At 61.6% G+C, this 57,671-nt stretch carries 52 protein-coding genes (2 of these 52 only partly in view); 22 read left to right on the forward strand and 30 right to left on the reverse strand.

Annotated features, from left to right (window positions below; genetic code table 11):
* The 7 genes from KSAC_RS07550 to KSAC_RS07580 all read right to left on the reverse strand — a co-directional run.
* A protein-coding gene (locus KSAC_RS07550) for a beta-L-arabinofuranosidase domain-containing protein (RefSeq protein ID WP_165927300.1) crosses the window boundary here: on the reverse strand, nt 1–1,290 show its 5' portion. It extends 1,098 nt beyond the left edge of the window; 1,290 of the gene's 2,388 nt are visible here — the first part of the coding sequence; it begins with the start codon at nt 1,288–1,290; its stop codon lies off the left edge, out of view.
* Between the two features lie 262 nt (nt 1,291–1,552).
* Nucleotides 1,553–2,881: a type III glutamate--ammonia ligase gene (gene glnT / locus KSAC_RS07555; protein ID WP_118962816.1), complete on the reverse strand. Its 1,329-nt coding sequence runs from the start codon at nt 2,879–2,881 to the stop codon at nt 1,553–1,555.
* 81 nt (nt 2,882–2,962) lie between these two features.
* Nucleotides 2,963–4,300: an FMN-binding glutamate synthase family protein gene (locus tag KSAC_RS07560; protein WP_110547063.1), complete on the reverse strand. Its 1,338-nt coding sequence runs from the start codon at nt 4,298–4,300 to the stop codon at nt 2,963–2,965.
* 7 nt (nt 4,301–4,307) lie between these two features.
* The gene (locus KSAC_RS07565) at nt 4,308–4,994 is read right to left on the reverse strand and encodes a GltB/FmdC/FwdC-like GXGXG domain-containing protein (RefSeq protein ID WP_132304949.1); all 687 of its coding nucleotides are present in this window, start codon (nt 4,992–4,994) and stop codon (nt 4,308–4,310) included.
* The gene (locus KSAC_RS07570) at nt 4,994–5,890 is read right to left on the reverse strand and encodes a class II glutamine amidotransferase (protein WP_132304951.1); all 897 of its coding nucleotides are present in this window, start codon (nt 5,888–5,890) and stop codon (nt 4,994–4,996) included. Before KSAC_RS07570 ends, KSAC_RS07565 begins: the two co-directional genes overlap by 1 nt.
* Nucleotides 5,891–5,994: 104 nt before the next feature.
* Nucleotides 5,995–6,648: a helix-turn-helix domain-containing protein gene (locus KSAC_RS07575; protein ID WP_102325562.1), complete on the reverse strand. Its 654-nt coding sequence runs from the start codon at nt 6,646–6,648 to the stop codon at nt 5,995–5,997.
* Between the two features lie 24 nt (nt 6,649–6,672).
* Complete coding sequence (locus tag KSAC_RS07580) at nt 6,673–7,641, reverse strand: LysR family transcriptional regulator (RefSeq protein ID WP_132304953.1); 969 nt, start codon at nt 7,639–7,641, stop codon at nt 6,673–6,675.
* Nucleotides 7,642–7,726: 85 nt separating this feature from the next.
* On the opposite strand from KSAC_RS07580, the gene KSAC_RS07585 reads away from it, so the two are divergent.
* The 16 genes from KSAC_RS07585 to KSAC_RS07660 all read left to right on the forward strand — a co-directional run bounded on the left by KSAC_RS07585 (nt 7,727) and on the right by KSAC_RS07660 (nt 23,343).
* Entirely contained in the window at nt 7,727–8,986 is a 1,260-nt protein-coding gene (locus tag KSAC_RS07585) for a sarcosine oxidase subunit beta family protein (RefSeq protein WP_102325560.1), read from the forward strand.
* 7 nt (nt 8,987–8,993) lie between these two features.
* Nucleotides 8,994–9,281, forward strand: a complete 288-nt coding sequence (locus tag KSAC_RS07590) for a sarcosine oxidase subunit delta (RefSeq protein ID WP_132304955.1) — start codon at nt 8,994–8,996, stop codon at nt 9,279–9,281.
* Nucleotides 9,278–12,313 carry a sarcosine oxidase subunit alpha family protein gene (locus tag KSAC_RS07595; RefSeq protein WP_132304957.1) on the forward strand — a complete coding sequence of 1,012 codons (3,036 nt, stop codon included), beginning with the start codon at nt 9,278–9,280 and terminating at the stop codon, nt 12,311–12,313. The genes KSAC_RS07590 and KSAC_RS07595 overlap by 4 nt, the downstream gene beginning before the upstream one ends.
* Nucleotides 12,306–12,887, forward strand: a complete 582-nt coding sequence (locus KSAC_RS07600; protein ID WP_110547058.1) for a sarcosine oxidase subunit gamma — start codon at nt 12,306–12,308, stop codon at nt 12,885–12,887. Before KSAC_RS07595 ends, KSAC_RS07600 begins: the two co-directional genes overlap by 8 nt.
* Nucleotides 12,884–13,762, forward strand: a complete 879-nt coding sequence (purU, locus tag KSAC_RS07605; protein WP_110547057.1) for a formyltetrahydrofolate deformylase — start codon at nt 12,884–12,886, stop codon at nt 13,760–13,762. The genes KSAC_RS07600 and purU overlap by 4 nt, the downstream gene beginning before the upstream one ends.
* Nucleotides 13,762–14,673: a bifunctional 5,10-methylenetetrahydrofolate dehydrogenase/5,10-methenyltetrahydrofolate cyclohydrolase gene (locus KSAC_RS07610; RefSeq protein ID WP_102325555.1), complete on the forward strand. Its 912-nt coding sequence runs from the start codon at nt 13,762–13,764 to the stop codon at nt 14,671–14,673. The genes purU and KSAC_RS07610 overlap by 1 nt, the downstream gene beginning before the upstream one ends.
* Nucleotides 14,670–15,176, forward strand: coding sequence for a flavin reductase (locus KSAC_RS07615; RefSeq protein ID WP_132304959.1), 507 nt, complete (start codon nt 14,670–14,672; stop codon nt 15,174–15,176). Before KSAC_RS07610 ends, KSAC_RS07615 begins: the two co-directional genes overlap by 4 nt.
* Nucleotides 15,177–15,309: 133 nt before the next feature.
* Nucleotides 15,310–15,873 (forward strand): amino acid synthesis family protein, encoded by a 564-nt coding sequence (locus KSAC_RS07620; protein WP_243705142.1) that lies wholly within the window; start codon nt 15,310–15,312, stop codon nt 15,871–15,873.
* Nucleotides 15,866–16,675, forward strand: a complete 810-nt coding sequence (locus KSAC_RS07625; RefSeq protein ID WP_165927301.1) for an alpha/beta fold hydrolase — start codon at nt 15,866–15,868, stop codon at nt 16,673–16,675. The genes KSAC_RS07620 and KSAC_RS07625 overlap by 8 nt, the downstream gene beginning before the upstream one ends.
* Nucleotides 16,676–16,715: 40 nt before the next feature.
* Entirely contained in the window at nt 16,716–17,750 is a 1,035-nt protein-coding gene (locus KSAC_RS07630; RefSeq protein WP_132304965.1) for an LLM class flavin-dependent oxidoreductase, read from the forward strand.
* Nucleotides 17,751–17,774: 24 nt separating this feature from the next.
* The gene (locus tag KSAC_RS07635; protein ID WP_132304967.1) at nt 17,775–19,244 is read left to right on the forward strand and encodes an aldehyde dehydrogenase; all 1,470 of its coding nucleotides are present in this window, start codon (nt 17,775–17,777) and stop codon (nt 19,242–19,244) included.
* A gap of 5 nt (nt 19,245–19,249) precedes the next feature.
* Nucleotides 19,250–19,564, forward strand: coding sequence for an NIPSNAP family protein (locus KSAC_RS07640; RefSeq protein WP_102325549.1), 315 nt, complete (start codon nt 19,250–19,252; stop codon nt 19,562–19,564).
* Between the two features lie 17 nt (nt 19,565–19,581).
* Nucleotides 19,582–20,598 (forward strand): ABC transporter substrate-binding protein, encoded by a 1,017-nt coding sequence (locus KSAC_RS07645; protein ID WP_132304969.1) that lies wholly within the window; start codon nt 19,582–19,584, stop codon nt 20,596–20,598.
* A gap of 7 nt (nt 20,599–20,605) precedes the next feature.
* Nucleotides 20,606–21,466 carry an ABC transporter permease gene (locus KSAC_RS07650; protein ID WP_132304971.1) on the forward strand — a complete coding sequence of 287 codons (861 nt, stop codon included), beginning with the start codon at nt 20,606–20,608 and terminating at the stop codon, nt 21,464–21,466.
* A gap of 18 nt (nt 21,467–21,484) precedes the next feature.
* Entirely contained in the window at nt 21,485–22,282 is a 798-nt protein-coding gene (locus KSAC_RS07655; protein ID WP_132304973.1) for an ABC transporter permease, read from the forward strand.
* The gene (locus KSAC_RS07660) at nt 22,279–23,343 is read left to right on the forward strand and encodes an ABC transporter ATP-binding protein (RefSeq protein ID WP_132304975.1); all 1,065 of its coding nucleotides are present in this window, start codon (nt 22,279–22,281) and stop codon (nt 23,341–23,343) included. The genes KSAC_RS07655 and KSAC_RS07660 overlap by 4 nt, the downstream gene beginning before the upstream one ends.
* Before the next feature lie 554 nt (nt 23,344–23,897).
* Here KSAC_RS07660 and KSAC_RS07665 read toward each other — a convergent pair.
* Both KSAC_RS07665 and KSAC_RS07670 read right to left on the reverse strand, forming a co-directional pair.
* The gene (locus tag KSAC_RS07665) at nt 23,898–26,423 is read right to left on the reverse strand and encodes a TonB-dependent receptor domain-containing protein (RefSeq protein WP_110547049.1); all 2,526 of its coding nucleotides are present in this window, start codon (nt 26,421–26,423) and stop codon (nt 23,898–23,900) included.
* Nucleotides 26,424–27,280: 857 nt separating this feature from the next.
* Nucleotides 27,281–27,742 carry an Lrp/AsnC family transcriptional regulator gene (locus tag KSAC_RS07670; protein ID WP_132304977.1) on the reverse strand — a complete coding sequence of 154 codons (462 nt, stop codon included), beginning with the start codon at nt 27,740–27,742 and terminating at the stop codon, nt 27,281–27,283.
* A 107-nt stretch (nt 27,743–27,849) separates the two neighbouring features.
* Here KSAC_RS07670 and KSAC_RS07675 point away from each other — a divergent pair, with 107 nt between their 5' ends.
* Entirely contained in the window at nt 27,850–29,313 is a 1,464-nt protein-coding gene (locus tag KSAC_RS07675) for an aminotransferase class V-fold PLP-dependent enzyme (protein ID WP_408884726.1), read from the forward strand.
* 44 nt (nt 29,314–29,357) lie between these two features.
* Here the strand turns inward: KSAC_RS07675 and KSAC_RS07680 are convergent, their stop codons facing one another.
* From KSAC_RS07680 to KSAC_RS07695, 4 genes are all read right to left on the reverse strand, one after another.
* A complete protein-coding gene (locus KSAC_RS07680; RefSeq protein WP_165927302.1) occupies nt 29,358–30,278 on the reverse strand; it encodes a LysR family transcriptional regulator in 921 nt (306 codons plus the stop codon).
* 283 nt (nt 30,279–30,561) lie between these two features.
* Nucleotides 30,562–32,814: an MGH1-like glycoside hydrolase domain-containing protein gene (locus KSAC_RS07685; protein ID WP_132304983.1), complete on the reverse strand. Its 2,253-nt coding sequence runs from the start codon at nt 32,812–32,814 to the stop codon at nt 30,562–30,564.
* A 109-nt stretch (nt 32,815–32,923) separates the two neighbouring features.
* Entirely contained in the window at nt 32,924–34,354 is a 1,431-nt protein-coding gene (locus tag KSAC_RS07690; RefSeq protein ID WP_132304985.1) for an MFS transporter, read from the reverse strand.
* Nucleotides 34,355–34,366: 12 nt separating this feature from the next.
* On the reverse strand, nt 34,367–35,311 hold the full coding sequence (locus KSAC_RS07695; protein WP_102325539.1) for a DMT family transporter: 945 nt from the start codon (nt 35,309–35,311) through the stop codon (nt 34,367–34,369).
* A gap of 265 nt (nt 35,312–35,576) precedes the next feature.
* Between KSAC_RS07695 and KSAC_RS07700 the strand changes: the two genes are divergently transcribed.
* Nucleotides 35,577–36,605, forward strand: a complete 1,029-nt coding sequence (locus KSAC_RS07700) for a LysR family transcriptional regulator (RefSeq protein WP_207918654.1) — start codon at nt 35,577–35,579, stop codon at nt 36,603–36,605.
* A gap of 16 nt (nt 36,606–36,621) precedes the next feature.
* Here the strand turns inward: KSAC_RS07700 and KSAC_RS07705 are convergent, their stop codons facing one another.
* From KSAC_RS07705 to KSAC_RS07745, 9 genes are all read right to left on the reverse strand, one after another.
* On the reverse strand, nt 36,622–37,623 hold the full coding sequence (locus tag KSAC_RS07705) for an amidohydrolase family protein (protein ID WP_110547042.1): 1,002 nt from the start codon (nt 37,621–37,623) through the stop codon (nt 36,622–36,624).
* Entirely contained in the window at nt 37,620–38,165 is a 546-nt protein-coding gene (locus tag KSAC_RS07710) for a 3-hydroxyanthranilate 3,4-dioxygenase (protein WP_132304987.1), read from the reverse strand. Before KSAC_RS07710 ends, KSAC_RS07705 begins: the two co-directional genes overlap by 4 nt.
* A gap of 10 nt (nt 38,166–38,175) precedes the next feature.
* The gene (locus tag KSAC_RS07715; RefSeq protein ID WP_110547040.1) at nt 38,176–38,598 is read right to left on the reverse strand and encodes a RidA family protein; all 423 of its coding nucleotides are present in this window, start codon (nt 38,596–38,598) and stop codon (nt 38,176–38,178) included.
* A complete protein-coding gene (locus tag KSAC_RS07720; RefSeq protein WP_132304989.1) occupies nt 38,595–39,386 on the reverse strand; it encodes a 2-keto-4-pentenoate hydratase in 792 nt (263 codons plus the stop codon). The genes KSAC_RS07715 and KSAC_RS07720 overlap by 4 nt, the downstream gene beginning before the upstream one ends.
* Complete coding sequence (locus KSAC_RS07725; RefSeq protein WP_207918661.1) at nt 39,376–40,197, reverse strand: 2-keto-4-pentenoate hydratase; 822 nt, start codon at nt 40,195–40,197, stop codon at nt 39,376–39,378. Before KSAC_RS07725 ends, KSAC_RS07720 begins: the two co-directional genes overlap by 11 nt.
* A gap of 5 nt (nt 40,198–40,202) precedes the next feature.
* Nucleotides 40,203–41,699, reverse strand: a complete 1,497-nt coding sequence (locus KSAC_RS07730) for a 2-hydroxymuconic semialdehyde dehydrogenase (RefSeq protein WP_132304991.1) — start codon at nt 41,697–41,699, stop codon at nt 40,203–40,205.
* A 172-nt stretch (nt 41,700–41,871) separates the two neighbouring features.
* Entirely contained in the window at nt 41,872–43,629 is a 1,758-nt protein-coding gene (locus KSAC_RS07735; protein ID WP_165927303.1) for a Hint domain-containing protein, read from the reverse strand.
* Between the two features lie 125 nt (nt 43,630–43,754).
* Nucleotides 43,755–44,507 (reverse strand): class II aldolase/adducin family protein, encoded by a 753-nt coding sequence (locus tag KSAC_RS07740; RefSeq protein ID WP_132304995.1) that lies wholly within the window; start codon nt 44,505–44,507, stop codon nt 43,755–43,757.
* Nucleotides 44,504–45,898, reverse strand: a complete 1,395-nt coding sequence (locus tag KSAC_RS07745; protein WP_110547036.1) for a purine-cytosine permease family protein — start codon at nt 45,896–45,898, stop codon at nt 44,504–44,506. Before KSAC_RS07745 ends, KSAC_RS07740 begins: the two co-directional genes overlap by 4 nt.
* A 222-nt stretch (nt 45,899–46,120) precedes the next feature.
* Here KSAC_RS07745 and KSAC_RS07750 point away from each other — a divergent pair, with 222 nt between their 5' ends.
* Together KSAC_RS07750 and KSAC_RS07755 are read left to right on the forward strand one after the other, a co-directional pair.
* Entirely contained in the window at nt 46,121–46,381 is a 261-nt protein-coding gene (locus tag KSAC_RS07750; protein WP_207918663.1) for a DUF3311 domain-containing protein, read from the forward strand.
* Nucleotides 46,378–47,835 (forward strand): sodium:solute symporter family protein, encoded by a 1,458-nt coding sequence (locus KSAC_RS07755; protein ID WP_132304997.1) that lies wholly within the window; start codon nt 46,378–46,380, stop codon nt 47,833–47,835. The genes KSAC_RS07750 and KSAC_RS07755 overlap by 4 nt, the downstream gene beginning before the upstream one ends.
* 20 nt (nt 47,836–47,855) lie before the next feature.
* Here the strand turns inward: KSAC_RS07755 and KSAC_RS07760 are convergent, their stop codons facing one another.
* The 5 genes from KSAC_RS07760 to KSAC_RS07780 all read right to left on the reverse strand — a co-directional run bounded on the left by KSAC_RS07760 (nt 47,856) and on the right by KSAC_RS07780 (nt 53,337).
* A complete protein-coding gene (locus KSAC_RS07760) occupies nt 47,856–48,488 on the reverse strand; it encodes a DUF1989 domain-containing protein (protein WP_132304999.1) in 633 nt (210 codons plus the stop codon).
* 128 nt (nt 48,489–48,616) lie between these two features.
* A complete protein-coding gene (locus KSAC_RS07765; RefSeq protein WP_243705144.1) occupies nt 48,617–49,030 on the reverse strand; it encodes a MarR family winged helix-turn-helix transcriptional regulator in 414 nt (137 codons plus the stop codon).
* Nucleotides 49,020–50,153 (reverse strand): 2Fe-2S iron-sulfur cluster-binding protein, encoded by a 1,134-nt coding sequence (locus tag KSAC_RS07770; RefSeq protein ID WP_102325527.1) that lies wholly within the window; start codon nt 50,151–50,153, stop codon nt 49,020–49,022. The genes KSAC_RS07765 and KSAC_RS07770 overlap by 11 nt, the downstream gene beginning before the upstream one ends.
* Nucleotides 50,150–50,956, reverse strand: coding sequence for an FAD binding domain-containing protein (locus KSAC_RS07775; protein WP_118962793.1), 807 nt, complete (start codon nt 50,954–50,956; stop codon nt 50,150–50,152). The genes KSAC_RS07770 and KSAC_RS07775 overlap by 4 nt, the downstream gene beginning before the upstream one ends.
* On the reverse strand, nt 50,953–53,337 hold the full coding sequence (locus KSAC_RS07780; RefSeq protein ID WP_132305002.1) for a xanthine dehydrogenase family protein molybdopterin-binding subunit: 2,385 nt from the start codon (nt 53,335–53,337) through the stop codon (nt 50,953–50,955). Before KSAC_RS07780 ends, KSAC_RS07775 begins: the two co-directional genes overlap by 4 nt.
* Before the next feature lie 131 nt (nt 53,338–53,468).
* On the opposite strand from KSAC_RS07780, the gene KSAC_RS07785 reads away from it, so the two are divergent.
* Both KSAC_RS07785 and KSAC_RS07790 read left to right on the forward strand, forming a co-directional pair.
* Entirely contained in the window at nt 53,469–54,725 is a 1,257-nt protein-coding gene (locus tag KSAC_RS07785; RefSeq protein WP_102325524.1) for an amidohydrolase/deacetylase family metallohydrolase, read from the forward strand.
* The gene (locus tag KSAC_RS07790; protein WP_132305004.1) at nt 54,722–55,573 is read left to right on the forward strand and encodes an alpha/beta hydrolase; all 852 of its coding nucleotides are present in this window, start codon (nt 54,722–54,724) and stop codon (nt 55,571–55,573) included. Before KSAC_RS07785 ends, KSAC_RS07790 begins: the two co-directional genes overlap by 4 nt.
* 49 nt (nt 55,574–55,622) lie before the next feature.
* On the opposite strand, the gene argE is transcribed toward KSAC_RS07790, so the two are convergent.
* The 3 genes in view from argE to KSAC_RS07805 are tightly spaced (at most 28 nt apart) and all read right to left on the reverse strand, a layout consistent with a single transcriptional unit that may run on beyond the window.
* A complete protein-coding gene (gene argE / locus KSAC_RS07795) occupies nt 55,623–56,792 on the reverse strand; it encodes an acetylornithine deacetylase (protein WP_132305006.1) in 1,170 nt (389 codons plus the stop codon).
* A 24-nt stretch (nt 56,793–56,816) separates the two neighbouring features.
* A complete protein-coding gene (locus KSAC_RS07800; RefSeq protein WP_162900523.1) occupies nt 56,817–57,224 on the reverse strand; it encodes a RidA family protein in 408 nt (135 codons plus the stop codon).
* 28 nt (nt 57,225–57,252) lie between these two features.
* A protein-coding gene (locus tag KSAC_RS07805) for a 4-hydroxyphenylacetate 3-hydroxylase family protein (RefSeq protein ID WP_102325522.1) crosses the window boundary here: on the reverse strand, nt 57,253–57,671 show its end. Its footprint extends 1,033 nt past the window's final position; the window shows 419 of its 1,452 coding nt (coding positions 1,034–1,452); its start codon lies off the right edge, out of view; its stop codon occupies nt 57,253–57,255.

The raw sequence follows: 57,671 nt of genomic DNA on the forward strand, positions 1-57,671 counted from the left end.
ACAGCACCAGAAATCATCGGCAGGCATGGAAAAATCACGCGCAGCACCCGTTCCCATCGGCAGCATATATGTAAACATGCCGGTCTGCGGATCATGCTGGGCCATGATATGGTTCAGGTGGGCGCGTTCATAATAATCAAACTGCGCCGCATCGGGGGACCAGCCATGAATATGACGGGTCAGCTTGAGCATGTTGTAGGTGGCGCAGGTTTCACACGTACGGGCATTGATATGCGCGCCCATATCCCCCGGCCCATGTGGCCCCGCCGTCGTAAAATATTCGAAATCACCCGTCCCGCCGCAGGCATAGGACCGCCGGTCAGTGACTGAAGCCCATAGCGTGCGCGCAGCCACCGCCGCCTGCCTGTCACCCGTGGTTTCATACACCCGCGCCGCGCCAACGGTCTTGGCGATCATTGTATTGGCGTGCAGTCCGTCCAGTTCGTCCCGACCGGCACAGAGGGGCGCCATGGTGGCGCGATCGCTGATCCGCCGCGCCAGCGCACGCCAGCGCATATCGCCAGTGCGGGCGTAAAGTTCGGCCATGGACTCATTCAGACCGCCATATTCACACGACAGGACCTGTTGCGTCCGCGCGTCATCCAGCGTGGCGAATACGCTGTCGATATAACCAGCCAGCCCCAGCGCCACGTCCCGCGCACCGGGGGTTGCGCATAACCTGTCCACATCCAGCAGGCCCGCCAGAAGTTTGTGCCAGTTATAAAGCGGCGCCCATGCCCCGTTCAGGCTGAAGCGTTTTGCGCGGATATCGCCCCGGCGGATTTCATCAAATACATATATGCCGGGTTCAATTTTGCCCTGCGGGGTGCGCCGGGTGAACGCGCCCGCAAACCCGTTACCCCGCGCGCGCTGGCATGCTGCCAGTTCCGCCACGATATAGGCGATACGCTCCCCCGCCCTGTCGCAACGCGCCTGCACGCGCACATAGCCCAGCGCACTGAGATAATGCCCCAGCGTATGCCCGGCTATCGTATCGGATTCCCAGCCGCCATAAACCGGGGCACGGGGTGCAAGTCCCGCCTGCGTGCGAAAACCCGACAGCAGGCGGTCGGCATCGAGCGACAGCAGATAGCGGCGGTTTGCCTCCATCGCATCAAGCCACGGTGAAGGCAGCAGGGTCACGCGATCGGGGCCGAAGGGCATGCTGCGCGGCTGCACCCGGTCGGGCACCATTGCCGCGAGGGCGTCAAAACCCGCTGCATTACTGCCTGCCACGACCACGGCATTGCCGATGACGCGCCGCCGCGTCAGCCCTCCGCCCCCCGCCATGTCAGGCATCCGGCCTGCGGCGGGCCATGCTGCTACCGGCGTGATGGCGGAAAAGGGTCAGTGCTGTCATATCGTCCTGATCCTGCGGTGCATGGCAAATGATGCGATGACAGTGCCACGCCAACCATTACGATCAAGTATCTTTTTTGTATATTACAGGGTCAGGGCGGGATCAGGGCCCATGCCGTGCAGCCTTTATGGCCGGTTGCACCGGTTATCCACGCGGCGACCGGCCATAAAGTATAAACCCTGCTTATACCACTCAGCAGTCCAGTGTCGTCTGCCGCTCCCATTCCGACAGATGACCGCAATGGGCGTTCCATTCCGCCATTTTCAGCCGTGCATATGGCTCGACCAGTCCCTTGCCCAGTATACGCGGCATCGCATCGGATGCGTCCAGCGCCCTTACCGCATCCAGCAGGTTCAGGGGCAGTTTCTTGGCATCCTTTACCTTGTGGCCTTCGGTATACATGTTGATATCCAATGGCGCGCCCGGATTGATCCTGCGTTCCAGACCATCCAGTCCCGCCGCCAGCAGGGACGCCTGCAGCAGATACGGATTGGCCGCACCATCGGGCAGGCGCATTTCAAAACGTCCCTTGCCCGGCACACGGATCATGTGGGTCCGGTTGTCGCCGGCATAGGTCACGGAATTGGGCGACCATGTCGCACCCGATACCGTGCGCGGCGCATTGATGCGCTTGTAGGAATTGACCACCGGGTTGAGGAACGCACACAGCGCATCCGCATTCTCGATCAGGCCACCGACAAAATTATAGCCCTGTTCCGACAGGCCCAGCGGATCGTTTTCCGCGTAACAGATGTTCGTGTCGCCATTCCACAATGAGATATGGGCATGGCAGCCGCTGCCCGTCAGGTGCATGAAGGGCTTGGGCATGAAGGTGGCCCGCAGGCCATGCTTTTCCGCAATGGACCGCGCCATGAATTTGAAGAACACATGCCGGTCGGCGGTGATGAGGGCTTCATCAAATATCCAGTTCATCTCGAACTGGCCATTCGCGTCTTCATGGTCGTTCTGGTACGGCTCCCAGCCAAGGCCGAGCATGGCGTCGCACAGTTCGGCAATCACATCGTACCGCCGCATAAGCGCCGATGCGTCGTAACAGGATTTGGCCGCGTTATCATGCGCGTCACCAATGGCCTGCCCGTCCGGCGTCAGCAGGAAGAATTCACATTCCACGCCCGTCTTGACCGTCAGCCCATGCTTCGTGGCGCGCGCGATCATGCGCCGCAGGGTATTACGTGGTCCCTGTTCGACCCATTCCCCGTGCATTTTCAGGTCGGAGGCCAGCCAGCCGACTTCCGGTTTCCATGGAAGCTGGATCAGCGATGACGGATCTGGCACCGCGACAAGGTCGGGATCAGCGGGAGAAAACTCGAACGCGGCGGCAAAACCGGCAAAGCCCGCCCCGTTTTTCTGCATGCCCTTTATGGCCGCAGCCGGGACCAGTTTCGCGCGCTGCGCACCGGACAGATCCGTAAAGGAAATAAGAAAATACCGTATGCCCCGCTCTTCAGCCACGGCGGCAAGGTCAACGGGTTCACGCCCGCTGGTCGTATCTTGAACCATCACCAGAACTTCCGTTTATCCAGTATTGCGCAAAAGAAGGAGAAGGGACGCCCCCGGTCAGGCGACGTCCCTGCAATCACTTCAGAAACTGCCTTTTCCGGGGTACCATTCCGTACCGGCCAACGGAATTCGGGTCATTGCCGCCGCTTCCATGGTGAGGGCGACCATGTCTTCGGGTTCGAGGTTATGCAGGTGGCTCTTGCCGCAGGCACGCGCGATCGCCTGCGCTTCCATCGTCATGACGGACAGGTAATTGGCGATACGCCGCCCACCCAGAACCGGGTCCAGCCGCGCGGCCAGTTCGGGGTCCTGCGTGGTGATGCCTGCGGGGTCGCGTCCGTCCTGCCAGTCGTCATAGGCACCGGGAACCGTGCCAAGGCGGGCATATTCCTCGGCCAGATCGGGGCTCTGGTCCCCCAGCGCGACAAGGGCCGCCGTGCCGATGGCGACCGCATCCGCACCCAGCGCCAGCGCCTTGGCCATGTCAGCGCCGCTGCGGATACCGCCGGACACGATCAACTGCACCTTACGGTGCATGCCCAGATCCTGCAGCGCCTGCACGGCGGAACGGATGGCCGAAAGGATGGGCAGGCCCACATGTTCGATGAACACTTCCTGCGTCGCCGCCGTGCCACCCTGCATGCCGTCCAGCACGACCACGTCCGCCCCGGCCTTCACGGCCAGCGAAACATCGTAATACGGGCGGCTGGCGCCGATCTTGAGATAGATCGGCTTTTCCCAGTTGGTGATTTCACGCAGTTCCTCGATCTTGATTTCAAGATCATCGGGACCGGTCCAGTCGGGATGGCGACAGGCGGAACGCTGGTCGATCCCTTCGGGCAGGTCGCGCATCTTCGCAACACGGCTGGAAATCTTCTGTCCCAGCAGCATGCCGCCGCCGCCGGGCTTCGCACCCTGTCCCACCACGACCTCGATCGCATCGGCGCGGCGCAGGTCATCGGGGTTCATGCCGTAGCGCGACGGCAGGTACTGATAGACCAGAATGGAGGAATGTCCGCGCTCCTCGGGCGTCATGCCACCGTCACCCGTCGTGGTGGACGTTCCGACGGCGCTCGCGCCACGCCCCAGCGCTTCCTTTGCCTGTGCCGACAGCGCGCCGAAAGACATGCCCGCGATCGTTACCGGCGTCTTGAGGCGAATGGGCTTCCTGGCGAAACGCGTGCCCAGCACAACATCGGTATCGCAGCGTTCCCGGTAGCCTTCCAGCGGATAACGCGAAATGGATGCGCCAAGGAACAGCAGGTCATCGAAATGCGGCAGCTTGCGCTTCGTGCCCGCGCCACGGATGTCATAGATGCCCGTTGCGGCGGCACGCTGGATTTCGGAAATGGTGAACGGGTCGAACGTTGCTGAAAAACGCGGCTTTGTCCGGGGGATTTTCTTGCTGTTGTCTGTCATGATGGCCTCAGTAAGCAGCGGCGTTATCAACATGGAAGTGATACAGGCGGCGGGCGGACCCGTAGAGACGGAAGCTGTCGGCCGGATATTCCGTAATCCCGGCGCGATCGAGCAGGGCTTGCAGATGGGCCAGATCCTGTGGCGTCATCTCCTTTTCCTCGCAGTCCGCGCCAAGGCTTTTCACGTCACCGCGCACGAACAGCTTCGCTTCGTACAGGCTGTCCCCCAGCGCCTCGCCCGCTTCGCCGCATACGACCAGCGTGCCGGACTGCGCCATGAACGCGCTCATATGCCCGACCGAGCCACGCACGACGATGTCGATCCCCTTCATGGAGATACCGCAGCGCGCACCAGCGTCGCCATCAATGACCAGCAGCCCGCCATGACCGGTCGCACCGGCGGCCATGCTGGCGTTGCCCGATACATGCACGCGACCGCTCATCATGTTCTCGGCCACGCCGGGACCGGCATTGCCGTTGATGGTGACATTGGCGCGCTGGTTCATCCCGGCAGCGTAATAGCCCGCCTGCCCGTCCACCAGCACATCCACCGGCGCGGTCAGCCCGACAGCCAGGGCATGACGGCCGCGCGGGTTACGGATAACCCATGCGCCGGTTACGTCTTCACCCTGCAACTGGCTGTTTGCATCACGCAGCGTGCATTCCGCCAGATCGATTTCCTGCATGTTGCTCATTATGCGTGTTCCCAATGATAGACGCGCTGGGGCTCGGGTTCGAAAACGGTTGCATTCCCGATGCCGGGAAGCTGGGCAAAGGCACGGTATTCGGAAGCGAACGCCACGTAATCATCCGTTTCGGCCATGACGGCGGGCTTGCAGGCCACGGGGTCACGCAGCACGGCAAAGCCGTCGCGCGTGCCGACAACGAAGGTATAGAACCCGTCCAGATCAGCCAGCGAAGCGGTCAGTGCTTCATCCAGCCGCTCACCGCGCGACAGCCGCCATGACAGGTATCCTGCCGCCACTTCCGAGTCATTTTCGGTCTCGAATGTCAGCCCTTCGCGCACGAGCTGGCGGCGCAGGGTGTTATGGTTCGACAGCGAACCGTTATGCACCAGACACTGATCCGGCCCGGTGGAAAACGGGTGCGCGCCTGCGGTCGTGACCGCGGATTCCGTCGCCATGCGGGTATGGCCGATGGCATGGGTGCCGCTCATGCCCGCAAGGTTGAAGCGCGTCGCCACATCTTCGGGCAGGCCGACACCCTTGTAGAGTTCGATGCTGTCGCCGCTGGCGACAAAGGATACGCCGTGGCCGAATGCCGCAATGAACTGGCGCACGGCCTTTTCATGTTCGGTGGGCACTGTGATGACCGTATGATCGTCACGCGACAGGAACGTACCCCCCGTACCGGCGCAGGCCAGCAGGCCCTTTTCAAACGCCGCCATATCGGACGGGACAAGGCCGCGGACCGTGATCTTGGTCTGTCCATGCCGCGCGCCGCCGTAAACCGCGAAACCCGCGCTATCGGGACCACGCTCCGTCATGACCCGGAGCATCTGCGCGGTCAGCAGGCCCAGTTCAGGTTGAAGCGCGGGATTTTTCAGAAATAACCCAACGATGCCACACATCGTCATTCTCCGCCGAGAGAGGAAAAGATGCAGTCATCAAGCCTGCATCCCCTGCCCCTGTCAACTGGAAAGAATAAAACTTTCCTTTCTGGAAAAGTCTGGTGTCATTCCGACTGGCGGGAATAGATGATGATCGAAAGATATTTCATTGGTTTTTCAAGCAGAACCTCGGGACCATGCGGTGCCTGGCAATCGAACAGCAGGGTATCGCCCGGTCCCATGTCATAGGATTCGTCGCCATGGCGGTACAGCACGCGCCCGCTGAGCATGTAGATCAGTTCCACCCCCTGATGGCGGAAACTGGTATAGGGATTGGCGTCCTCATGCAGGGTGATGAGATAGGGTTCAACCACCGTGCCCCCACCCAGCAGATGGCCAAGCAACTGGTATTCATGGCCCGCTTTCGTGCCCCGGCGTTCGATCACCACGCCATGCCCCGCCTTGACGAATGAACAGTCACGCTGTTCCTCAAACGTGGCGAATAGCTGGCTCAGGGGGACATTCAGCGCGCGGCAGACCGATTGCAGCGTGGCCAGCGAAGGGGAAATCTGCCCGTTTTCGATCTTTGACAGCATGCCCAGCGAAATTCCCGCCGCGCTGGCCAGATCGGCGCCCGTCAGTTCCGCGCGGCGGCGCAGCAGGCGGATCTGCGCGCCCAGCGATTCCTCCAGTGTCAGTTCCCGTACGGGACCGGCGGAAGACCCGGTGGTCAGTTCTGCTGCGGTTTTCTCGGATCGTGCTTTACGGGCCGTGGCCATACGTGGTCTCCAGAAAAATATCCATCAGGACAGGACGTCCATCTGGGCGGCAAAGGCCGGGAAATCCTCCGCCAGTTCGCCAAGTGTGCGCTCTATAAGAACAGCCCGGAGCGTTTTAGCAAAATCCAGTGGCAGGCGGCCAAATTCACGCCGTCGCGCCACCAGCGTCAACCGCCGCCGCAGCCCGCCCACGGGCAGCCTGTGACAGACCAGCCCGCATGACGGATCATACCCCGCTTCATACAGGCACAGCGGCGTGGTGATCGCCACGCCACCCAGCCGACACGCCGCCAGCACGCCATCGGGGCGATCAAATTCCTGCCCGAAGGGGATTTCCAGCTTCAGCCTGCGCAGGTAGCGTTCCACCTCCCCCCCCGTGCGGGATCGTAGCGAAAACCGCACGAATGGCCGCGTGGTGAGCAGATCGGCCAGTTCCGCGACTGTCGTGGGGGCTGCGACCTGTGCGGGGCACAACAGCAGGTATGGTTCCTCGAACAATGGCCAGCGTTCGAGATCGGGGATGTCCTCCAGATTATCCACGCTCAGGATAAAATCGATCTGCCGGGTCAGCAGTGCGGCGGCATGGGATTCCGTAAGCCCCGCATAGACGATCAGCCGGTCCACGCGCGCGCGCATGAAAGCCGAGACATCGCCCATCACCGCACGCGACAGGGAATCCACCACACCGATCCGCAGTTGCCGCACCCGGCCCGAACGCATTTCCTGCAGCCGCACCGCAATCTGGCGCATTTCCACCATAAGGCCCGTGGCATACTGTCGCAGCACGGTACCAGCGGCGGTCAGCGCCATGGGCCGCACGCCCCGGTCGAACAGCTGTGTGCCGATCCGTTTTTCCAGATCGGCGACCACCTGCGACACGGCGGGCTGGGTAACGCCCAGCATCCGTGCTGCGGCCGCCATGCTGCCGTTATCGCACACCGCCAGAAAGACATTGAGGGCGGACAGGTCAAAAGGGGGATCGGGAAGCGCCATGGGATCATACCATAAGCAAAATTTATACTTTCTCCAGCACGAAACGCGTTACCGTCCCTTTCGATAACGGATTGAAGATGTCGTAATGCCAAGCAATCGCTACTCCCTCTTTTCCCTTCTGCGGGAAACGCTGCGTGGCCATACCGGCTGGCAGCCCGCATGGCGCGATGCCACGCCACAGGCGGCGTATGATGTCGTCATCGTAGGCGGCGGGGGCCATGGCCTGGCCACCGCGTACTATCTGGCGCGACGATACGGCATAAAGCGTGTGGCCGTGGTGGAAAAAGGCTGGATCGGCAACGGCAATATTGGCCGCAATACGACAATCATCCGTTCCAATTACCTGCTGCCGGGCAATGTCCCCTTCTATGAATGCGCCATGAAGCTGTGGGAAGGGCTGGAGCAGGACATCAATTACAATGCGATGGTCAGCCAGCGCGGCGTGCTCAACCTTTTCCATAACGACGCACAGCGCAATGCGTATATCCGCCGTGGCAACGCCATGCGGCTGAACGGCGTGGATGCCGAACTGCTGGATGCGCAGGCAGTGCGGCGCAAGCTGCCCTTCCTCAATTTCGACAATGCCCGCTTTCCCATACAGGGTGGCCTGCTGCAACGGCGCGGTGGCACCGTCCGCCACGATGCCGTGGCATGGGGTTATGCCCGCGCGGCCGACCGGCTGGGCGTGGACATCATCCAGAACTGCGAAGTCACCGGTATCCGTACCCAGAACGGGCGCGCGGTGGGCGTGGAGACAACGCGCGGCTATATCGGCGCGGGGCGCGTGGCTCTGGCCTGCGCGGGCAATTCATCGCGCGTGGCCGCCATGGCCGGGCTGCGCCTGCCGATCGAAAGCCATGTATTGCAGGCATTCGTAAGCGAAGGACTCAAACCCTTCATCGACTGCGTGGCCACCTTTGGCGCGGGCCATTTCTACATCAGCCAGTCCGACAAGGGGGGGCTGGTGTTTGGCGGCGATATCGACGGCTACAATTCCTATGCCCAGCGCGGGAACATGCCGGTGATCGAGGATGTGTGCGAAGGTGGCATGGCGCTGATGCCCCGGATCGGGCGCGTGCGGCTGCTGCGCCACTGGGGCGGGCTTATGGACATGACCATGGATGGCAGCCCGATCATTGACCGCACGCCGGTCGACAGCCTGTACCTCAATGCAGGATGGTGCTACGGCGGCTTCAAGGCCACGCCGGCTTCGGGCCTGTGTTTCGCGCATCTTATCGCCCGTGACGAACCCCACCCGACGGCAACCGCCTACCGGCTGGACCGCTTCGCCCGGGGCGCGGTGATTGATGAAAAAGGCATGGGCGCACAGCCCAATCTGCACTGAGGTTCCGATGCGTTTGAACTGCCCCTGCTGCGGACTGCGCGGCCTGGAAGAATTCACCTATCGCGGCGACGCCACCGTCCGCCGCCCCGAAAGCCCAACGGCGCCCGCGCAGGACTGGGTCGATTACGTCTACCTGCGCGACAACCCCGCCGGACCGCACCGCGAACTGTGGTACCACGGCGCGGGGTGCCGTTCGTGGCTGGTCGTCACGCGCGATACGCGCACGCATGCCATTTCGGACGTGGTCCGCGCGGTGGATGTCGCGCGCGCAGACAAGGAAGGCGCTGGATCATGAAACTGCTCCGTCAGGGGAAATCATCCGCAGCGGGTAATCCGTCTCAATCCATGCGGACCACCACGGGCAATGGTATCGACACCAGCCGGACCATCCATTTCACGTTCGATGGCAGACGTTACGCGGCCCATCCGGGCGATACGCTGGCTTCCGCCCTGCTGGCCAATGGCGTGCGCCTTGCGGGACGGTCCTTCAAATATCACCGTCCGCGCGGCATCCTGTCCGCCGGGGCGGAAGAGCCAAATGCCCTTGTGGAACTGCGCACCGGCGCGCGCCGCGAGCCGAACAGCCGGGCCACCGTGACCGAACTGTTCGACGGGCTTGAGGCCGCCAGCCAGAACCGCTGGCCATCGCTGGCCATGGACGCGCTGGGGATCAACGGTGTGTTTTCACCCGTATTCACCGCCGGGTTCTACTACAAGACCTTCATGTGGCCCGCCGCCTTCTGGGAAAAGGTTTACGAACCCATGATCCGCCGTGCCGCCGGTCTGGGCCGCGCGGCGGATGAAGCCGATCCCGATATTTACGAAAAGGCCACCACTTTCTGCGATGTGCTGGTCGTGGGCACCGGCCCCGCCGGGCTTGCGGCGGCACTGACCGCGGGCCGCACGGGCGCACGCGTTCTGGTGTGCGAGCAGGACAGCCTGCCGGGCGGCCGCCTGCGCGCCGAACATGGTGAAATCGGCGGCATGCCCGGATGGCAGTGGGCCGAACAGGCAATGGACGAACTGCGCCAGATGCCCGAAGTGCGGATCATGACCCGCACCTGCGTTTTCGGCACCTATGACGGCGGTACCTATGGTGCGCTGGAACGTGTGGCCGACCATGTGCCCACACCCGCACCGGACCAGCCGCGCCAACGCCTGTGGCGCATCGTGGCCCGGCACGCCATTGTAGCGACCGGCGGGATTGAACGGCCCATCGTATTCCCCAACAACGACCGTCCCGGCATCATGCTGGCGGGGGCCGTGCGGACCTACATCAACCGTTTTGGCGTCACACCCGGCCAGCGCGCCATTGTCTACACCAATAATGACGACGGCCTGCGCACCGCACGCGACCTGCACCGCGCGGGCGCCACGGTCGCCGCCATTGTCGATGCCCGCACGACCGGAACGCCACTGGCGCGCGACATGGCGCAGCTTACGGGTGCGAAACTGTTCATGGGGGGCGCGATTGCCGATACCTATGGCCGCCTGGGCATCCATGCCGCCGTCATTCGGGAACATTCGGGCCTGACGCAGCGCGTGCCGTGCGATCTTGTCGCCATGTCCGGCGGATGGAACCCCGAACTCAGCCTGACGACGCACCAGCGCGCGAAACCGGTTTATGACGAGACCCTGTGCGCCTTCGTCCCCGGCACGATGCCGGCTGGCATGCAGACCGCAGGCGTGGCGAACGGTACGTTCGCCACGCCCGACTGCCTGCGCGAAGGGGCGACCTGCGGACAGGACGCGGCACTGGCCTGCGGGTTCAGCGCCACCGTAACCGACCTGCCCGCAGCCGGGACAGAAAGCTACGCCATCGTCCCGCTATGGCACGCCCTGCCGCTGGACCGGCCAGCCAGGACAGGCAAGGCGTTCATCGATTTCCAGAATGACGTGACGGCGAAGGATGTGCGGCTGGCGGCGATCGAAGGGTTCCGTTCGGTCGAACATCTCAAGCGCTACACCACGCTGGGCATGGCCACGGATCAGGGCAAGACGGCCAATGTCAACGCGCTGGCCCAGATGGCCGAACAGACGGGCAGCAGCATCACCAAGACCGGCACCACGATGTTCCGCCCCCCCGTGCAGCCCGTCGCCATCGGGGCGCTGGCCGGCGCGGCGCGGGGCAGGCATTTCAAACCCGATCGCCTGACACCGACCCATGACTGGGCCACGGAACAGGGCGCGATCTTTACGGCCAACGGTTTGTGGCATCGTGCCCAGTGGTTCCCCCGACCGGGCGAGACGCACTGGCGCGACACCGTCAACCGGGAAGTCCGCACCGTCCGCACGGCGGTCGGCTTCTGCGATGTCACGACACTGGGCAAGATTGATATTCAGGGCCCGGATGCCGCGACTTTTCTGGAACGGGTTTACGTCAACGCATGGCGCAGGCTGCCCATCGGGCGGGCGCGCTACGGCCTGATGCTGCGCGAGGACGGATTTGCCTATGATGACGGCACGACCGCCCGACTGGGTGAAAACCATTATGTCATGACCACGACCACCGCCCATGCGGGTCCGGTCATGCAGCATCTGGAACTGTGTCATCAGTGGCTGTGGCCCGAACTGGATGTGCGCTTCATCTCGGTTACGGATGAATGGGCGCAGCTTGCCATTGCCGGGCCGAAATCACGCGATGTGCTGCGCCATATCGTCGATCCGGCATTCGACATTTCCAACGAAGCCTTCGGTTATATGGCCGCCGCCACCGTCACCATCTGCGGCGGGCAGGAAGCGCGTCTGTTCCGTCTGTCCTTCTCGGGGGAACTGGCGTACGAACTTGCGGTGCCCGCACGCTTTGGCGATGCGCTGGCGCGGCTTCTGATGAAAGTGGGCGCGCCTTACGGGATCGCGCCCTACGGCACGGAAGCGCTTGGGGTCATGCGTATCGAAAAGGGGCATCCCGCCGGGCCGGAACTCAATGGCCAGACCACGGCGCACGATCTGGGCATGGGCCGGATGCTTTCGACCCGCAAGGACTTTATCGGACGCGCCATGGCCGCACGCCCTGCCCTGACCGACCCGGCGCGTCCAGCCCTGATCGGGCTTGTGCCGGTCAATGCGGGCGATGAACTGGTCGCGGGCAGCCACCTGCTGCCCGCAGGCGCGCAAGCGACCGCCGCGCATGATCAGGGCTGGGTTTCCTCCGCCGCGTGGTCGCCCACGCTGAACGGCTGGATTGCGCTGGGCTTCCTGTCCAACGGCCCAGCGCGTCTGGGCGAGACGGTCATGGTCCATAACCCGCTGGGCAATAGCGTGACCGCCGCGCGGGTTGTCTCACCCGTATTTGTCGATCCCAACGGAGAACGGCTGCATGCCTGAAGTCCTCCACCCCCGCGACGCCGTATCGCCTGTTCCCCTGACCGCCCACGGCGTGACGCTGCGGGCCGGGGCCATGCGTGAAAGCGTAAGCCTTGCCGCCTTCCGTGGTCAGGCCGACACCCTGCGCGCCTTTGTCGGCAAAGAATTTGACGTCGATCTGCCCGATACGCCGCGCAGCGTCGAAAATGCCGATGGCATCACCTTCATCTGGGCAGGCCCGAACCAGTGGCTCCTGCGCGCCGCGCCGGGCACGGACCTGCTCACGCGACTGTCGCCATGCGCCGCGTTCGCGGCCCTGACCGCGCAGGGTGACAGCCGCACCGCCCTTGAACTGCGCGGACCGGGCGCACGCGCGATCGCAGCCAAACTGGTTCCGGTCGACCTGCATCCGCGCGCTTTCGCCGCCGGTGACGTGGCCCTGACCCTTGCGGGGCATATTGCTGTCATCCTCCGTCAGGTGGACGACACGCCGTGCTACGAATTCCTTGTTTTCCGCAGTCTGGCCCAGAGCCTGCACCATGAACTCCACACCGCCATGCTTGGCGGCATTCCACAAGCGGACCGTATTTCATGACTCGCAATGCGACTTCCCCGGCCATTTTCATCCTGACACTGAGTTGCCCCAACCGCCCCGGCATCGTGGCCGCGATCAGCCAGCAGCTTTACGAACTGGGCGCCAACATAACCGAAGCCCAGCAGTTCGATGACACGGACAGCAACCGCTTCTTCATGCGGATTGTCTTTGAAGTCACCGCCACGGACAATATCGGGCAGGGCCTGCGTACCCAGATCACCCGGATAGCCGACACCTTTTCCATGGAATGGTCGCTGACCGATACGCAGCACCGCCAGAAGGTCCTGCTGCTGGTCTCCCGCTTCGACCACTGTCTTGTGGACCTGCTGTACCGCTGGCGCATCGGCGAACTGCCGATTGACCCCGTGGGCATCATTTCCAACCATCCGCGTGAGACGTTCGCGGATCTGGATTTCTACGGCATCCCGTTCCACTACCTGCCGGTCACGAAAGAAACGAAAGCCGCGCAGGAAGAACAGATCTGGACGATCTTTAACGAAACCGGGGCTGAACTGGCCGTTCTGGCCCGTTACATGCAGGTGCTGTCCAATGCGATGGCATCCCGGCTCAGCGGGCGGTGCATCAACATCCACCACTCCTTCCTGCCCGGTTTCAAGGGCGCGCGTCCATATCATCAGGCGTTCAGCCGGGGCGTCAAGCTGATCGGGGCCACCGCGCATTATGTCACGAGTGACTTGGATGAAGGCCCGATCATCGAACAGGATGTGGAACGCATCTCGCACGCCGATTCACCCGATGACCTGATCCGCAAGGGCCGCGACATCGAACGGCGCGTGCTGGCCCGTGGCGTGCGTTTCCATATCGAACGCCGCGCGCTGATGAACGGCAGCAAGACCATCGTGTTCACGCCCTGATGTCCGCGCAACCATCCATACACCCGGCACAGGTGATCGCGGGCAAGGTCCATGCCGCCCACCTGACGGACACGACCCGCGCGGGTGTTGCCCGGTTTGTGGAAACGCATGGCTTTCCACCCGGTCTGGCCGTGATACAGGTGGGGGAAAACCCCGCCAGCACGATCTATGTGCGCAACAAGGTCCGCAAGACCGAGGCCGTGGGCATGCGTTCGGTTGCCCATCATCTGCCCGCCAGCATATCGCAGGCCGCCCTGCTGGACATTATCGCGCGCCTCAATGCCGATCCGTCCGTGCACGGGATTCTGGTGCAGTTGCCGCTGCCCGCCCATATCAGCCGCGATGCGGTGCTGGACGCCATCGCGCCGGAAAAGGACGTGGACGGGTTTCACGTCGCCAATGCGGGCAAGCTGGCGGTGGGGCGGCGTGATGGCCTGATCCCCTGCACGCCCATGGGCTGCCTGATCCTGCTCAAATCCGTACGGAAAAACCTTGCAGGGCTGCATGCGGTGGTCATCGGCGCATCGAATATCGTGGGCCGCCCGATGGCAAGCCTGCTGCTGGCGGAAGGCTGCACGGTTGTCGTCACCCATCTCAAGACCCGTAATGTCGCCGAGGAGACACGCCGGGCCGACATCGTCGTCGTGGCGGCGGGCCATGCCGGACTGGTGCGCGGCGACTGGATACGGCCCGGCGCGCTGGTGATCGATGTCGGTATCAGCCGCATCGAAACACCGCAGGGCACGCGCATCGCGGGCGATGTCGCATTTGATGAAGTCGCCCCGCATGCGGGCGCCATAACCCCCGTGCCGGGCGGAGTAGGCCCCATGACCATTGCCTGCCTGCTGCACAACACGCTGCGCGCGGCGCAATCGGCACAGGCCGGAAAGCAGAAAGGTTCACCCCCATGATCGATCAGTCCCTGTTCCGTGAGGCCATGTCCCATCTTGGCGCGGCGGTCAGCATCATCACCACCGATGGCGATGCCGGGCGGGCGGGCATGACGGTTTCTGCCGTATGCTCGGTCACGGATACGCCGCCCACGCTGCTGGTCTGCATCAACACGCGCAGCCGGTCGCATGATGCGTTTGTGAAAAACGGCGTCATCTGCGTCAACGTCCTCAGTTCCAGCCATCAGGAACTGTCCGGCCTGTTCGCCAGCAAGGCGGATAACGAGACACGCTTCGGGCAGGCGCGCTGGCATGAACGCACGGGCGGCGCGCCGGTGCTGGAAGATGCCATCGTCTCCTTCGACTGCACGATTGAAAACGTTTCCACCGTGGGAACGCACAGTGTCCTGTTCTGCGTGGTGCGCAATATCGAAATCGGGACGGATGGCGCGGGGCTGATCTATTTCCGCCGTGGCTACCACCCGATCGGCATGGTCGGGGCGGAACAGACCGGCGCGGCCTGAACGGCCGGAAAATGTTTCGGTGACAAAAAAATAATTTCCTATTCCCGCCTTCATTATATTAATCTCAGGAAATAAACTTTCCCTTAAGACAACTATCGGGAGGAACGCCCAGGTGCTATCACTCAGAAAAATCGTGTCTTACAAAGAAGAAACCCTGATCGAAGGGGGGCGTGAGGCACCTGTTCCGCTACAGCTTTTCGCCGTGGCGGCAGTCCTGAAAAACCCGTGGGCGGGACGTGGCTTCGTCGAAGACCTGAAACCGGAAATCCATGCCATCGCCCCATCACTGGGTGAACTCATGACCGCGCGCATGCTGGAAATGACCGGTGGCGGCGACCGGATCGAAGCCTACGGCAAGGCTGCCGTGGTCGGCACGGACGGGGAAGTCGAACACGCTTCCGCGCTGATCCACACCCTGCGCTTTGGCAACCATTACCGGCGTGCGGTGAACGCGCAGTCCTATCTTGCCTTCACCAATACGCGTGGCGGCCCCGATGCCCCGATTGCCGTGCCGCTTATGGACAAGAATGACGCGGGCCGACGCTCGCATTACCTGACCATCCAGTTCTCCATCAACGATGCCCCGGCGCATGACGAAATCGTAGTGGTTCTGGGTGCCTCCATCGGCGGTCGCCCCCATCACCGCATCGGTGACCGGTATCAGGATCTGGCCGAGCTTGGCAGCACGCATGGCTGACGAAATCCGCCACCACGAGGGCACACGCTACCGCATTGCCGGATCCGCCACGGGTCAGGCCACGCAGGGCACGATCGTATTCGTGCATGGCGTGGGCATGAGTCTGGACTTCTGGGCGCCGCAGATTGATTTTTTCGCGCCCCGATACCGCTGCATCGCCTACGACATGCTGGGACACGGTCTCAGCGCCCTGCCGCCGGAACAGCCCACGCTGGCGGATTACAGCAACCAGTTCACGCGCCTCATGGATCATCTGGACGTGCCATCCGTCTGTCTTGTCGGGCATTCCATGGGCGCGCTGATCACGATCGAGGCGGGCCTGCGCGCACCGGAGCGGGTAAAGCGGCTCATCGCCATGAATGGCGTATATGACCGCACGGTCGAACAGAAAGCCGCCATCGCCGCGCGGGCCGCAGCCCTGAAGCCACAGACGGGCGAACAGGACTGGGGACCGACGCTGGACCGCTGGTTCGGCCCCGAACCCGCACCGGACGCAGCCCCGAAACGGGCAGCCCTCGATCACGCCCTTCGGGCCATCCAGCCCGAAGGATATGCCCGCACTTACCGCCTGTTCGCCCGGTCCGATAGCGCCCATGTGGGCCGCCTTGGGCAACTGGCGCAGCCAGCCCTGTTCCTGACGGGGGAACTGGACCCCAATTCCACGCCCGCCATGTCGCAGGCCATGGCGCAGGCCGCCCCACACGGGCAGGCCGTAGTCCTGCCGGGCGAGCGCCACATGATGAGCTACGTCCACCCGGACACGAGCAACCGGGCCATTGCCGATTTTTTCCAGCCTGGCTGAACCAGCACTGCCTGATTGCAGCCGTCGGGAGTATGTATCAATGAAGTTTTCGCTGTTCGTTCATATGGAACGGTATCGCGCCGACCAGACCCATGCCGAGCTTTTCGATGAACTGGAGCAGCTCGTCCGGATCGCTGAAGAAGGCGGCATGGAAACCGCCTGGATTGGTGAACATCACGGCATGGAATTCACCATCGCCCCCAATCCGCTGATCAATATCGCCTACCTTGCCAGCAAGACATCGCGCATCCGGCTGGGAACGGGCACGGTGATCGCGCCCTTCTGGCACCCGATCCGTCTGGCGGGGGAAGCGGCGCTGACCGATATCGCAACCGGTGGGCGGCTGGATCTGGGCGTGGCACGTGGTGCCTACGCCTTTGAATACGAACGCATGATGCCGGGGCTGGATGCCTGGACGGCAGGCCAGCGCATGCGTGAGATGGTGCCCGTGCTGAAAAAGCTGTGGGCGGGCGATTACGCGCATGAAGGCACGTTCTGGCAGTTTCCCAAGACCACATCCGTACCAAAGCCGATAGGCAGTGAAATCCCGCTGTGGCTTGCCGCGCGCGACCCGAACTCCCACGCCTTTGCGGTGGAACACGGCTGCAACGTGCAGGTCACACCGCTTGCATCGGGCGATGAGGAAGTGCAGAGCCTGATGGACCGCTTCAACGCAGGCTGCGCGCAGCATCCCGATGTGCCGCGCCCGCAGGTGATGCTGCTCATGCACACCTACGTCGCCGCCGATGAGGCCGATACCACGCAGGCAGACCATGAACTGAGCCGCTTCTACTGTTACTTCGGCGCATGGTTCAAGAACCAGCGCCCCATTGAAAATGGCCTGATCCAGGAACTCAGCGACGCCGAAATGGCGGAAATGACGATGTATGCGCCCGAAACCGTTCACCGCAACCTTGTCATCGGGCAGCCCGATGAAGTGATTGCGCGGCTGAAGAATTACGAAGCCATGGGCTACGACCAGTACAGTTTCTGGATCGACAGCCTGATGCCCTTTGAACGCAAGAAGGCATCGCTCGAGCGGTTCATCAGGGATGTGATGCCCGCTTTTTCGTAACGCATCGATGACAGGATCGCAGGCGTGCAGACTTTCCAGCATTATATCGACGGCCGTTTTGAAGATGCGTCAGCCACGTTCGACAGCATCAACCCCGCGACCCGCCAGCCATGGGCGCGCATGCCGCGTGCGCGTGAAGCGGATGTGGACCGTGCGGTCCGCGCGGCCGACCGGGCCTTTCGCGCGCCGCAGTGGTCTGGCCTGACCGCCAGCCAGCGTGGCAGGCTGCTGTTCCGCCTTGCGGACCTGATCGAAGCCGAAGCACCACATCTGGCGGAACTGGAAACGCGCGACACCGGCAAGATCATCCGCGAAACGCGCGCGCAGATTGCCTATGTGGCGGAGTATTACCGTTATTACGGCGGTCTGGCCGACAAGGTCGAAGGGCGTTACATCGATATCGACAAGGCGGATACGGAAGCCTATCTGCGCCGCGAGCCCATCGGGGTCGTCGCCGCCGTCGTGCCATGGAATTCGCAGCTTTTCCTGTCGGCGGTAAAGATCGCCCCGGCGCTGGCGGCGGGCTGCACGGTCGTGCTCAAGGCATCGGAAGATGGTCCGGCCCCGCTTCTGGCCTTTGCCCGGCTGGTGGACAAAGCGGGCTTTCCCCCCGGCGTGATTTCGATCCTGACCGGCTTTGGCGATGATTGCGGGCGCGTGCTGACCAGCCACCCGCTGGTATCACGCATCGCCTTTACCGGTGGCCCGGAAACGGCGCGCCATGTGGTGCGCAACAGTGCCGAAAACCTTGCTTACCTGACGCTTGAACTGGGTGGGAAGTCCCCTGTGGTGGTCTTTCCCGATGCGGATCTGGACAGCACGGTCAATGCCATCATATCGGGCATTTTTGCCGCCAGTGGCCAGAGCTGCGTTGCCGGTTCGCGCCTGATCGCGCACCGCGCCATCCTGCCTGCCCTCCTGGCACGGCTGAAGGAACGCGCCGAACGCATCCATATCGGCACGCCTGATGACATGGCGACCGAAATGGGTCCCCTCGCCACCGAACGTCAGGTCACCCATATCCAGGACCTGATCGCGCGCAGCGTTGCCGCAGGCGCCCGGCTTGTAACCGGTGGCGCACCACCCGGGCACCATGGGGAAGGCTATTATTTCCGCCCCACGATCCTGTTGTGCGAAAACGGCGATACGCCGTGCCTGCGGGAAGAATTCTTTGGCCCCGTACTCAGCGTCATCGCCTTCGATGATGAAGCGGATGCGGTGGCACAGGCCAATGATACGCCCTACGGACTGGCCTGCGGTGTTTTCACCCGCGATCTTGCCCGCGCCAAGCGCATGACGGCGGCGCTGCGCGCGGGGATTGTATGGGTCAACACCTATCGCATGGTTTCGCCCATGATGCCCTTTGGCGGCTATGGCCTGAGCGGGCTGGGGCGTGAAGGCGGGATGGAAGCCATGCTGGACTATACCCGCACCAAATCGGTGTGGATACGCACCAGTGATACCCCCATCTCCGACCCGTTTGTAATGAGGTGACCGCCATGATTTACGAAATCAGAACCTACACCCTGCGGGCGGGTGGTGTTGCCCCCTATCTCAAGGCCGTGGCCGAGGAAGGCATCGCCATACAGCAGCCGCATCTTGGCACCCTGATCGGCTATTTCTTTTCCGATATCGGGCCGCTGAACCAGATCGTGCATATCTGGGCCTATCAGGACCTCAACGACCGTACGGCGCGGCGCGCCCGACTGTTGCAGGACCCGGCATGGCTGGCCTTCATGCCCCGTATCCAGCAGCATATCGACACGATGGAGAGCAAGATCGTCCTTCCGGCATCCTTCTCGCCCCTGCAATAACGTACGTGGCCTGACGCATGCGACGGATCGTACTGACACTGGCCATGATGATGGCGCTGCCTGCCGTGCTTCCTGCGGCGGCCCATGCGGTCGATTCCCCCGTTTTTACCAGTTGGGGGGGATCGACCGAAGCCATGCAGGCACGGAACTGGCTGGAACCGTTTACAAAAAAAACAGGTATTCCCGTTCTCAAGGACGGTCCGACCAATTACGGCAAGTTCCAGGCCATGGTCGAAAGCGGCAATGTGGCGTGGGATGTCGTGGATGTGGAAGCCGATTTCGCCGCCAAGGCCGCGCGCGACGGGCTGCTTGAACCACTGGGCCTGCCCGCATCCGACCTGACGCAGATCGATCCGCGTTTTGTCAGTCCCTACAGTGTGGGCAGTTTCTATTTCTCGTTCGTGCTGGGGTATGCGAACCCGCAAGGACCGCATCCGGCCAACTGGCGTGAGTTCTTCGATATCGCGCATTTTCCGGGCAAGCGGGCGTTGTACAAATTCCCCTCCCCCGGCGTGCTTGAAATCGCATTGCTGGCCGATGGCGTGCCGCCGGATCAGCTTTATCCGCTGGATCTGGACCGCGCCTTCCGCAAGCTGGACACCATCAAGTCCGCCATCCGGTGGTGGAGTTCGGGTGCCCAGTCCCAGCAGATGATGGCGGCGGGTTCTGTCACCGCAGGCATGTTCTGGAATGGCCGCCTGCGCGCCCTGCAGAAAGGGGGCGTGGATGTCGGCATTTCATGGGAGCAGAATATTACCGTGGCCGACATGCTGGTCATCCCCCGTGGCGCGCGCCATGCCGATGTGGCGCGGCAACTGATCGGCTATGCCATCTCGGCCGCGCCACAGGCTGCCTTTGCCCATATGACGGGCTATGCACCGATCAATCTGGCCAGTCTGGCACTGATGACGCCGGAAGACCGGATGGCCGCCCCGCAGGCCCATGCGGACAGTCACATAGACCCCGATATCGCGTACTGGGCTGCCCATCATGATGAAATTGCCCGCCGCTGGTACGCATGGCAGGCGGAATAGGCAGGGCATGAGCATTTTCCCGACCAGACGCCTGCGTGTGGCCCGTGGGCCATGGCTGGAAAGCTATGGCCTGCTTCTGCCCGGCCTCATCTTTCTAGCCGTGTTCTTTGTCATTCCGCTATGCCTTACGCTGATGCTCAGTTTTACCGTGCCATCGCTGGGGCTGGAGCATTACCGCACGCTGTTTTTCACGTCCGCATACCGACGTGTTTTTGCCAACACGTTCCTGCTGGCCACGCTGGTCACAGCGGTCTCCCTTGCCCTAGGTCTGCCGGTCGCATGGTTTCTGGCCATAGCCCCCCGGCGGTGGAGCCAGCCGGTGCAGCTAGTGCTGATCCTGTCGATGTGGACGAACCTGCTGGCACGGACCTACGCATGGGTTGTGCTGCTGCAGGATACCGGCCCCATCAACCAGACCCTTCTGGCCCTGCACCTGATTGCCGAACCACTGCCCCTTATGAACAGTCTGTTCGCCGTGACCGTAGGCATGACGTATATCATGCTGCCCTTCGTGGTCTTTCCCCTGCGCAATCGGATCGCCATGCTGGAACCCGCCCTGTTTCAGGCCGCCACATTATGCGGCGCATCGCGGATGACCAGTTTCCGGCGCATCTTCCTGCCCGCAATCGCCACCACACTGGGCAGCGCGGGTGTGTCGGTATTCGTAATGTCGCTTGGGTACTACGTAACCCCTTCCCTGCTGGGCAGTGAATCACGCATGGTTCTGGCCGAACTGATCGCGCAGCTTGTGCAGTCAGTTCTGGACTGGGGGCTTGCGGGGGCGGCGGCCCTTGTCCTGCTGGTCATGACGCTGTTCCTGTACGGCGTGCAGCGGCGGCTTAACCGCCAGCCCCACACGACCCCATAGCCAGAGGCCAAGACAGCCATGCTGCTTTCCTTCGAAAACCTTGGCCCATGGCGGATCGCGCTGGGCATCATTGCCGCCCTTGTAACCGCTTTTCTTATCTGTCCGCTGGTGCTGATCGTGATGCTGTCATTCGACTCATCACCATGGCTGGTCTTTCCGCCCCCGCACTGGACGCTACGGTGGTACCGCGAACTGTTTACGGACCCGGACTGGCTGGGCTCCTTCATGGTCAGCCTAGAGGTCGGTCTTACCGTCACCGTGCTGTCCGTCCTTCTGGGCCTGATAACGGCCATTGGCATATCGCGCACCAGAACGGCGTGGCGGCCGGCGTGTGAGACGGCGTTCCTCATGCCCATGATCCTGCCGGTGGTGGTGACGGCAATCGCGCTCTATGCGTTCTTTCTGCGTATCCATCTTAACGGCACGTTCTGCGGGTTCGTGATTGCTCACCTGATCCTCGCCCTGCCTTTTTCGGTCGGGGCCATCCTGAACGGGCTTGCACATATCGATCCGGCGATTGAAAACGCCGCCGTGCTGTGTGGTTCGTCCCGTACCTACGCGATCATGCGTATTACGCTGCCCAGCCTGCGTCCGGCGCTGTTTTCGGCTGCGATCTTTTCCTTCCTTGCATCATGGGATGAAGTCGTGGTGGCCATTTTCATGGCCAGCCCGTCCCTTCAGACCGTGCCGGTCCGCATATGGGGCAATCTGCAGCAGGATCTCTCGCCCGTCATCGCCGCCGTATCGACCGTGCTGATTGTACTGAGCGGCCTGTTCATATTCGGCGCCAATTTCATGAAAAGTGAGAAAAAATGACGGCCTTTCTCAGCATTCGCAATCTCCATAAATCATATCACGGGAATGTCGCCGTCCAGAATGTCTCGCTTGATATCCGTAAGGGGGAGTTCGTGACATTCCTCGGCCCGTCCGGGTCAGGAAAAAGCACCACCCTGTATGTGATCGCGGGCCTTATGGAGCCAACCGGCGGCGACGTGCTGGTCAATGGACGCACCATTCTGGATGTGCCGTCCAACCACCGCAATATTGGCATGGTGTTCCAGAAATACACGCTCTTTCCCAACATGACCGTGCGCGAGAACATTGCCTTTCCACTGGTCGTGCGCAAACGCCCCCGCGATGAAATTGAAGCCCGCACGAACGAAATGCTGCGGCTGGTCAGGATGGAACAGCTTGCCGGGCGTTACCCCGCGCAGATGTCGGGCGGGCAGCAGCAGCGCGTGGCCATTGCCCGCGCCATGGTCTATGAGCCTGAAATCCTGCTGATGGATGAACCCCTTTCGGCGCTGGACAAGAAACTGCGCGAGGAAATACAGGGCGAGATCAAACGCGTGCATGAACGCACGGGTGTCACGATCCTGTATGTCACCCACGATCAGGAAGAAGCCCTGCGCCTGTCGGACCGCATCATCCTGTTCAATACCGGCAGGGTGGAACAGATCGGCACCTGCACCGATCTGTATACATCCCCGCGTAGCAGGTTTGCGGGGCAGTTCCTTGGCAATTCCAATTTCATGCCTGTCGATATCATGGATGCGGCAGCAGGCACGATCAGGCTGCCCGGTGGGGCATGTGTTGAAAATGTCCGTATCTGCGACAGTGGGGATGTAGACCATCCGCTGCTTATGATGCGGCCGGAGGATCTGACCTTTCGTAAGGCCGGAGACTGTGCCTGTTCGTTTGATGGACAGGTCAGGAGTTCGTATTTCCTTGGCAATGTCATGAATTACGAAATAGGAATTCCCGGCGATTACACCCTGACAATGCGTGTTTACATTGATGGCACCGAACACCCACCCCAGACGGGCGACAGGGTATCGGTTGGCTGGCTACCCCATAAGGCCATTGTTTTCCGGTAACCGTTCATGAAACAGGACACCCGCACGCTATTGATGCGGGGCTGACATCATCGGGCTGGACAGGAAAAGTTGCTGGACGTCGCCTTTTTCCAATAACGACGACGTCTTCCGAAGCTTTTTGAAAAAAGCTCAACCAAAAACTTCCTTATGATTTCTGAATATTTCCAGACGGACCTTTCAAACAGCCTCTGAACAGTCGGGGCTGCATGTCCGGTAACTTACATCCTCACAAAAGTTTATGTGGCACGGTATTTAAGTGGACAGCACTGCTTCCCGACTACTACCGCAGATAACAACTCTGCCAGAACAGTGAGGCGTAGGGGCGCCATACGCCCCGACCGGCTCTTAAATAGAGCCTAAATATTACCGTCAGATTCTGGACCGCTGCCCATAACAACCCTGCCCCGCAGACAGAACTGTCCGATGCGCATGGAACTCATCCAGCAATAAAAAAGGGCACACCAGGTCCATACGGACCGGTGTGCCCCTGTTCAGGCTTTTATGCTGTCCAGTCCTGCCTCACGTCATGGATGTGAGGCAGGTTTTACGATAGATCAGAAGTCGACGGAAACCGAACCAAAGAACATGCGCGGCGCACCGAACAGCATGGACTGGTTGGTATAACCACCCGTCATGGCGTTACCGTTTTCGCCCATGGTGGAGATCCAGTGGGTGTTCGCAAGGTTCTGGATGTTGAAGGCGAAGGTCACGTCCTTCATGAAGTCCATGTGCTTGTTGTAACGGCCCATGTTGCCCATGCGGTACTGCATGCCCAGATCCGACATCCAGTAACCGGGAATGTTGTAGTCACCGGTATAGTCATAGCTACGCTTGCCGGTGTAGCTGCCATCCATGTAGAACAGGGCGTTCTTGTAGGAATAGGACAGACGGCCCTTATACATGAAGCGCGGATAGTTGACGACGCGCTTGCCTGCCGTGGACGGACCAGTTCCCGACGAGTTGAAGTTGTCGTCATAGACCGCGTGGTTGTAGCTGACGCTGTTGGTCAGCGACAGGCTGCGGAGCATGCCACGTGTGAACGGGTGCAGCGTAATGGCGGCATCGACACCGTTCATGGTCACGCTGCCGGTATTGATGACCGCATAACCACTGGCGTTCTGGACGGACTGGCCCGCAACGCTGACGGCCTGCAGACGGTTATGGAAGTTGGTGCGATAGGCATAGACCGATGCATCAAGCAGGCGATGCGTGAAGCGGTAGCCGATGGCGAACGTCCAGTCATATTCCGGGTGAACGCTGTTGATGTTCGTGTTGTACGAACCCTGAGTAACGGCGAACGGGGAATTCGACAGCTTGTAGCCCGATTCCGCATAGGTATGAACGTTTTCGGAAATGTCGAAGAACAGTTCATGGTTATGCAGGAAGTGCCAGTCCACGCTGACATGCGGCAGGAAGGGACGTGCGATCGTCTGGCTGACGCCGGACGTGATGCCACCAACATTGCCGTAATAGTACTGGTTCAGGTAGCCATCGCCCACGCGGGTCGTGTTCAGCAGCGCCTTCATGCCGAAATGCAGGGCAAGGTTGGGCAGCGGATTGTAGGTATCCATCACGAACGCGGTGAATGTGTTCGTGTTGTAGTTCTGGTTGAACAGTTCCTCAACCGGGTTCTTGAAGTGGTTCAGTGGCTGATTGATCGAACCGGAAAGCTGGCCATTGGCCAGAACCGTCGGCTGACCATACATCCACATGGATGATGAATACGCGTTGTTTTCGTACCAGACACCACCGGAAATGTGGTTGTGCGCCACATCGTACTGAACCTTCGATGTGATGCCGAAGCGCTCGATCGACGGCTGCTTGACGATTTCACCCAGGGCGGAAGTATAGCCATAGGTCTGGTTCAGGTGGGTATAGTAGGACGGATCATAGCCATTGCCATTATTGCCGATCGGCAGGCCCCAGGTGGTCTGGTTGCTTTCACCCTGACCATAGGCCGTCGTGATCCAGCGGACATGCTTGGTCAGCGCCAGATCGGCCTTGATGTAGCCCATGATGTCGCTGTTGTTCGTGGCGCCGTCGTAATAGGCCGCGTCACCCTTGTCGGAAATGCTGCTGTTCGCAAGGTTTGACGGATAGTTGCCATTCGCGGCATTGCTTGCCGCAATGAAGCCGCTCGTACCGCCATTGTAGTAGTTGGAGTTATAGTAACCCAACTGCTGCTGCATCTGCGGCGATTCATCCTGCGGCGTGAACTGATGCAGGTCACCCCAGTCGAAGAAGGCGACGAGCTTGCTGTCGTTCCCGATCGGCTGGACCAGCTTGGCGTTGACCTGCTGGTAGAACTGCTCACCATACCCACGCCATACCTGCGCGTCCTGACGCATGTAGGACGCGAAGAACTTGGTGCCGGAGCTGTTCAGCTTGCCGCTGTCGAAGCGTACGAAGGTATGGTAGTTGTCATAGCTGCCGAAACCCTGCGTGACCTTGCCACCCATCTTGTCCTTCGGGTCGCTTGACACATAGGCCAGCGAACCGCCGAGGTTGTTGGTGGCAGCGATATCTTCAGCGCCCGCGGACTGAGAGACATCAATACGGTCCACGTTTTCCGAAGATACGGCCAGTGTGGGCGAAGGCGGACCGTTATAGTTACGATAGGTCATTTCACCCAGCGGCATGCCATCCAGCGTCATGCCGATTTCCTGCTGCTGGAAACCATGCATGTACAGCTGCTGCGACCAGGTGTTCGTTCCCTGCGGATCATCCGAATTGAACATGATGCCCGGCATGGTCGACAGGGCCTTCATCGGGTTGGTGCCCGGCGCCTGCTGCTGGAACATGGCCTGTCCCATGGATACGACCGTTCCATGCGGACGCAGATGACTGGCATGAACACTGAGCTGCTCAGGGTTGCTGTGGGAGACAACAGCCGTGTTGCGCGTCGTATGCCGGACAGGCGTTCCCGTGGTGGAAACATGGGCCGCACCGGAATGGGTGGTGTTGCCACCCGCTGCCGTCGTCTGCGGTAACGTCGAAGCGGCGCGCGCGCCTTCATCCGTTACGCCAGCGATCACTGTAGTCAGAAGCAGGACGTTCCATAATGAGCGTCGTTTGTTCATGAAGCCTCCGCAGCACCTGTAAACGGCCCCGCGCAGGGCCACACATTGGCGTTTCGTTCAAAATTAAGTCAGTCGAGAGCAACATTGATGAATTTTTCAACCCGCCCGTGGAAATATGTTCCACCAGTTTCGATGTCGATATCAACCGGTTTCGATATCGATATAAGGAATCGAAAAACCGATGTGGCAAACAGGTCACATGATGTGGCGCGCCAGAAGGAATGATCATCATGGAAATTCGGACTGTTCCGTGTCGAAATTCACATGCCCCTTCTGCCGCAAACGCAACAGGAGGAAAATGGACGCATCGGATAAGTATTTAATAATAGATGGAATAATCCAGAATACGGCTAAAAACCGAGGCAAATTCTCCCCTTTCCCATCAGGGCACACACATGCACAAAATCATTTTTTCAACGAAATGGTGGAGGGACAAATCTTTTTGCATATCGGAAATTCGTATCACGTATACGAATCGTGATGTGGCGCAGCAGATACACCTGGTCGCTCACCCGTATGCGTAATTTCGATTCCGGAATAATAAACGGGACCCGCAACCTTTGGGAAATTACCACGTTACAGATTCGCAACAGAACCAGCCACGCCACCTGTTCCACGGTCAGTTCCCGGCGTTTCTCCACGCGCAGAAGATATCATCCGGCTAAAACGCCTTTCCTGCCTGAAGGTTCCTTCATCCCCCGACAGTCCTGCACGATCACCATATTACGATATCAGGTCGTAACGAACAAAGGAAACGCAGTTCATTACAAAGCCGGTTCATCCCTATGTATCCTGCCAGTCAGCGGAAAAACCCCTCCGCTGGATCGGCAGGGCAACATCCCGCACCGCAACCGCCTTCAGACCGGCAGGTCACGGTTCGCGGATATGGCCTCCATCGCCATATAGGATGTGACCGTATCCAGATCCACGCGGCTGATAAGGGTACGATAGATCGTATCGAACGATTCCATATCCTGCGTGATGATCTTGAGCATGTAATCGTAATCGCCCGCGATACGGTAGAAATCGATGACATTGGGAATGGCTGTCACGGCCTTGTGAAACCGCTCCAGCCATTCGCGCGAATGATTGCGGGTCCGCACCATGACAAAAACGGTCAGGCCAAGCCCCAGCCTTGCCGGATCAAGCCGTAGCGTCTGGTTGCCAACCAGACCGCTTGCCCGCAACGCATTCAACCGCCGCCAGCACGCATTCTGGGACAGGCCAACAATGTCCGCCAGTTCGCGCTGCGACAGGCCCGCGTTCTTTTGCAGGGCCCGCAGGATGCAGCGATCAAATTCATCAGGTTTTCTGCTCATAAACGATCATGTGACCACATATTCAGCAAAAACAACCATGAAATAGGGAAAAAATCCCTACGGAACCCCATTAACATCATCCCGCAATGAAGGCGGTGGGTTGTGCGATGCAAGTGGATGACATGTCGATATCGGAATTCATGGCCGGTCTGCAGGCCGCTGGGGTGGAGGGGTTGCGCGCGGGCCTGATTGGTGAAGGCGCACCCGTTCCGGGGCCGTTTGGCACAAAACCCCTTGTCTATGCCGATTACGTGGCATCAGGCCGTGCGTTGCGACAGGTCGAGGATTTCGTAACCCATCGCGTGCTGCCCTATTACGCGAATTCCCATACCGAGGCCTCGTTCTGTGGGCGCTACATGACCCGCATGCGTCAGGCGGCACGGGCGCATATTGCACGGATATGCGGGGCGGAAACCGGGTTTTCCACCGTGTTCTGCGGTTCGGGGGCAACTGCGGGTCTGAACCGGCTGGTTCACCTGTTCGGGGTATCCGATGCCGTGGGGACGGGACCACGTCCGGTCGTCTTTCTCGGGCCGTATGAACACCATTCCAACATCCTGCCATGGCGGGAAAGTGGTGCGGATATCATGGTGATTGACGAAGCGCCGGAGGGTGGTCCCGATCTGGACCATCTCGAACGGACGCTTGCAGCGACAGATCCCGACGCCTTGCGGATCGGCGCCTTTTCGGCGGCATCAAACGTGACCGGGATCATCACGGATGTCGATGCGGTCACAAGGATGCTCAGGGCACATGGCGCCCTGTCCGTGTGGGATTACGCAGGCGGCGGCCCGTATCTTCCCATCGACATGAAGGCCGGTACCGCCTGCGAGAAGGATGCCGTGGTAATTTCACCCCATAAATTCGTGGGTGGGCCTGCGGCATCGGGCATCATGATCGTACGTGATGCCACAGTCAGGCGTACGCGGCCGGTTTTTCCCGGTGGAGGAACCGTAAGGTTTGTCTCCCCCTGGGGACATGATTATGCCGAAAGCCTGACCAGTCGGGAAGAAGCCGGCACGCCCAACGTCATCGGCGATGTCCGCGCCGGGCTGGCCTTTCTTGTCAAGGAAGCGATGGGACAGGACTGGCTTGATACGCGACATGCAACACTGCACAAACGCGCCCTGCAGGCGTGGCAGCACAATCCGCATATCACCATACTGGGCAACCCTGCCGCCAGCCGCTGCCTGCCGATCTTTTCAATACAGGTTCACGATACCCGTCAGGGTGGCCTGATCCATCAGCAACTGTTCACCCGCATGCTGTCGGACCTGTATGGCATTCAGGCCCGTGGCGGATGCGCCTGCGCGGGTCCATACGCGCATGATCTGCTGGGCATCGACCAGCCTATGTCGGAAGAACTGCGCCAGAACATCCTGAACGGAAACGAAATACGCAAACCCGGCTGGACGCGCCTGAATTTCTGCGCCCTGACCGATGACCACAAAGCAGATTTCATCATCCATTCGGTCAACGAACTGGCATCCAGCCCCTACCCCATGGTCGATGCCTATGCGTGCGACATGGAAACCGCCCGCTTTCAGGCCATGACGACGGAAATGGCATGACCCCTGAATGGACCATGCGGGAGAGGTTCATCCGCATGGCCCCGTTACGGTTCGGTGCCGGGCATTTCATTACCGACAAGGTAGGTATCGCAGATTTCGCGCAGCAGGGTCAGGCGGGGATTGTTCCAGCCATTATCAATTGACGCCAGTCCGTAACGCAACACCGGAACATCATCGGAAAGGCGCAGATAATAAAGGGGCGACCCGTCGAGAGAGGCCCTGTTGCGCGGCCTGACATTCAGCAGGCTGAACCCATGCCCATGGGCCACCAGACTTCTGACCGTATCCATGCAGTCAACACATTCAAAATTGCGCAGTTCGATATGGCTGCGCGCAAAAATCGAGACGAAATAATCCCGTGATACCGGCAGGTTCAGCAGAATGAACTTCTGGTCCATGACTTCCCGCAACGCCACCGTTTCCCGCAACCGCAACGGATGCGTCTCCCCCACCAAAACGAAGGGCGGCAAGGCAGCGCAGGGATGGAAATTGACATCGGGATCAAGTTGCAGGTCGTAGCATATCATCGCGCATATATCGCCGCGCCGCAGCTTTTCCGTCAGATCCCGGTGGTGCCCCGTCATGATGCGCAGATGCGCCTGCGGGTAACGGGTCTGGAACACCCTATGCAGCAATGGACCGACAAACGGGTAAAGCGTGGACATGCAGCCAATATGGACTTCGCCCGTCACCTTGCCGGACAGACCGGACATGGCGGCTTCAAGGTCATGCGCCTGCTGCAGGAAGGAACAGGCTTTCTGAAGGAACGCCTCCCCTTCCGGTGTCAGGGACAGGCCGCTGGCATGGTTACGCAAAAAAAGCTGTATGCCAAAGCTGGCCTCAAGACTGGCGATAGCGGCCGAGATGGAAGGTTGGGAAATATGGATCTGCCGCGCCGCCGCCGCGATGGAGCCGGTATTGGCGGTGGCGACAAAATAGCGCAGTTGCCGAAGGGTATAACGCACCGGCGGTATCATATACGTTCCCTACTGGTCCGGACACATGCAGGCGCACCAGACACGACATACGCTCAAGTCTTACCATGGGTCTGTTTCCCTGCCTTGGCAAGGGGATGGCATGAGGCCATACCTGCGGCCGATCTTACGAACCGATCCTTACCCGCCCGCATGCACCGGGGGCAGCGTAGCGGACCGTGCTGCGTACAGACTGTTCTACAGGCAACATCTCCGCCCTGTTATATCCGGTGTTGAAGAGCGCTGCCTTATTACGCCGAAAACAGACCGGACATCATGCACCCGGCGCCATCGCCGCGGCGATGGTCGGGGTATAATGCACCGACACCGTTGCCCCCGCGCCGATATCATCCAGTGTAATCAGGCTGCCTGTTGCCGTATCGCCCGTTATGGTGACGCCATGTCCATTTACCTGCGCGGCGATCGTCTTTTCGGGTGCAACAAACGGCAGGCCCAGAATAATCCGCCCCGATCGCGCAGGCGCAAGGCGGCAGGAAAACATCCCCTTATCCAGCACGATATCCGTCATGCGTCCCACCATATCGCAACATAGCAGAACGCGCGCACCACGCATGAGGCGCATCACACCGTCACGCACCACCAGTGTAAGCGCACCCAGCGGGGATTGCACCGGCCCCAGCACGGTATCCTGACCCGTAATGGTGATTTCCCAACCGGTCCACGGGTTGAAATCCATGACCTCCGCCACACCAAGCATGGGCAGCATCGCACCCCACGACAGGAACAGGTCGGTATCGGGCTGGTCCGATGCCTCCCCGTCAATGGCGCTGTAATTCTCGCCCGATATGCGCCGCGTGGTCCATGACTGGTTGAACAGCGCCATGCTCTGCGCCGCAAGGCGGGATGCCTGTTCATCAAAACCGTAACGACGCAGGCCATGCCAGACGAAATAATTCACGTTCGGCCAGATACGCCCCCGCCAGTATACGTTATCGGCAAAAGCAGGATCATCGCGCGTGACATTGGGCAGCACGTATTCACCGCCGAACGTCGCCGGATCTTCCAGATGCCGCAGCAGGCTGTGCGCCTGTTCCGGGGTCGCCGCACCGCAGATCAGCGGATAGAAACTGGTCGGTCCCAGACTACGGACAAAACCACCATCGCGCTGACGGTTGGCGAAAATGCCACGCGTCTCATCCCATAATTCATCACGGATCAACGCGCGGCCTGAGGCTGCAAGGGCGGCGAATTCGGCTGCTTCCGTATCATGACCCAGTTCAGCCGCGATCAGCGCCAGCATTTCCGCATCCAGCGCCAGCGTGCAGTTCAGCCCGACATCCAGCAGCGACAGCGTGCGTGTGTGCAGATCATACACCGCTTCATCATGGGTAGGGGAATTATCCATGCCCGTTTCGTTGCGCGCGCCGAAATGGGTGCCCTTGTACAGCCCTTCCCCCACGGCAGAGGTTCCGCACGATACCAGCCCCCGCCCATCGGGGTCGCGATGGGTACGCCACCATCGCTGGTTTCGCACCAGCGGGCCATAGACCAGTTCCAGCAACGAACGATCGCGCGTGCGCAGATACATCATCCATGCCATGAAGGCTCCGTTCGGGGCCTGTGTCCGGTCAACCCATGCATCGTTGGACGTGACGATGCATGCGAAATTGCCCTGCGGGGTGGCGCTGGCCATCGCCACGGCCATGTTTTCGCGCGCAATACCCGTATCGAACAGGCCCGTCATCAGCGCAGCATAGGTCTGATCGTTGAACCAGACCGCGAATTTTCCCAGATTCCATATCCGGCTGACAGAAGTATAGGGCCGGTGATTGATCCCGTCATAAACCGTGTTCCATGCCATCACGTCACGCACCGCATCCAGCGCGCCTGCGTGCATGCCTGTCTGGACCGGCAGGCAGGCATCCCCTGCTGGCGCAGCCAGCGCAGCGCGGGCGTTGCGTATGGCAAGATCGGGGCAGTCGGCCACGGCTGCGGCAAACGCATTGCTACGCATCATTTCCAGGTTGAAACGCAGTGCAATAACACGTCCGCACGTACCGCGCGTGGCGGTGTGGAAATAGCCGTTCGTATCGTAATCCGCCGCCACGGCTTCCACCGTATCATGCGCCGTGACCTGCACCGCCTCCTCACGCGTTACAAGGGCGACATGGCGGGTGCCCACACGGATGACGGCCGCCCCGTCCCGATAGACAACTTCCTCCCCCTTCGCACCCGACAGGCATAACGTCACCCAGTACCGTAATCCCCATTCCCCCGGCACGCGGCCATTCCACTCCCCCCGCACCGCGTACGGATCAGCCCGGTCATAACGGAAATCCAGATGCGTGCCCGCGTGGCGCGTTTCAAATTCGATCCGTGCGCCATCCGCCGCATGCCGCCCGAACACGATATCCGCACCGGGCGGCAGGAGTGTCGCCCTACGCTTGCTGGTGGAATACAGGATCGGGGTAAGCTTTACGCCCAGCGGCAGGAAGGTCAGTTCCGCAGGGCGGTCGGACCATGTGTTCCATGCCCTTTGCACGGGTATTGTTGGATCGACAATCATCCTGTCGCACCTATCCTTCATCACGGGTTGCGTATGGAGCGGATTTCAGTTCGGAAACAGAACAAGATCGGAGTGCCGGGCCATCGTCAAGGGCGCCCGGCGTCCCCGGTCATGCGCCGGCATGCGCACGCAGCCTGATCGCCATGACCTTATCCTCGGATGGATAGAACCACACCAGAACAGCCGACACGCAGGCAATGAAAATGGGGACGCCGACAAACCCCATGCAGATGAACGCCCGCGCCTGCGGGGACTGCACCGCCAGACCGGAGACATAACCACCCCAGCCCAGCATGGCCGCCGACAGCGCACCGCCAGCAGCCCACGCGACCTTGCCCATGAAACTGTTTATGGAATAGGCCAGACCAGCCGCCCGCACCCCCGTCAGCACTGCGCCAAGATCGATTGCATCCGCAATCATCGCGTAAAATACCGGCAGCGTCATACCTTCAAAAAAACAGGCAAGACCGAAAACCGTGCCCAGCAGCACCGGTCGATTGGGCGCGCATACAAACACCACCAGACACAGCGCCGACAGCACATAGGGCACCGCCACCGTCGCGCGCTGCCCGATCCGGCGCACCAGCCAGCCCGAACAGGTCACACCCAGCACCTTGCCAATCCCCATGACCGAAATCAGCAACCCGCCAAACGTCGCGGGCCGACCAAGAACCGCCGTGGCATAATAAAGCGACAGACCGTAAAACGCCGTAAGGTTGATGTAAAACAGGCTGAGCACGACCGTTACCACCACCCATGCCCGATTGTGCAGCAGGGACGCCAGCATGACACGCAGCGGGTTATGGGCAGGCTGCAGGACATAACGTTCCGTGCATGTAAAGGCAGGCACCATCAGCACCAGCCCACCTAGCAGCCCGATCACCGCCATCGCCGCCGGATAGCCGATGCGTTCATTCCCGCCACCCAGCCAGTGGACAAGCGGCAGCGTGACCGCCCCCATGAAAAAGGTGCCGCCCGTCGCCCCCATCATACGGAACATGGCCAGGGAAAGTCGGTCACGACCATTGCGCGTCATGACATTGGGCAACACGCCGTAAGGCACATTCACCATCGAAAACATGATGCCCATCAACAGGTAGGTTCCGTACGCCCATGCCAGCCGCCCGCCCGCGCCCACCGGCAGGCGGATAAAGCACAGCAGCAGCGCCAGCCCCAATGGCAGCGAAAACCATTTCATGTAGGGACCGACACGGCCACGGAACAGCCTGCGCCGGTCGATCATGTAACCGATACACGGATCGGCCACGCTGTCGACCACACGCGCGGCCAGCATCAGGATCGCAACCTGACCCGCGGCAAGGCCACAGACATTCACATAGAAATACAGCAGGTAGGACCCCGTAATGCCGAACATGGCGTTACCGGCCAGATCACCACAGGCGTAGCTCATACGCTCGCCCATCCCAAGTTGAAACGGAACCGAAACATCATGAGCTACGGTCGGGCGGGACGATGGCATGCAGACATTATCCTTGCTGTGGATGATGGCCAGCACGACGGTGCGCAATAACGGCACCATGGTGCGCGCCCTTCACGACCGTCGCATGATCAGCGCAACGCTGCCAAGCACCACCACAATCCCGGCAATGGACAGCAGCGCGGGCTGTTCACCCAGAACGGCCCACCCCAGCAGCAACCCCACCACCGGGTTGACATAGGCGAAGGTGGACGCAATTTCCGGCGAAAACGTACGCAGGACCACCACATAGGATGCAGGCGCGACCACACCGCCGAAAATGACCAGATAGACGAATGCGCCGATCTGCGCGGGCGCAGGATAATCCGGCAGTGGCGCGCCCCGCACCCACAGGACAAAAGCCAGCAGGCATGATGCGCAGGCCATCTGGATCGCCGCCGTCCATTCCGGCGCCAGCCGCCCGGCGAGGGGACGCTGCAACACCGTACCCAGCGACCACGTCATGGCCGAAAGCTGCAATACCATAACCACCAGCACCGGATGTGGCCCTGAAATGCCGCCATGCCCGGAAATGACGGGCCACACCACCATGAACAGCCCCCCCAGTCCGGCCAGAAGCGCACCCACCACCCGCATGGATGGACGGGTCCGTGACACCACGCAGTCGAACAGCGCGCACCATAACGGGATCGACCCCATCGACATGACGATAAAGCCAGAACTGGCATAGGGCGCGCAGGATGTCGCCAGCGTATTGCCACCTGCCCACATGAGCATGCCGGTGCCGATACAACGCACCAGATCGGGCCAGCGCAGGCGCTGGGGCAGGCCGTGCCGGTACAGGGCCAGTGACGCCAGAATCAGCGCGCCACACCCTTCGCGCCCGAACTGGATATGCAGCGGCAGGATATGCCCGACCCCGTGGAGGCATATTTTCACCATAAGATAGGTGCTGCCCCATATCACATAGATCATCAGAAGATGGACGTAGGCCACCGATGAAATACCAGTGGTCCTGCTGACCCCGCCAAGCGGCGGGCTGGACGCGGATGCGGTCACTACGGGCTCCGGTTACGCGCGCGATGCGCGACGATGGACAGGAATGTTTTTCTGGGCGGCGGCACGACCGGGCGCGATTCCGCATCCGCGTGCGTCACAACACGCCTCCCATACGGCATTCGTTTCGTCAAAGGTATAATGAATACGTATACGACAGGGCCGCGCCCCGCCTTGCGCATGGATAAGGATGCACCGCTGGACCCGGCCTGACGCATCACGGCGTATCTGCCACGCAAGGGGATGACTTACCCGTTGCAGCAGAAAAATGTTACGACCCATTATCGAAACATACCGTGTCGCGGCCATGCGGAAGGGGAACGCCCTGTCGGATCATCTTATTGCCCGTCTGGGCTTTCGCCACCTGCGCATGGTCATGGCCATAGCCGGGACCGGATCGCTTGCGGCAGCGGCGCGCCAGTTGAACATGACCCAGTCGGCGGTGACGAAAGCATTGCAGGAAACGGAGATGCTGTTCGGCACCCGCCTGTTCGCGCGCACCAGTTCGGGCACCACCCCCACCGCACAGGGTCAGGTCCTGCTGGCGCATGCGCGCGTGATGATGGACATGTTCATACAGGCCGCCGCGGACGTGACCAGCCCCGATCCCACGGGTGGCCGTGTGATGGTGGGCACGTTGCAGTCCGCATCGGCCGTGCTGCTGCCCCGCGCAATCGCCCTGCTGCGCCGGGAACGACCGGGCCTGACGGTTTCCGTCATCGAGGGGACGAATGACGTACTGGTACCCGCCATGCTGCGTGGTGAAATCGACCTGATCGCAGGCCGCATTCCCGATACGCGCGAACATGACCATCTGGCCGATGAAATCCTGCTGCATGATGTCGCCTGCATCGTCACCCGTCCTGAACATCCCCTGACGCGACGCGGGGCGCTCCACCTTGCGGATCTGGCGATGGCGGACTGGATACTGCCCCCGCCGGGAACAGTACTGCGCCAGCAGGTGGATCAGGCATTTCACGACGAAGGCGTGCCGCCGCCGCGCGGCGCGGTGGAGTCCGTATCCCTGCTGACCAATCGCGGCCTGCTGGCGGCGGATGATTATGTGGCCGTCATGCCGTGGCAGAGCGCCCAGATTGAAACGCAGGCGGGCCGGATGGTGCTGCTGCCCATCCTGCTGCGTGCAACCATAAGCCCCATAGGCATCACCACCGGACTGAACAGCAGCCGCACCGCTGCCGCCCGGTACATGATCGCCGCACTGCGCCGCGCGGTGGATGACGTGCCCACCTGCCCGCTGCTGGACGAAGGAACGGATTTCCCCGGCCCCATGGCGTAAATGCCCCCGGCCCTGTTCACACGTTGCGGGACAGGCCCAGAAACGCCGCCGCATTGCCCCCCAGTATCCGCGCACGTGCATCCGCACCGAGGAACGTGGCAGACCGCACAAGGCCGCCAACCGGGCTTTCCCCCAGCGGAAAGGGATAGTCCGATCCCAGCATGATCCGCTCATCCCCCATCACGCGAACCAGAAGTTCCAGCGCGTCGGGGTCAAACACGGCGGAATCGACATGGAAACGGTCCACATAACTCGATGGCAGATTGGGACAGTCGACGCGCACGATGTCCCGGTTGCGCCACGCATTATCAACACGCCCCAGCAGGTAGGGAAAACTGCCCCCGCCATGGGCGAAACACAGCCGCAGATTACGCGGCAGACGCTCAAACGCGCCCGACAGGATAAGGGAAAGGATGGAAAGCTGCGTTTCCGCCGGCATGGACACCAGCCATGGCAGCATGTACGGCCCCATCCGCGCATTGGTCATCATGTCCCATGGATGGATCAGCAGGGGAATGTCTTCCTGCGCGCAGTGATGCAGGAAGGTCATGATGCCCGCGTCATCCAGACCACGGTCACCCACATGGTTGCCGATCTGCACCCCGACATGCCCGCTGGCCATGGCGCGCGATGCTTCCCGGCAGGCCATGTCGGTATCCTGCAACGGCACCTGCGCCAGCGCACGCAGCCGCGTGGGGGCGTGGGAACAGATTTCCAGCGCCGCGTCATTGAATATCCGCGCACAGTATTCGGCCTGCGCCGCTGGCCGACCATAGGCGAACAGGATGGGTGTGGCGGAAATGACCTGAATGTCGATACCGTCACGATCCATTTCCGCCACGCGCCGCTGCGCGTTCCAGCACGCATCGTAGACCGGGCGGAAATCGCGCGTGCCCAGCATGAGCATCGCATGTTCATCATCGACATGACGCATCCATGGCCAGTCGGGCGTGCCGAAACGCGCCTGCAGGTCCGGCCATGCGGCAGGGAGGAAGTGGGAATGAAGGTCAATGATCATGGCAGCCTGACCCAGCCATCGGGTGCTGTCCTGCCCGGATGCAGCGCGCCGCATTGCGGACAGGTGCGCTGTTCGGTGCTGGCGTAGAACGCATCATAAAGCGGGGGAATATCGGTCACGAGGCTGTGCAGCCGCACCTCCACCCTGTGAACCAGCGCGCCGCATTCAAAGCAGTACCACTCGAACCCGTCCATCTCGCCTGGGGGACGGGCGTTTTCGATCACCAGGCCGACCGATCCCGGCATGGGACGCTGGGGCGAATGACGCACATGCGGCGGCAGCAGGAAAATCTCCCCTTCGCGGATCGGGACATCGTAATGCTGGCCGCGATCCACCACCTTGAGCACCATGTCACCCTCAAGCTGGTAGAAGAACTCATCCACCGGATCATCATGGAAGTCCGTCCGCTGGTTCGGACCACCCACCACCGTCACCATCAGTCCGGTGTCGGTCCATATCTGCTGGTTGCCGACCGGCGGCTTCAGCAGGTGGCGGTTGTCATCGATCCATTTACGGAAACTGAATGCCGAAAGCCGTGTCATGTGAAATCCCTCACGCCGGACCGGGTTGCGGATAAAAGGCGGTTACCTTCATCTCGATCAGCAGATGCGGATGGGGCAACTGGTGAACGGCCACCGTGGTACGTGTCGGCCCGTCAAAGCCAAAATATTCGCCATACACCGCGTTATAGCCGCCAAAATCGTTCATATTGACCAGAAAGGTGGTGACATCCACGCAATCGGCCAGACCGGCCCCTACCGAGCGCAGGATCGCGTCGATATTTTCGATCACCGCGCGGGTCTGCGCGCGGATGTCCAGATCGGTCGTGCCCATTGCATCCACGCGCACGCCTTCAAAACTGTTATCAGGGCGGCGGGAGCTGGTGCCCGATACGAACAGGAAATCCCCTGCCCGCCGCAGATGGGGAAAACGCCCGCGCGGCACCGCGCGCCCCGCGACCACACCTTCCGTCATGACCGTGACCCCGTTGTTGTGAAGCCAAGACGCCCCAGCGACTGCACCGTAGCCGAGACATGGCAGCCTGGCCTTAGCGCCACCGCTGCCGTCGCCGCCCCCGCCAGCACGATCTCGCCCGCTTCAAGCCGCGCGCCACGTTCGCCCGCCAGTCGCGCGGCTTCCATCAGCCCGCGCAGCGGATGGCCAAGAATGGCGGCGGACGATCCGGTCTGCACCACCTGCCCGTCCAGATGCAGGACCATGCCAAGGTTGGAAAAATCCATCCGCGCCGATGCAGGCTCACCCAGCACGAACCCGCGGGCGGACGCATTATCCGCCACCACGTCCACAACATTGAAGCGGAAATCCCGATAGCGGCTGTCAATGATTTCCAGCGCAGGCAGGACCGCCTCGATCGCGTTACGCGCTTCCGTCGTGCTGACGGGACCACATAACGGGCGGCGCAGGATAAAGGCCAGTTCGGTTTCCACACGGGGATGAATGGCCGTGGACATGTCGAATACCGCGCCATCGGGCAGTTCCATACCGGCCCCCAGCCGCCCCCATATCAGGTCGGACACGCCCATCTGCCGCATCTTGGCGCGACTGGTGAAGCCCATCTTGACGCCAGCGATCCGCTCGCCGCGCGCAATGCGCAAGGCGGCAAGCTGCGCCTGTATGGCATAGGCATCGTCCAGATCCAGTTCCGGCATCTGCACCGTTACCTGTTCGATCGCCTGACCCTGCCGCGCTGCATCATCCAGCCGCCGCGCCACGGCGCGTATGGTGGTGGCGTCAATCGCCATGGTGTTTCCCCTTTGGCGCAAAGCGGACGCTGACTGCGCCCAGACCATTGATGCGCACGTCAAAACTGTCGCCGGGCCGGGCTGCGACCATCGGCCCCAGCGCACCCGACAGCACCACTTCCCCCGCACGCAGCGGCATGCCGCGCCGGGCCATTTCAGCCGCCAGCCAGCGCAGTGCGTTAAGCGGGGACCCCATGCACGCCGCCCCCGCGCCGGTCGAGACCTCGCCCCCACGACATTCCATCACCATGCCGCAGGCATACAGGTCCACATCACGCAGGGACCGTCGGTCCTGCCCCAGTATGAACAGGCCGGACGACGCGTGATCGGCAATGGTATCGGCCACGGTGATATCCCATCCGGCGATGCGGCTATCCACGATCTCGATGGCGGGCAGAAGGTAGTCCACGGCGGAAATGACCTCCGCCATGCCGGGATCGACATGGGGCAGGTCACGCGACAGGACGAAGGCGATTTCGGCCTCGCACCGGGGCTGCAGGGTTGCACCCACGGGAATGACTCCGTCGGTTACCACTTCCATATCGGCGGTCAGGACACCGTAATCGGGCTGGTCGATACCGAACTGCTGCTGTACGACCGGGGCGGTCAGGCCGATCTTGCGCCCGACGATACGTGCCCCCGCCGCCACACGGGCCGTGACCAGCGCACTCTGCACGGCATAGGCGGTATCGACGGCAGCAGCCCCGCCGATCAGGTCACGCACGGGCGCGCAGGCCACGCCGGTACGCGCAGCGGTCTGGAGTTGACGGAACGCACGTTCCGCCGTCCCGGTCAGGACTGGCATGTTCATGGGTGTCACATCCTGATGCAGATATTTGTGGTTTCGGAATAGAAATCCAGCGAGCGCATGCCCCCTTCCCGTCCGATACCGGACAGTTTCACGCCACCGAACGGCGTGCGCAGGTCACGCAGGAACCATGTATTCACCCAGACGATCCCCACATCGATCCGGGCCGCCACACGGTGCGCGCGGCGCAGGTCGTTGGTCCATACGGCTGCGGCCAGACCGTAGGGGGAGTTGTTGACGCGCTGCAGCACCTCCGCCTCCGTATCGAAGGGGGCGACGTGGCAGACAGGGCCGAAAATCTCCTCCCGCACGCAGGCGGCATCATCGGGCAGGCCGGTCCAGATGGTGGGTTCTATAAAGGCCCCGCCATCACGCTCATCACCAAACCACGGCATGTCGCCACCGGTCACCACACAGGCCCCGTCACTTACGGCACGGGCGTAATACCCCAGAACCTTCCTGCGGTGCGCATGGGAAATCAGCGGGCCGATCCCCGCGCCGCTGTCTGCCCGCGCGGGGGACAGGGCTTCGGCCCGCACCCGCAATGCCTGCACGAAACGGTCGAAAAGGGGGCGCGCCACATAAACCCGTTCCGTCGCCAGACAGACCTGCCCGCAATTGGAGAACGCGGAACGGGCGACACCGTCCGCGGCTTCCTCCACATCCGCATCAGAAAAGACGATGGCTGCGTTCTTGCCGCCCAGTTCAAAGGATACCGGCTTAACACCGGGTGCCGCCGCCTGCATGATGGTGGTGCCGGTGGAGCTTTCACCCGTAAAGGTAATGGCGTCGATACCGGGATGACGGGTTATGAAGGCGCCTGCGGAATCCGCGCCGAAACCATGCACCAGGTTGAAAACCCCCGCCGGTATGCCCGCGTCATCCATGACCTGCGCCAGCAATGTGGCGGTATAAGGCGTTTCTTCCGATGGTTTGGCCACAACGGCATTACCGCATGCCAGCGCAGGCGCCAGTTTCCATGACAGCAGCAGCAGCGGCAGGTTCCATGGCGCGATCACACCAACCACACCCACCGGACGACGACGCACGTAATTGAGCGCGCCCGCGCCATCGGCTGTATCGGTATGGTAGCTTTCGCTGCCCATTGTGGCGATCAGGTCGGCAAAAAAGCGGAAATTGGCGATCCCGCGCGGCACGTCGATGGTGCGGGTGTGATGCGTGTCCTTGCCGGTATCGGCTATCTCGGCGGCGACAAATTCCTCAAATCGCGCTTCGATGCCACTGGCCACCGCGCGCAGGGCGGCTACACGCTGTGTTACCGTGCTGCGGCCCCACGGCCCGGTTTCCAGCGCCTGCCGTGCGGCCTGCACGGCGCGGTCCACCTGCTGCGCATCGGCCTCGTTCACATAGGCGATGGTCGTGCCATCGACGGGGCTTATGTCGTGGAACAGCCGGTCCGTATATTCGAACTGGCCATTGATGAAGTTGCCCAGAAGCGGCAGGCCCTCATGGGTCCGCATCGGTCTGTCTGCGTGCAGGGACATGCTGCGTCCTCGTAATATCTGAATGGAGTATTCAGATGGAAACGGGACACCCGCAATGGAATTTACTTCAGACCCACATGAACGTTCGGAATACCATGAACCGTTTGTGTAGCGGAATGATCATTACCGCTTCGCGGTCCTGTTCCCGCGAAGCGGAACAGGGATGCCCCTGTCAGGCGCTCAGGCGTGTCAGGCCGTTTCCTTCGTGCGTTACCTCAGTCTCCGCAATACGATAGGGACCGGCGGCCAGTATTTCGATACACAGCAGCGCCTTCAGCGCATGCTGCCGCCTGCCCAGTTCCACAACCGCCTTCCCGTCCGTCCAGCGGCAGTCCGCGCTGCCGCTATCGTGCCATCCATTCGGGGCGTCCAGACCCAGATGTGCGGTAAGGGCGCGTGCTGCATTGCCCTCAAACAGTCTGATGTCACGGATCAGGACACCAAGATGCCGACGGTCATCGACATAAGGCCCCATTGTGTCGCACGGTCGGCTGGTGCGCGACATGATCCGAATTTCCTGCACGTCAGGCGGAATCATGAAAAAGGTGAAACCCTTGGCTTCACGCATCGCACGGATGACCGCACCGCTATCCGTTACCAGATGCAGATCGGCATCCGCCGTGGTTTCCAGCACATCATGGCGTGCAGGGATGTCACTGGCGCATGCACGGGCGTCGATCATGTCAAAAAGCGGCCTGACGAAATCCTGCGACACATCCAGTGGCGCCGCACTGTCCCGCGCCCATGTCTTTTCCTGCCCCGGAAACCGGACAACCGGTCCCGTCTGCCTGAAGCCATGCCGGTTTCCGGTATCCAGATAGCTTTCCGTCAGCATGCCATCCACCGTAATGATGGAATGGCTTTCCGTTTCAAGATGATAATAGGTATAGGTTGATATGGTGCGGTCGTAATAAATGCTGCGGTTATTGACCAGCATGCGCACCGGCAGGAAGCGGCCATCAAAGAACAGGCAGTGTTCGGGCGTGACAAGCATATCCCTGTAGGGAACACCGCTGGCGATGGCATCTTTTACGATGCGTACCGGATACCCCGCCTCATCGGGATAGGGGCCGGGTTTCACGCTGGCCGTGGCGGTTCCCGTCCATATGACGGGACGGAACACCTGCCGTCCCTCATGATGGACCAGAATTTCATCACCCACGCGGATTTCTTCTATGGCTACATCGCCCTGTGCCGTACGTACCATTGAACCGGACAGGAAACAGACCAGCACCGTGCCTGCGCCATCCGTATCGGCCACGGTGCCGAGATAATTATCCGTCCCCGGATCGGTATCCTGATACTGCCCGTTCAGGTCCAGGGTATCACCATTGGAAAATGTTACGGTCGACGTGCCCAGAAAGCTGTCATAATCGACACTGGTTATGGTGGCTGGCGCGCCATCGCTTTCCACAATGATGCGGTCGCCCGTGCCGAACCCATTGATACTGGCGCCATCAAGCAGGGCGAGACCGCCACTGGACCCGGCAAGATTGAGCGTTCCGCCGCCCCCCTGAAAATTGAGGGTCAGGCCACTGGCAGCCGAGATCACGCCGTTACCATCAAATGTGCCGCCATTGGATATGTTGATGGTCACACCCGACAGCGCGGTCAGCAACCCACCGGCGAGACTGACATCACCCCCGTCCGCATCCACGATCACGCTGGTACCCAGCGCCACCGTCCCGGCCGTGACCGTAACGGATGTATTGTCCCCTGCGGTTACCGTGTAGGTACTCAGCGCCGTTATGGGCGTATCGAGCAGCCCATCAAGGGAAACATTTGCCGAAACCGGGCTGCCATCACCGGATTCAACATCCATGCTGGCAGAGCCCAGAACACCGAGTACGGAGGTGGGGGCAAGCGTATAGGACCCACTTTCCGTAACCGTATTGTCGGTGTCAAAATAGGCATTCCCGATATTTCCCATCTGCCCTGTTCCCATCCGCCAGAGGTTACGTGGATTGTGGGCGATCGTTTGCGCCCATCCTCTCGTCTCATACAGATATGAAAAAAGGGTTTCCGGCCGCCCCGATAACGGCGCGCTGAAATGACCTACGCCGCGTATCCGGGCAACAGGCGGTCCAGCCGCCGCTTCATGGCCGCCAGATGCACGGCAGCCGAAGTTTCACGTTCCGTCACCATCTGCCCGACCGCGCGGGCCACGACATCAGGCGCCACGGCACGAAGTGGTGCGCCCATGGTGCGGGCCAGATACTGGTCCCGCGCGGCGATTTCCAGATAATGCAGGTCATACAGACAGGCGGCGACATCCCGCCCGATGACCGATACCCCATGATTGGCCATCAGCACTACGTCGTGATCGCGATGGGCCGCGACCAGCCGCAGGGCTGCATCCTCATCCAGAACCAGCCCTTCATATTCTTCCAGATAGCCCACGCGCCCGACAAAGCGCATCGCACTTTGCGTAATGGGCAGGATGCGCATATCCGCAAGGCTGGTCAGCGCCGTGGCATAGGGCATATGGGTATGCATCACACAACGTGCCCGGGGCACCCCGGCATGGATGCGCGCATGGATGTGAAAGGCCGTTGGCTCCCACATCCCCTGCCCCGCGACGATGCGCCCCGCAAGATCGACCCGGATCAGGCCGGATGCCGTCACCTCCTCAAACAGCGGGCCGAAGGGCTTGAGCAGGAATTCCCCCTCCGCCCCCGGCACGGCGGCGGAGAAATGGTTGAACACGCCGTCATCGCCCCCTTCAAGTGCGACAGTGCGGTAAGCGGCAGCCAGATCGACACGCAGCGCGTGCTCTGGCGTAATATCCGCCGTCCCGCGCGTGTTCATGATACCTGCCGGACGCCAGCGGCCACGCGCCCCGCGCGCAGGCGGCAGATCACGTAATAAAGCGGGCAGACCACGATCAGCCCCACCATCCACGACAGGTCCGCCCCCCCCAGCGCACGCGCGGCAGGGCCGGTATACAGCGTCGAGGAAATGAAGGGTACCTGCACCAGTGTGCCAGCCACGTAGCAGAACAGGGCCGTCCCGTTCCATCGCCCGTAAATACCGCCATTAGGGCGAAAGAAGGATGCCACATCATATTCGCCACGGTGGATCAGGTAATAATCGACCAGATTGATCGCCGTCCACGGCACCAGAACATACAGCAGCAGAAACAGGAAGTTCATGTAGTTTTCAAGGAAGTCGGCCTGCGCATTCAGCGCAACCCCCGTCCCGCACGCAAACAGCGCGAAGCAGAAGATCACCCGCGCCCCCGCACCGGGCCGCCATCCGGCGCGGAAGGTCTGCAGCACCGTAATCGCGGCCAGCATGCCACCGTAGATATCCAGCGCCCCGCAGCACGCCACCGTAACCGAGAACACCAGCACGGCGAACCAGCTCAGCCCGCCCAGACTGTGCGACAGGGTTGCGATGACATCCCCCCCATCGGCCAGGATACCGAACAGCGCGCCCAGCAGCATGGGGAATGTCGCCCCCGTCACCACGCCGCCATACGTGCCCCAGAATGCGGGCACCGCGCCGGTATCGCGTGGCAGGTAACGCGAATAATCCGAAACATAGGGCGCGTAGGAAAGCTGCCACAGGGCCGCGACCGACATTGCGCCAAGGAAGTCATGGACGGAAAAACTGCCACGGGACATGAAATCGGCAGGCAGGCCCTGCACACCGATGATCCAGATAAAGCACAGCACCAGCGTAAAGGCCGACAGAATCGACAGGTAACGCGCGCAGCGATGGATCATGTCATAGCCGCATATGGCGACCAGCAGGCTGGACGTACCGATCAGCAGGATGGCAGCCGACTGGGGCACGACGGGAAACTGGCTATGGACCGACCGGCCCCCTATGGTCACGTTGGACGCGGTATAGCCCGCATACATCAGGATCACGATGACCGTGACCAGCACCGCGCCATAGGTGCCGAACTGCCCACGGGTCTGGACCATCTGCGGCACGCCCAGACGGGGCCCCTGTGCCGCATGCAGCGCCATGAACACCGCGCCCACCAGGTTGCCGACAATCAGCGCCATCGCCGCCGAACGGAAATCAAGATGGAATGCCGTCGTCGCCAGCGATCCGGTGATGATTGTCAGGATCTTGACGTTGGCGCCAAACCATAAGGTGAAAAGGTAGCGCGCCGTGCCATGCCTGCGATCGGGTGGAATGGGATAGATGGTTTCGTTTTCGATATAGGATGGGGTAGGGCTTGCCATTCACGCTCTCACAGACAGGGGGCAGGGCATAATCACGCGGCCTATGGCGTGCAGGGACATATCGTTAACGCGATAATGTCAGCATGCGAACGGTATGAATGCAAGCACGTCACGGCCTTCTGAAGTCAGTATAGGCAAATTCTTTACAGACATGGTTTTTTTCGTAACGATACCGTACGGAATCCCGGCTCTGTTTACGCACCCTGACCATGGAACACGCTATTGACAGGCACGACGACCCCACACACCCCCGCGCGCCGTACCCGGCTGAACACGATCATCCGCATGGTCGTGGCACCCGTGCCTCTGGTCATGATCATGGCGGGCAGCGTGCTGGCCAACCGTTACCGGCCCATGGTGCTGGGCATGCCCTTCTTCGTGTTCTGGACGGTGGTATCGGTGTGCATGTGTTCCGTCAGCATGGGGGTGATCTACCTGCTTGATCCCGCCAACCACGGCCACGATGGGGATGACGCACCATGAACGTGGCGCTGCTTATCATAATGGGCACCATTGCGGGCGCGCTTGCGCTGGGCCTTATGGCGCGGCGCGGCATCCGCATGGACCTTGAACAGTGGAGCGTGGGTGGTCGCAGCTTCGGCCCGGTTTTCATGTTCGTGCTGATGGCAGGGGAGGTGTTCACGACCTTCACCTTTCTGGGGGGCGGGGGCTATGCCTACGCGCATGGGGTCGCGGCACTGTACATGGTTGCCTACACCGCGCTGGGTTTCGTGCTGTCTTACTGGCTTCTGCCACCTGTATGGCGAATCGGGCGCAGACACGGGCTGCTGACGCAGGCCGATTTCTTTCGTGTCCGTTACGACAGCAAACCGCTGGCGCTGCTGGTGGCAGTGGTGGGTCTGGTTTCCATGATCCCCTATCTTGTACTCCAGCTCAAGGGGCTGGGCATCATCGTGCAGGCCACGTCCTATGGCCTGCTCTCACCCTCGCTTTCCGTATGGATCGGGGCGAGCGTCATGTGCGTATATGTCGTGGTGTCCGGCATGCATGGATCGGCATGGACCGCTACGGTCAAGGATGTGCTGGTACTGGGGATTGTCGCATTTCTGGGGCTGTACATGCCATGGCACTATTACGGTGGCATGGGAGCGATGTTCGACCGTATCGGACAGATGCGGCCTGACCTGCTGACACTGTCCACCAGCGGGTTCAGCCCGTCATGGTACTGTTCGACCATCATAATATCCGGGCTTGGCATCTATATGTGGCCGCATACGTTCGGCTCCGCCCTGTCGGCGCATGCGGCGCGCAGCTTTCGCCTCAATGCCGTGCTGATGCCGCTTTACACGCTGGTCATGATCCTTGCCATGATCGTGGGCTTCGCCGCCATCGGGCAGGTGCCCGGTCTGACAGGCGGCCAGATCGACATGGCCCTGCTGCGCCTGTCGATCCAGACCTTTCCGCAATGGTTTGTCGGGCTGATCGGGGCGGCGGGACTGCTTACGGCAATCGTGCCCGGTTCGATGATGCTGATCGCCACCGCTACACTGGTGGCCAACAATATCTACGCCATGGTTTTCGTCCCCCGGGACCGTGCGCGGGTGGGACGCGTGGCGCGCATGATGGTGCCGGTCGTAACACTGGTTGCGGTCTGGTTCGCGCTGGACAGTTCCATCAGCATCGTTGGGCTGCTGATCATGGGCTACAGCTTTGTCACCCAACTGTTCCCATCACTCGTGGCCAGCCTGCCCGCGCGCCGCACCGTCAATACGGCGGGAGCCGGGGCGGGCATATGCGTGGGGGTTACGGTTGTCATGATTACTGTCCTGACCCATTCCACCATGGCCACGATGTTCCCTGCCCTGCCCGCCTGGATACGCGATATCAATATCGGCAGCCTTGCACTGGGGCTGAACATCATCACCATGCTGGTGGTCAGCCGCCTGTCAGACGCGCGATACAGCGCAAAGACATGACCCGCCGCAAGGCCATCACGTCACACGGCTTCGCTGACGATGACCTCGATCGGGGTTGGCGCAAAGCCTGAACAGGGGTTGTTCTGCTGCGGGCAGTTGGACAGGACAGCCAGAACCGGCATATGCGCGCGCAGGGTCACGTAATCACCGGGGCGGGAGATCCCTTCCGCAATTTGAAGCGCCCCATCGGAGGCGAATTTCACCCGCATGAAGAAATTGACGTTGGAGACGATTTCCGATGGTCCCAGCCCCCATTTTGACAGTTCGGAAATGAAATTGGTGCGGCAGCTTTCGGTTTTTTCCACGCCATAGCGCAGGCGATCCATCTCGCAACTGCAGCACCCGGCCAGCGTATCGTGAAAACCGCATGTATCCTCGATAACGGAAAACATCTTCTCCGCCCGGTCGGAATACAGATCCGTTCCCTTTGTTACGTAAAGCGATCGGTTCAGCTTGACGGTATTGGGAACATTCAGCCGCGCATGGGGCGCATGCGCCGTAAAGCACAGGAAATCCACCGCCTGCTGGCCGTGCAGATCGACAATGCTCAGAAACTGCCCCGTAGCCAGCACGCGCGACCACGGCTTTTTCGGCGCAACGGTCTCCCGGTGAATGACGCGGCTTCCTTCGGGCAGGGTCAGGACAACAGTCATGCACGCGGTCTCCCTGGCATCAGGACGGGCGGTGGATCAGCCGATACGCATGGGCGCACGGCCATATTCGTTGCCGGCGATCACAAGCCGGGTCAGCGCATCGAGGAAGGCATCCCTGTCCCCCCCTGTCAACGCGGCAATGGTGCGCGCATGCGCCCGGCGGGGGGCTCGGCCATTTCTTCCAGCAGGGCCGCCCCGGTTTCGGTCAGGTAAACCCGCTTGAGCCGCCGGTCGCGCGTGGTGCGTTCGCGCCGTACCAGCGCGCGTTTTTCCAGCCGGGCCAGCACATTGGCCAGTGTGGCGCGATCCACGCCAACTTCCTGTGTCAGTTCGCTCTGATCCAGTCCCGGTCGTGCCTGCGCCACGCACATGATGCTGTACTGCACCGGGGTTATGCCGAACACGCCGCATTCCTCGGCAAACAGGGCGACATGGATCTGGTGCAGCCGACGGATCAGGAATCCCGGTCGTGCGCCAAGCTGCGCCATGTCGCCCATCCAGCCCGGTGCATCGCCACGGGCGACGGTAGGTTCATGTGTCATGACCCCACGATACCAGCCGCCGCAGGGCGCGCCAAATAATCGTTAGCAGCAGCCGGCCCGCCCCCAGTCGTGCAGGCGGCGGAGGGGCTTCCTCATTGCGCAGGCGGGCCTGAAGGTTCAGACCGACGGTGCGGGCGATTTCATTGGCGAACACCTGTACCACCGGCCCACGCCCAAGCTGCGCCAGCGGCCCGCGCAAGGCATAGTGCATGTCGATTTCCACCCGGCTGGCCTCATTCCCATCCGGCACAACGGTAAAATCCGCCTGTCCCGACAGCCGTGTGCCACTGGCCTGATCGCGCCCCTGACACGTCAGTGCGCCGCGCATCGCATCCGTTGCGTACCGTACCGTCGCTTCCCCCTGGAAACTGGCCTGAATCGGGCCAAGGCTTGCGGTCATTTCCCCGCGTAGCTGATTGCCTTCCCGCGACAGCAGGCGTGCCCCCGGCACGCAGCCGACCACCAGTTCCGGGTCACGCACCGCATCCCATACCGCACTGGCAGGCACGCCGATGCGCAGGACCTGCCGCATCCGGTTGGGGGTATTGCCACCTGTGGCCCCCTCCGCCATCGGGGCTGTCATGGGGATGACGCCCTCATCGCGCTTGCGGCGGGCAAAGGTTGCGGCGGGCAGCCTGGGCGGGATAGCGGCCTGAACGCCCCGTCGCGTCTCAAGCACGCGCATGATCGCGCGCACGATGCCACCATACCCCGTGCAGCGGCACAGGTTGCCCGCCAGTTCCAGCCGCACGCGTTCGCTATCCGCATCGGGCAGGCGCGTGACGATATCGCGCGCCGTCACCAGCATGCCCGGTGTACAGTAGCCACATTGCAGCGCGTGTTCGGCAGTGAAGGCGGCACGCAGTTGCGCCATCACATCATCCGTGGCCAGCCCTTCGATACTGCGCACGTCCCGCCCGCTGCATGAATGCGCCAGCGTGATGCAGGCCCGCACGGGCTGGCCATCCATCACGACGGTACAGGCACCGCATACGCCATGTTCACAGCCGACATGCGTACCGGTCAGCAGCTCGGTCTCGCGCAGGAAATCAGCCAGACTGGTCCGTGGCGTCGCATCCCCCGTACAGGGCCTGCCATTAAGCGTGAGTGTAAGTGTGCTCATGCGCGCGTTCCCCTGTGTGCCTGCATGGCCTGTTCCATTGCACGCCCGGCGATCACCGCCTGCATGCGGCGTTCGACGGGACCAAGTCCCGCCCCCTCCAGCGCGCCTTCGACCGCAGCCGGATCGGCACGATCCCCTTCCAGCACGACGGGCGGCCCACCGGTCGCCCCGATGACCATGCGCCTTACCCCGTGCGTGGGGTCCAGCAACACGGCGCACATGGCATGCGCGAATTCGCCCGGTTTGCGGCACGCCTTGACGTATCCCCAGCCAAAATCCGCGCCGGGGCGGGGAATACGTATGGCCTGCACGATTTCACCGGGTTGCAGCACTGTGCGGAACGCACCGGTGACAAAGCCCGACAGCGGCACCATGCGCCCGCCACGCGGGGTCCATGTCAGCACCAGCGCACCCAGCGCGCCCAGCGTGCACAGCCAGTCCGCGCCCGGATCGGCATGACACAGGCTGCCGCCCATCGTGCCGCGCGTGCGGACCGCCCGATAGGCGATATTGGCCGCGATCCGTGACAGTATCCCGCCGGGCAGGTCGGGCGTACGCCCGTCCTCGATTGCCGCATGGGGCGTGGATGCGCCAAGGGTCAGGGCATCACCCGCATCCTCCACCCCCTGACATTCCGCCAGACCATGCAGCGCCACAATCCGCGCGGGACGGGCCACACGGAAATTGAGCATCGGCCCCAGCGACTGCCCGCCCCCCATGGCCCGCGCCCCTTCTGTCGCCAGCATGGTGCTGGCCTGTGCCAGCGTGGCGGGCTGATCGAAGGCAAAATCGACAGGCTTCATGAGGCAACTCCCTGTTCGCGCGCCATCAGGGCGGACACGATCCGGTGCGGCGTGATCGGCAGGCGATCCATGCGCACACCCAGCGGGCGCAGGGCATCATTGACCGCGTTGGCAATGGCGGCTGGTGGCCCGATCGCTCCACCTTCCCCGATGCCTTTCTGCCCGAATTCTGTATAGGGCGAAGGCGTAACCATATGATCGATGCGCAGCAGCGGCACTTCCGTAGCACCGGGCAGCATGTAATCAGCCAGCGTGGTGGCCAGCGGCTGCCCCGCCGCGTCAAAGGGCATTTCCTCATACAATGCGGTGCCAACACCCTGCGCCAGACCGCCATTGACCTGACCGTCCACGATCATGGGATTGACCAGCACGCCCCCATCCTCGCAGATCGCGTAATCAAGGATCTTTACATCCCCCATCTCGGTATCGACCGACACGACAACCGCATGGGCGGCGTAGCTGAACGTGCCGGTATCACGCCGGGTCCGGTAGCCGCCCGTCACCTCCAGCCCGGCAGGGGAGACATCGGCAGGCAGTTCCTGTGGGCGGAGGTACCAGGTGCGCGCGACCTCCGCTATGGTTACGGTGCGCTCCCCGCTTACGACCGCGCCGTCCACTATCCGCGCATCTTCCGCACGCACCTGCAGCAGTTTTGCGCCAATGGCCACGATGCGTTCGGCCAGTTCGCGGCAGGCGGTGGCAACAGCGCCCCCGGCCATCACCATGCAGCGCGACCCCCATGTGCCGGTTGAATAGGGTGTCAGCGCCGTATCGCCATGCACCACCTGAATCCGCTCAATCGGAATGCCCAGCACTTCGGCGCCGACCTGCGCCAGCGTGGTTTCCAGCCCCTGCCCGTGGGACTGGATACCCACGCGCAGTTCCAGCCCGCCATCGGGCGTAAGGCGGGCGACCGCCTGTTCAAAACCCGGCACCATGGGAATGCCCCAGCCATGGTAGACCGAAGTGCCATGCGCCCCCTGTTCGCAGAAGATCGCAATCCCCAGCCCCAGCCTGACCGGCCCCTGCATCGCCGCCTGACGCGCACGCACGCCGGGCACATCAATCGCCTTCACCACGCGGCGCAGGGCTTCGGGGTAATCGCCGCTGTCGAAATGTTTGTTGGTGATGTTATCAAAAGGCATGAGTTCGGCAGGCACGAGGTTGCGCAGCCGGACTTCCCACGGTTCAAGACCGGCCTGCACCGCAATATCGTCCATGAGGCTTTCAATCGCGTAACACACGCCCGCGCGCGCAACCCCGCGATAGGGGACGATCCCGGCCTTGTTCGTCGCCACCGAACGGGTATGGCAGCGATAGCCCTGCATGCGGTACGGACCGGGCAGGATGCTGGCCACCTGCGCTGCTTCCAGACAGGCGGAAAAGGGATAGATCGAATACGCCCCGGCATCGACCGAAGCATCGGCATCCACCGCCAGCAGTCGCCCGTCACGATCGGCATAGGCGTTGAGTTCATAATGATGTTCGCGGCAGTTGGCATTCCCCGCAAGCTGTTCGCGCCGGTCTTCCAGCCAGCGTACGGGATGGCCAAGATGCCGGGCAAGGAAGCCCGCGCAGACTTCCTCGGGCAGAAGAATGCCCTTGTAACCAAACCCCCCGCCCACATCGGGGGCAATGATGCGTACCTGCTCTTCTGAAAGACCAAGACAGCCAGCAAGCCCCGTGCGCACGATATGGGGCATCTGGGTCGATGTAATCAGCACAAGCTGGTTAAGCCGCGACTCCCACCGGGCGATGACGCCGCGCCCTTCCATGGGGGACATGCACTGCCGCGCTGTGCGCAGGGTGCGTTTTACATGGATCGGCGCGGTGCGGATGATTTCGTCCACGTCCCCCGCCACCTGCGTCTGCAGGAACAGGTTGTCGCCCCAGTGGTCATGCACCAGCGCCGCACCGGGCGTTATGGCATCCAGCATGTCCGACAGGGCGGGCAGTTCCTCGTAATCGACAACCACGGTCGCGGCCAGATCCTCCGCTTCCGCCCGCGTGGGGGCCACGCATACGGCTACGGCTTCCCCCACATGACGGACCTTTTCATACGCAAGGGCATACTGCGCGGAGGATTTGAAACCCGGCAGGCCGGAATTGGCGATAATCGGCTCCACCCCATGCAGGTCGGCGGCGGTGAATACGCAGTCCTCCCGCCCCGCTGGTTTGTGGATCGCGCCCAGCCGCGCATGGGCATAGGGGCTGCGTACAAAGGCCAGTTCGCGCATGCCGGACAGGCGGATGTCGCCAACGTACTCCCCTGTTCCGCGCAAGTAACGATCATCTTCCTTGCGTGGGACGGACTGACCCACGCCCTGTTTATTATTATGTCCGGGAAAGCTGTTGCTTCGGGGGGCATCATCTGTGGTCATTACGCCTTATATCCCTGATCGCACGCCCGGCGGGGACCGGGCGGGGTGAAGAATCGCGGCGGGCCGCATATCAGGCTTGCACGCCCGTATATCGTCAGTATACTGACTGTTAATAGCGGCGGAGGCAACCAATGAATTCGGCATTTGACACGCTTTTGCGTGGTGGCACCCTTATCGACCCGATGACCGGACGCCATGGCGTGGCCGATATCGGCATTCGCGATGGTCGGATCGTGGCGATCGAATCCACGATCGGCCCCGATGCCACGGCACGCGAGACGCATGACGTATCGGGCAAGATCGTGACGGCTGGCATGATCGACACGCACGGTCATATCTATGAACATGTAACCGGTCGCTTCGGCCTGAATGCCGATCTGGTGGGCGTGCGTTCGGGTGTCACCACACTGGTTGACCAGGGCGGACCAAGCTGCATGACCATTGGCGGGTTCCGTAATTTCATTTCCAACCCGTCGGACAGCAGGGTGCTGTGTTTCCTGTCCGCCTATCTGGTGGGCGGGCTGGAAGGCCACCTTTACCCCGAACTTTATGGCCCCGGTCAGACCAACGTCGAACATTCGGTGCGCGCCGCGCGGGAAAATGCCGATCTGGTGCGCGGGATCAAGGCGCATTGCGAACTGGGCGGCGTATCGCGCTGGGGGCTGGATGTCATCCGCATCGGCAAGCGCATCGCGCGGGAAGCGGGCATCCCGCTTTATATCCATCTGGGCCAGCTCTGGCCGATGAAGGAGGACGCACCCGATATCGACCCCGATGAAATCGTACGCGAACTGATGCCGCTGATGGAACCGGGGGATATTCTGGCCCATCCGTTCACGCGGCATCCGGGTGGTTTCATTTCAATGGAAACGGGGGAAGTGCATCCCGTGGTATGGGCCGCGCTGGAACGCGGCGTAACGGTGGATGTCGGCCACGGGTCGCATTTTTCATTCGACATGGCGCGCACGGTCATGGCGGCAGGCATCCGTCCCTACACGCTGGGGGCTGACATGCATGGCTATAACGTGCGCGTTCCCTCCGCCACCGATCTGGACGACCGGGGCCGCAATCCCTTTGCCGGGGTCGCGCCGTTCAACCTGACCCATGCGATGTCGAAACTGCTTTATCTTGGCATGCCGATGGATGAGGTCGTGGCGACCGTCACATCCAATCCCGCGCGGATGCTGGGCATGGCCGATACGCTGGGATCGCTTCAGGTCGGGCGCGAGGCGGACATTTCCGTTCTGGATCATGTGCGCGGTCGCTTTACCATGTCCGACAACAGCGGCGTCAGCGTGGAGGTGGATGAAATGCTGGCCCCGGCATTCTGTCTGCGCGCGGGCAAAATGCACAAGGCGGACAGCCCGCTGATCCCGCCGCTGGCATGAACCCGACCGAAGAATGGGGGCGGCTGGATCAGGCGGCGCGCGACGCGGCATACGACAACGCCGCCGCCGTAGCGGACAGCCAGACATATATGAGCGCGCTGCGGGCACAATCCGCCCGCATGCGCGCGCACAGCCTGCCGGGGCGGGTGGATGTCGCCTACGCCCCCGGTGCGCGCACCGTATGGCAGCTTTATCCCGCCGCCCGGCTGGATGCGCCGTGTCTGGTATTCATCCATGGCGGGTACTGGCAGATGAACGCACCGGAAGGCTTTGCCTGCCTTGCCGAAGGGCTGCGCGCGCATGGCTGGTCGGTGGCAATGGTGGGGCACACGCTGGCCCCCGAGGCATCGCTGACCACCATTACGCAGGAAATTGATACCGCGCTGACATGGCTGGACCGGCATGGCCCCACCTATGGTCTGGCTGGCCCACGGCTGCTTTCGGGCTGGTCGGCGGGCGGGATGCTGGCCGCATTGATGCTGGGGCACAGGGCGGTCACGGCGGGACTGGCCATTTCGGGCATATTTGAACTGGGGCCATTGCGTGACACCAGATTCAATACGGCGCTACGCCTGAGTGATGCGGAGGTGGCGACACTTTCCCCGCTGCGCCTGCCCGCATGTGAAAAACCGCTGGCCATTGCCTATGGCAGCCGTGAACTGCCCGCCCTGTGTCACGACAGTATCGCGCTACACCGGATGCGCGCGACCCGGCACTGTCCCGGCCCGCTGGTGCCCGTGGCGGAAGCCGATCATTTCACCGTGCTGGATGCCCTCCGCCAGCCTGAGGGAGAACTGGTGCGCGTTGCACGGATGATGCTGCCATCTGAAACAGCCTCCCCACCATAAAGAAGTTTTTGGTGAAGCTTTTTTCAAAAAGCTTCAGGCAACGCCGCCATCACGCCCCCGGTTCCGCACACAGATCGTCAAGGATACCCGCAAGGAAACGATCCCCTTCCGCCAGTTCGGCAGGCAGGATGTATTCATCGGCCTTATGCGCGCGTGAAATCGAACCCGGCCCGCAGACAATGCACGGAATACCCAGTTCGCTTTCGAACAGTCCCGCTTCCGTGCCGAAATCTATGACACCCGTTTTATTCTGCCGCGCATGGCGCAGGCCGGTTGCCAGAATCCCGCCGTCCCCTGAACTGGCAAGACCCGGATAGGCATTCACGATCTCGATCGTGATCCCTCCCCTTGCCCCATCATCGGTAATCCGCTGGGCGGCATCATGCAGCCACGCGACATAATCCGCACCATCATATCCCGGCAGAAGGCGGATTTCCGCCATGATCACGCAGCGGTCGGGCACGATGTTCAGCGCCGTGCCCCCATCGATCAGGCCGATCTGAACGGTGGAAAACGGCACTTCAAAACGCCCGTCATGCGTTTCCACCTGCCGGATATGATCCTGCAGCCGTCCGGCCGCGATGACCATTTCGGATGCCAGAACAATGGCGTTCTGCCCCCTGAACGGATTGGCGGAATGCGCGGCGCGGCCATGGCATGTTATCTTCAGGGTGATCTTGCCCTTATGCGCGACGGCGACCCCCATTTCCGTCGGTTCACCAACCACGCAACCGGTGGCGGTCACACCCTGTTGTCCCAGCGCGCGCAACAGGGAACGCACGCCAAGACAGCCCAGTTCCTCATCATGCGAAATGGCCAGATGCAGCGGGCGACGCAATGTCCTGCGCCCCGCACTGGCGGCTGCCGTCAGCATGCAGGCAAGAAAACCCTTCATGTCGCTGCTGCCACGACCGTAAAGCCTGCCATCGCGCGCGGTCAGCCGGAACGGATCGGTCGTCCAGTCCTGTCCCGCGACAGGCACGACATCCGAATGGGCGGACAGGATGATGCCATCCGGGCCGTCCGGGCCAATTGTGGCGAACAGGCTGGAACGTCCCTCCGCATCGCCTGGCACGCGTTCGACCCGCGCGCCGGTGGCGACAAGATACAGTTCCACCCAGTCGATCAGGTCAGCATTGGACGTGCCGCAGATGGTTGGAAACGCGACAAGACGGTCCAGAATGGCGATCGTGCCGCTTTTGTCCGCGCCAGGCTGCATGGGCCGGTTTTCCCCTGTCATCGATCAGTCAAGCTGGGCGATGATATCAACTTCCACAAACCATTCCGGTCGCGCCAGCGCCACGACGACAAGCCCGGTAAACACGGGGAATACACCGCGCAGATACTGGCCAAGGGTGCGATAGACCACTTCCCGATAGCGGATATCGGTCAGATAGACCGTCACCTTGCAGATATGGCGTGGTTCGGCCCCCGCTTCGGACAGGAGGAGAAGGATATTCTCCGCCACCTTGCGCGCCTGTCCTTCCGGGTCGCCGACCGCCACATTCTCCCGTGTGTCGAGATCCTGCGGTACCTGCCCGCGCAGATAGACCATCTTTCCCGCCACGACCGCCTGACACAGGTCGTTATCGAGATTCTGCTCGGGATAGGTTTCGCGCGTGTTGAACGGGCGGATGCGGCGATGTGTCACCGTAGCTGGCAGATCGGTCATGATATCCTTACTTTCCCACGACAGCATCACTGAGACCGGCGGATTTTTTCACGAAATCCAGCGACGGGTTCCAGTCGAAATTACGATACACAGCCGCCAGATGCGCAAATGGCGGTGACTGCGCGAAAAGCTGGAATGTCAGGCGGTGCCCGGCATAATCGGAATTGAGCAGATCGCGCGCATAGGCCAGCAGCCTGCGCCGGTCATCCGCCACCCAGTTTTCGTTAATGGTATAGAATTTCTGCAGCCACGGCCCCGTTTCCGGGTCGGCAAAGGCCGCCGCATCCGGCGTGACGCAGATCTGGCCGCCGCACAGTTCGCGCGTCAGGTGCATCATTTCATGCAGTTGCGAGCACGCCAGCACGCGCCCGCTCATCAGCAGGGACTGATTGGGCATGAGCAGCCCGCCGGGGCTGGGTTCCGCCA

The sequence above is a fragment of the Komagataeibacter saccharivorans genome (genome assembly GCF_004348195.1).
Lineage (GTDB): Bacteria > Pseudomonadota > Alphaproteobacteria > Acetobacterales > Acetobacteraceae > Komagataeibacter > Komagataeibacter saccharivorans.

Bases quoted from the DNA above. Each gene is read 5' to 3' on its own strand.
- KSAC_RS07585 (WP_102325560.1), top strand. From the start codon at position 7,727: ATGCCAAGCAATCGCTACTCCCTCTTTTCCCTTCTGCGGGAAACGCTG.
- KSAC_RS07730 (WP_132304991.1), bottom strand. From the start codon at position 41,699: ATGTCCCTGCACGCAGACAGACCGATGCGGACCCATGAGGGCCTGCCG.
- KSAC_RS07780 (WP_132305002.1), bottom strand. From the start codon at position 53,337: ATGACCACAGATGATGCCCCCCGAAGCAACAGCTTTCCCGGACATAAT.
- KSAC_RS07565 (WP_132304949.1), bottom strand. From the start codon at position 4,994: ATGAGCAACATGCAGGAAATCGATCTGGCGGAATGCACGCTGCGTGAT.
- argE (WP_132305006.1), bottom strand. From the start codon at position 56,792: ATGCAGCCTGGCGCGGACAAAAGCGGCACGATCGCCATTCTGGACCGT.
- KSAC_RS07560 (WP_110547063.1), bottom strand. From the start codon at position 4,300: ATGACAGACAACAGCAAGAAAATCCCCCGGACAAAGCCGCGTTTTTCA.
- KSAC_RS07705 (WP_110547042.1), bottom strand. From the start codon at position 37,623: ATGATCATTGACCTTCATTCCCACTTCCTCCCTGCCGCATGGCCGGAC.
- KSAC_RS07760 (WP_132304999.1), bottom strand. From the start codon at position 48,488: ATGACTGTTGTCCTGACCCTGCCCGAAGGAAGCCGCGTCATTCACCGG.
- KSAC_RS07630 (WP_132304965.1), top strand. From the start codon at position 16,716: ATGAAGTTTTCGCTGTTCGTTCATATGGAACGGTATCGCGCCGACCAG.
- KSAC_RS07675 (WP_408884726.1), top strand. From the start codon at position 27,850: ATGCAAGTGGATGACATGTCGATATCGGAATTCATGGCCGGTCTGCAG.
- KSAC_RS07645 (WP_132304969.1), top strand. From the start codon at position 19,582: ATGCGACGGATCGTACTGACACTGGCCATGATGATGGCGCTGCCTGCC.
- KSAC_RS07575 (WP_102325562.1), bottom strand. From the start codon at position 6,648: ATGGCCACGGCCCGTAAAGCACGATCCGAGAAAACCGCAGCAGAACTG.
- KSAC_RS07765 (WP_243705144.1), bottom strand. From the start codon at position 49,030: ATGACACATGAACCTACCGTCGCCCGTGGCGATGCACCGGGCTGGATG.
- KSAC_RS07740 (WP_132304995.1), bottom strand. From the start codon at position 44,507: ATGAACACGCGCGGGACGGCGGATATTACGCCAGAGCACGCGCTGCGT.
- KSAC_RS07720 (WP_132304989.1), bottom strand. From the start codon at position 39,386: ATGGCGATTGACGCCACCACCATACGCGCCGTGGCGCGGCGGCTGGAT.
- KSAC_RS07640 (WP_102325549.1), top strand. From the start codon at position 19,250: ATGATTTACGAAATCAGAACCTACACCCTGCGGGCGGGTGGTGTTGCC.
- KSAC_RS07650 (WP_132304971.1), top strand. From the start codon at position 20,606: ATGAGCATTTTCCCGACCAGACGCCTGCGTGTGGCCCGTGGGCCATGG.
- KSAC_RS07770 (WP_102325527.1), bottom strand. From the start codon at position 50,153: ATGAGCACACTTACACTCACGCTTAATGGCAGGCCCTGTACGGGGGAT.
- KSAC_RS07670 (WP_132304977.1), bottom strand. From the start codon at position 27,742: ATGAGCAGAAAACCTGATGAATTTGATCGCTGCATCCTGCGGGCCCTG.
- KSAC_RS07600 (WP_110547058.1), top strand. From the start codon at position 12,306: ATGCCTGAAGTCCTCCACCCCCGCGACGCCGTATCGCCTGTTCCCCTG.
- KSAC_RS07595 (WP_132304957.1), top strand. From the start codon at position 9,278: ATGAAACTGCTCCGTCAGGGGAAATCATCCGCAGCGGGTAATCCGTCT.
- KSAC_RS07710 (WP_132304987.1), bottom strand. From the start codon at position 38,165: ATGACACGGCTTTCGGCATTCAGTTTCCGTAAATGGATCGATGACAAC.
- KSAC_RS07715 (WP_110547040.1), bottom strand. From the start codon at position 38,598: ATGACGGAAGGTGTGGTCGCGGGGCGCGCGGTGCCGCGCGGGCGTTTT.
- KSAC_RS07725 (WP_207918661.1), bottom strand. From the start codon at position 40,197: ATGAACATGCCAGTCCTGACCGGGACGGCGGAACGTGCGTTCCGTCAA.
- KSAC_RS07665 (WP_110547049.1), bottom strand. From the start codon at position 26,423: ATGAACAAACGACGCTCATTATGGAACGTCCTGCTTCTGACTACAGTG.
- KSAC_RS07775 (WP_118962793.1), bottom strand. From the start codon at position 50,956: ATGAAGCCTGTCGATTTTGCCTTCGATCAGCCCGCCACGCTGGCACAG.
- KSAC_RS07745 (WP_110547036.1), bottom strand. From the start codon at position 45,898: ATGGCAAGCCCTACCCCATCCTATATCGAAAACGAAACCATCTATCCC.
- KSAC_RS07580 (WP_132304953.1), bottom strand. From the start codon at position 7,641: ATGGCGCTTCCCGATCCCCCTTTTGACCTGTCCGCCCTCAATGTCTTT.
- KSAC_RS07685 (WP_132304983.1), bottom strand. From the start codon at position 32,814: ATGATTGTCGATCCAACAATACCCGTGCAAAGGGCATGGAACACATGG.
- purU (WP_110547057.1), top strand. From the start codon at position 12,884: ATGACTCGCAATGCGACTTCCCCGGCCATTTTCATCCTGACACTGAGT.
- KSAC_RS07610 (WP_102325555.1), top strand. From the start codon at position 13,762: ATGTCCGCGCAACCATCCATACACCCGGCACAGGTGATCGCGGGCAAG.
- KSAC_RS07570 (WP_132304951.1), bottom strand. From the start codon at position 5,890: ATGTGTGGCATCGTTGGGTTATTTCTGAAAAATCCCGCGCTTCAACCT.
- KSAC_RS07655 (WP_132304973.1), top strand. From the start codon at position 21,485: ATGCTGCTTTCCTTCGAAAACCTTGGCCCATGGCGGATCGCGCTGGGC.
- KSAC_RS07660 (WP_132304975.1), top strand. From the start codon at position 22,279: ATGACGGCCTTTCTCAGCATTCGCAATCTCCATAAATCATATCACGGG.
- KSAC_RS07690 (WP_132304985.1), bottom strand. From the start codon at position 34,354: ATGGTGCCGTTATTGCGCACCGTCGTGCTGGCCATCATCCACAGCAAG.
- KSAC_RS07590 (WP_132304955.1), top strand. From the start codon at position 8,994: ATGCGTTTGAACTGCCCCTGCTGCGGACTGCGCGGCCTGGAAGAATTC.
- KSAC_RS07700 (WP_207918654.1), top strand. From the start codon at position 35,577: ATGTTACGACCCATTATCGAAACATACCGTGTCGCGGCCATGCGGAAG.
- KSAC_RS07785 (WP_102325524.1), top strand. From the start codon at position 53,469: ATGAATTCGGCATTTGACACGCTTTTGCGTGGTGGCACCCTTATCGAC.
- KSAC_RS07790 (WP_132305004.1), top strand. From the start codon at position 54,722: ATGAACCCGACCGAAGAATGGGGGCGGCTGGATCAGGCGGCGCGCGAC.
- KSAC_RS07735 (WP_165927303.1), bottom strand. From the start codon at position 43,629: ATGGGAAATATCGGGAATGCCTATTTTGACACCGACAATACGGTTACG.
- KSAC_RS07755 (WP_132304997.1), top strand. From the start codon at position 46,378: ATGAACGTGGCGCTGCTTATCATAATGGGCACCATTGCGGGCGCGCTT.
- KSAC_RS07625 (WP_165927301.1), top strand. From the start codon at position 15,866: ATGGCTGACGAAATCCGCCACCACGAGGGCACACGCTACCGCATTGCC.
- glnT (WP_118962816.1), bottom strand. From the start codon at position 2,881: ATGGTTCAAGATACGACCAGCGGGCGTGAACCCGTTGACCTTGCCGCC.
- KSAC_RS07615 (WP_132304959.1), top strand. From the start codon at position 14,670: ATGATCGATCAGTCCCTGTTCCGTGAGGCCATGTCCCATCTTGGCGCG.